The sequence below is a fragment of the Streptomyces sp. NPDC023838 genome (assembly GCF_040639555.1).
GTDB lineage: Bacteria > Actinomycetota > Actinomycetes > Streptomycetales > Streptomycetaceae > Streptomyces.
Map to the genome: position 1 here is coordinate 1 of NZ_JBFAAD010000050.1, position 40981 is coordinate 40981.

38 protein-coding genes are annotated in these 40981 nt (G+C 72.1%); 16 read left to right on the top strand and 22 right to left on the bottom strand.

All coding sequences use genetic code 11. The annotated features are described in order from the left end of the window. Window positions 1-236: 236 nt before the first annotated feature. Window positions 237-1223, top strand: a complete 987-nt coding sequence (gene hemB, locus AB0G17_RS34610) for a porphobilinogen synthase (protein ID WP_361391285.1) — start codon at window positions 237-239, stop codon at window positions 1221-1223. Between the two features lie 21 nt (window positions 1224-1244). Beyond that, complete coding sequence (locus AB0G17_RS34615) at window positions 1245-2222, top strand: molybdopterin-dependent oxidoreductase (protein ID WP_361391288.1); 978 nt, start codon at window positions 1245-1247, stop codon at window positions 2220-2222. Here AB0G17_RS34615 and AB0G17_RS34620 read toward each other — a convergent pair. Then, window positions 2197-3114, bottom strand: coding sequence for a hypothetical protein (locus AB0G17_RS34620; protein WP_361391291.1), 918 nt, complete (start codon window positions 3112-3114; stop codon window positions 2197-2199). The two genes, AB0G17_RS34615 and AB0G17_RS34620, sit on opposite strands and share 26 nt — an antisense overlap. Window positions 3115-3340: 226 nt before the next feature. Between AB0G17_RS34620 and AB0G17_RS34625 the strand changes: the two genes are divergently transcribed. Further along, the gene (locus tag AB0G17_RS34625; RefSeq protein ID WP_361391294.1) at window positions 3341-4543 is read left to right on the top strand and encodes a PLP-dependent aminotransferase family protein; all 1203 of its coding nucleotides are present in this window, start codon (window positions 3341-3343) and stop codon (window positions 4541-4543) included. A gap of 5 nt (window positions 4544-4548) precedes the next feature. Here the strand turns inward: AB0G17_RS34625 and AB0G17_RS34630 are convergent, their stop codons facing one another. After that, on the bottom strand, window positions 4549-5313 hold the full coding sequence (locus tag AB0G17_RS34630) for a DUF4232 domain-containing protein (RefSeq protein ID WP_361391297.1): 765 nt from the start codon (window positions 5311-5313) through the stop codon (window positions 4549-4551). A gap of 346 nt (window positions 5314-5659) precedes the next feature. Between AB0G17_RS34630 and AB0G17_RS34635 the strand changes: the two genes are divergently transcribed. Further along, on the top strand, window positions 5660-7036 hold the full coding sequence (locus tag AB0G17_RS34635; RefSeq protein ID WP_361391300.1) for a helix-turn-helix transcriptional regulator: 1377 nt from the start codon (window positions 5660-5662) through the stop codon (window positions 7034-7036). Window positions 7037-7070: 34 nt separating this feature from the next. Here the strand turns inward: AB0G17_RS34635 and argS are convergent, their stop codons facing one another. Beyond that, window positions 7071-8834 (bottom strand): arginine--tRNA ligase, encoded by a 1764-nt coding sequence (argS, locus tag AB0G17_RS34640; RefSeq protein ID WP_361391303.1) that lies wholly within the window; start codon window positions 8832-8834, stop codon window positions 7071-7073. 180 nt (window positions 8835-9014) lie between these two features. On the opposite strand from argS, the gene lysS reads away from it, so the two are divergent. Next, on the top strand, window positions 9015-10751 hold the full coding sequence (lysS, locus tag AB0G17_RS34645; protein ID WP_361391307.1) for a lysine--tRNA ligase: 1737 nt from the start codon (window positions 9015-9017) through the stop codon (window positions 10749-10751). 67 nt (window positions 10752-10818) lie between these two features. Here the strand turns inward: lysS and AB0G17_RS34650 are convergent, their stop codons facing one another. The 3 genes from AB0G17_RS34650 to AB0G17_RS34660 all read right to left on the bottom strand — a co-directional run bounded on the left by AB0G17_RS34650 (window position 10819) and on the right by AB0G17_RS34660 (window position 13950). Continuing rightward, window positions 10819-12078, bottom strand: coding sequence for a DUF2637 domain-containing protein (locus AB0G17_RS34650; protein ID WP_361391310.1), 1260 nt, complete (start codon window positions 12076-12078; stop codon window positions 10819-10821). A gap of 133 nt (window positions 12079-12211) precedes the next feature. Then, window positions 12212-12967: a DUF3558 domain-containing protein gene (locus AB0G17_RS34655; RefSeq protein ID WP_361391313.1), complete on the bottom strand. Its 756-nt coding sequence runs from the start codon at window positions 12965-12967 to the stop codon at window positions 12212-12214. A 71-nt stretch (window positions 12968-13038) separates the two neighbouring features. Then, complete coding sequence (locus tag AB0G17_RS34660) at window positions 13039-13950, bottom strand: DUF3558 domain-containing protein (protein ID WP_361391316.1); 912 nt, start codon at window positions 13948-13950, stop codon at window positions 13039-13041. 254 nt (window positions 13951-14204) lie between these two features. On the opposite strand from AB0G17_RS34660, the gene AB0G17_RS34665 reads away from it, so the two are divergent. Continuing rightward, entirely contained in the window at window positions 14205-15398 is a 1194-nt protein-coding gene (locus AB0G17_RS34665; RefSeq protein WP_361391319.1) for an RtcB family protein, read from the top strand. A gap of 62 nt (window positions 15399-15460) precedes the next feature. Here the strand turns inward: AB0G17_RS34665 and AB0G17_RS34670 are convergent, their stop codons facing one another. The 3 genes from AB0G17_RS34670 to AB0G17_RS34680 form a co-directional block, all read right to left on the bottom strand. Further along, window positions 15461-16273 carry a hypothetical protein gene (locus tag AB0G17_RS34670; RefSeq protein WP_361391322.1) on the bottom strand — a complete coding sequence of 271 codons (813 nt, stop codon included), beginning with the start codon at window positions 16271-16273 and terminating at the stop codon, window positions 15461-15463. A 131-nt stretch (window positions 16274-16404) separates the two neighbouring features. Further along, the gene (locus AB0G17_RS34675) at window positions 16405-17169 is read right to left on the bottom strand and encodes an SDR family NAD(P)-dependent oxidoreductase (protein ID WP_361391325.1); all 765 of its coding nucleotides are present in this window, start codon (window positions 17167-17169) and stop codon (window positions 16405-16407) included. A gap of 87 nt (window positions 17170-17256) precedes the next feature. Continuing rightward, a complete protein-coding gene (locus AB0G17_RS34680) occupies window positions 17257-17592 on the bottom strand; it encodes a YnfA family protein (protein WP_361391328.1) in 336 nt (111 codons plus the stop codon). A 76-nt stretch (window positions 17593-17668) separates the two neighbouring features. Here AB0G17_RS34680 and AB0G17_RS34685 point away from each other — a divergent pair, with 76 nt between their 5' ends. Next, entirely contained in the window at window positions 17669-18358 is a 690-nt protein-coding gene (locus tag AB0G17_RS34685) for a hypothetical protein (RefSeq protein ID WP_361391331.1), read from the top strand. Window positions 18359-18647: 289 nt separating this feature from the next. Here AB0G17_RS34685 and AB0G17_RS34690 read toward each other — a convergent pair whose 3' ends face one another. Next, complete coding sequence (locus tag AB0G17_RS34690; RefSeq protein WP_361391334.1) at window positions 18648-20408, bottom strand: FAD-dependent oxidoreductase; 1761 nt, start codon at window positions 20406-20408, stop codon at window positions 18648-18650. 101 nt (window positions 20409-20509) lie between these two features. On the opposite strand from AB0G17_RS34690, the gene AB0G17_RS34695 reads away from it, so the two are divergent. Beyond that, window positions 20510-21097: a TetR family transcriptional regulator gene (locus tag AB0G17_RS34695; protein ID WP_361391337.1), complete on the top strand. Its 588-nt coding sequence runs from the start codon at window positions 20510-20512 to the stop codon at window positions 21095-21097. Between the two features lie 86 nt (window positions 21098-21183). Then, complete coding sequence (locus AB0G17_RS34700) at window positions 21184-21663, top strand: MarR family transcriptional regulator (protein WP_361391340.1); 480 nt, start codon at window positions 21184-21186, stop codon at window positions 21661-21663. A gap of 154 nt (window positions 21664-21817) precedes the next feature. Here AB0G17_RS34700 and AB0G17_RS34705 read toward each other — a convergent pair whose 3' ends face one another. The 11 genes from AB0G17_RS34705 to AB0G17_RS34755 form a co-directional block, all read right to left on the bottom strand. After that, the gene (locus AB0G17_RS34705) at window positions 21818-22651 is read right to left on the bottom strand and encodes a Mut7-C RNAse domain-containing protein (RefSeq protein WP_361391343.1); all 834 of its coding nucleotides are present in this window, start codon (window positions 22649-22651) and stop codon (window positions 21818-21820) included. A 160-nt stretch (window positions 22652-22811) separates the two neighbouring features. Then, complete coding sequence (locus AB0G17_RS34710) at window positions 22812-23651, bottom strand: NAD(P)H-binding protein (protein WP_361391346.1); 840 nt, start codon at window positions 23649-23651, stop codon at window positions 22812-22814. 249 nt (window positions 23652-23900) lie between these two features. Next, the gene (locus tag AB0G17_RS34715; RefSeq protein WP_361391349.1) at window positions 23901-24737 is read right to left on the bottom strand and encodes a metallophosphoesterase; all 837 of its coding nucleotides are present in this window, start codon (window positions 24735-24737) and stop codon (window positions 23901-23903) included. Between the two features lie 238 nt (window positions 24738-24975). Next, entirely contained in the window at window positions 24976-25512 is a 537-nt protein-coding gene (locus AB0G17_RS34720) for a GNAT family N-acetyltransferase (protein ID WP_361391352.1), read from the bottom strand. 218 nt (window positions 25513-25730) lie between these two features. Further along, window positions 25731-28373 (bottom strand): magnesium-translocating P-type ATPase, encoded by a 2643-nt coding sequence (gene mgtA / locus AB0G17_RS34725; RefSeq protein ID WP_361391355.1) that lies wholly within the window; start codon window positions 28371-28373, stop codon window positions 25731-25733. Beyond that, window positions 28357-28674 carry a metalloregulator ArsR/SmtB family transcription factor gene (locus AB0G17_RS34730; RefSeq protein WP_361391394.1) on the bottom strand — a complete coding sequence of 106 codons (318 nt, stop codon included), beginning with the start codon at window positions 28672-28674 and terminating at the stop codon, window positions 28357-28359. The genes mgtA and AB0G17_RS34730 overlap by 17 nt, the downstream gene beginning before the upstream one ends. A gap of 348 nt (window positions 28675-29022) precedes the next feature. Then, window positions 29023-31059 (bottom strand): ABC transporter permease, encoded by a 2037-nt coding sequence (locus tag AB0G17_RS34735; protein WP_361391358.1) that lies wholly within the window; start codon window positions 31057-31059, stop codon window positions 29023-29025. 115 nt (window positions 31060-31174) lie between these two features. Further along, window positions 31175-31969 (bottom strand): molybdate ABC transporter substrate-binding protein, encoded by a 795-nt coding sequence (gene modA / locus AB0G17_RS34740; protein ID WP_361391361.1) that lies wholly within the window; start codon window positions 31967-31969, stop codon window positions 31175-31177. A gap of 128 nt (window positions 31970-32097) precedes the next feature. Then, window positions 32098-32493, bottom strand: a complete 396-nt coding sequence (locus tag AB0G17_RS34745; protein ID WP_361391364.1) for a helix-turn-helix transcriptional regulator — start codon at window positions 32491-32493, stop codon at window positions 32098-32100. A gap of 230 nt (window positions 32494-32723) precedes the next feature. Next, window positions 32724-33227, bottom strand: a complete 504-nt coding sequence (locus AB0G17_RS34750; protein WP_361391367.1) for an NUDIX hydrolase — start codon at window positions 33225-33227, stop codon at window positions 32724-32726. Beyond that, window positions 33224-34486 (bottom strand): helix-turn-helix transcriptional regulator, encoded by a 1263-nt coding sequence (locus AB0G17_RS34755; protein ID WP_361391370.1) that lies wholly within the window; start codon window positions 34484-34486, stop codon window positions 33224-33226. The genes AB0G17_RS34750 and AB0G17_RS34755 overlap by 4 nt, the downstream gene beginning before the upstream one ends. Before the next feature lie 234 nt (window positions 34487-34720). On the opposite strand from AB0G17_RS34755, the gene AB0G17_RS34760 reads away from it, so the two are divergent. From AB0G17_RS34760 to AB0G17_RS34780, 5 genes are all read left to right on the top strand, one after another. After that, window positions 34721-35227, top strand: a complete 507-nt coding sequence (locus AB0G17_RS34760) for an ATP-binding protein (RefSeq protein ID WP_361391372.1) — start codon at window positions 34721-34723, stop codon at window positions 35225-35227. A gap of 83 nt (window positions 35228-35310) precedes the next feature. Further along, window positions 35311-36378 (top strand): cyclophane-forming radical SAM peptide maturase AmcB, encoded by a 1068-nt coding sequence (gene amcB / locus AB0G17_RS34765; protein WP_361391376.1) that lies wholly within the window; start codon window positions 35311-35313, stop codon window positions 36376-36378. Next, window positions 36356-36538 carry a multiple cyclophane-containing RiPP AmcA gene (gene amcA / locus AB0G17_RS34770; RefSeq protein WP_361391379.1) on the top strand — a complete coding sequence of 61 codons (183 nt, stop codon included), beginning with the start codon at window positions 36356-36358 and terminating at the stop codon, window positions 36536-36538. The genes amcB and amcA overlap by 23 nt, the downstream gene beginning before the upstream one ends. Window positions 36539-36588: 50 nt before the next feature. Then, window positions 36589-37275: a pentapeptide repeat-containing protein gene (locus AB0G17_RS34775; RefSeq protein ID WP_361391382.1), complete on the top strand. Its 687-nt coding sequence runs from the start codon at window positions 36589-36591 to the stop codon at window positions 37273-37275. 20 nt (window positions 37276-37295) lie between these two features. Further along, window positions 37296-38012 (top strand): hypothetical protein, encoded by a 717-nt coding sequence (locus AB0G17_RS34780; RefSeq protein WP_361391385.1) that lies wholly within the window; start codon window positions 37296-37298, stop codon window positions 38010-38012. An 88-nt stretch (window positions 38013-38100) separates the two neighbouring features. Here AB0G17_RS34780 and AB0G17_RS34785 read toward each other — a convergent pair whose 3' ends face one another. Further along, window positions 38101-38682, bottom strand: coding sequence for a hypothetical protein (locus tag AB0G17_RS34785; protein WP_079125728.1), 582 nt, complete (start codon window positions 38680-38682; stop codon window positions 38101-38103). Window positions 38683-38824: 142 nt separating this feature from the next. Here AB0G17_RS34785 and hemL point away from each other — a divergent pair, with 142 nt between their 5' ends. Further along, complete coding sequence (hemL, locus tag AB0G17_RS34790; RefSeq protein WP_361391388.1) at window positions 38825-40147, top strand: glutamate-1-semialdehyde 2,1-aminomutase; 1323 nt, start codon at window positions 38825-38827, stop codon at window positions 40145-40147. Then, entirely contained in the window at window positions 40144-40833 is a 690-nt protein-coding gene (locus tag AB0G17_RS34795; RefSeq protein WP_361391391.1) for a histidine phosphatase family protein, read from the top strand. The genes hemL and AB0G17_RS34795 overlap by 4 nt, the downstream gene beginning before the upstream one ends. The last annotated feature ends 148 nt before the right edge of the window (window positions 40834-40981 follow it).

Below are 40981 nucleotides of genomic sequence, written 5' to 3' on the forward strand. Positions count from 1 at the left end.
GTCTGCGGGCCGTCTGTGGCTGGTCGCGCAGTTCCCCGCGCCCCTAGGCAGTTAGGGGCGCGGGGAACTGCGCGAGCAACCCAGCACGGTCCGCAGACGAAGACCGGGCCGATAAGGGGCGCGGGGAACTGCGCGAGCAGCCCCCACCGGGCCGCAGGCGGACGAATCCTGCCGCCCGCTCCAGGGCACCGCGGGGTGGGGCAAACCCCCCGGGGCTACCGGCGTAGCGTAGGCCTATGACCTACGGTTCCTTCCCCGGCGCCCGCCCCCGGCGGCTCCGGACCACGCCCGCCATGCGCCGCATGGTCGCCGAGACCAGGCTGCACCCCGCCGACCTCATCCTCCCCGCCTTCGTCCGGGAGGGGATCGCCAACCCCGTCCCCATCCAGGCCATGCCCGGCGTCCTCCAGCACACCATGGACACGCTCCGGAAGGCCGCCGTGGAGGCCGTGGAGGCCGGGGTCGCAGGGATCATGCTCTTCGGCGTGCCGGAGGACGCGAAGAAGGACGCCGCCGGGACCGCCGGCACCGACCCGGACGGCGTCCTCCAGGTCGCCATCCGCGCCGTGAAGGCGGAGGTCGGCGACGACCTCGTCGTCATGTCCGACCTGTGCCTGGACGAGTACACCGACCACGGCCACTGCGGCGTCCTCGACGCCGACGGGCGCGTCGACAACGACGCCACCCTGGAGCGGTACGCCGAGATGGCCCAGGTCCAGGCCGACGCCGGCGTCCACGTCGTCGGCCCCAGCGGCATGATGGACGGTCAGGTCGGTGTCGTCCGTGACGCCCTCGACCAGACCGGGCACGAGGACGTCTCCATCCTCGCCTACACCGCCAAGTACTCCTCCGCCTTCTACGGGCCCTTCCGCGAGGCCGTCGGCTCCTCCCTGCGCGGGGACCGCAAGACCTACCAGCAGGACCCCGCCAACGTCCGCGAGTCCCTGCGCGAGCTCGCGCTCGACCTCGAAGAGGGCGCCGACATGGTCATGGTGAAGCCGGCCGGGCCGTACCTCGACGTCCTCGCCAAGGTCGCCGAGTCCGTGGACGTCCCCGTCGCCGCGTACCAGATCAGCGGTGAGTACGCGATGGTCGAGGCCGCCGCCGAGAAGGGCTGGATCGACCGCGACAGGGCGATCCTCGAAACCCTGACGGGAATCAAGCGGGCCGGTGCGAACATGATCCTGACGTACTGGGCGACGGAGGTCGCCCGCGGACTGTAGGCGCACGCGACGGGGTGGGCAATGGCGGAACAGGCATTGGACGTACGGGACTTCGACGACGTCGTCGACTTCATCACGCCCGTCGACCACGTCTTCGTACGGGCCCACCTCGGGGTCCCGGAGGTGGACGTCGACTCCTGGACCCTCTCCGTCGAGGGGCTCGTCGAGCTGCCCTTCCAGCTGCGGCTCGACGAACTCCTCGCCCTGCCCGCCCGCCGCTTCACCGCCTTCCACGAGTGCTTCGGCAGCCCGTTCCGGCCGGACGTGCCGACCCGGGCCGTGGCCAACCTGGTGTGGACCGGCTTCGACCTCTCCGTCCTCCTCGACCGGGCCGTGCCGCTCGCCTCCGCGCGGCACGTCTGGTTCGAGGGCGCGGACACCGGCTCGTTCGACGGCGAGGACGGGCTCTCGTACGTGAAGGACCTGCCCCTGGAGACCGCCCGGCGCGACGTCTTCCTCGCGTACGAGATGAACGGCGAGCCGCTCACCGTCCGGCACGGGCACCCGCTGCGGACCGTCGTGCCCCGGATGTTCGGCACGAACTCGGTGAAGTGGCTGACCCGGATCATCCTGGCCGACGAACGGCCGGACCACATGTTCACCACGCGCTTCTACACCCGCGTCCACCCCGGCGAGCAGACCGCCCGCCCGGTCCGCTCCGTGGACGTCGGCAGCAAGATCCTCGGGCCGCGGGACGGCGATCGACTCGCCGACGGGCGCGTGCGGTTGGCCGGGCGGGCCTGGAGTACGTGTGAAGTCGTCGGCGTCGAGGTCAGCGTGGACGAGGGGCCCTGGCTGCCCGCCTCGCTCGAACCCCTCGGGGCCGATCCCGCCTGGCAGCCCTTCACCCTCGACCTGCGGCTTCCGCCCGGCCGCCACCGCGTCCGCGCCCGCGCCACCGACCGGGACGGACGCGTCCAGCCGCCGCCGGGCGCGCGCAACTCGGTCCACGAGGTCACGGTGACCGTCGGCGTCAGCGGCGGGGGAGCGGAAGCGTGACCGGGCGTCCGGACGGGTGGCCGGTGTGCGGGCTCAGCTCCGTCACCGCGAGCGTGGCCGTGGTGGACGCGTAGAGGTACGTGCCGCGCGGGTGCACCGCGATGCCCGTGCAGTGCGGGACCGTGAAGCCCGCCAGCGCCTCGGGGCCGGTGTCCTGGGCGGGGAGGCCGTCGGGCGCGAGGGCGGCGCGGTAGACCGTGCCCGTCTCGCGCTCCGCGAAGTAGACGCACCCGCCCGCCGGGTGGACCGTGAGCGGGCCCGGACTCTGCGGCATCTGAAGGGTCAGTGACGGCCCGTCGGAGTCCGCCCGGCCGTCCGCGCGCAGCGCGAAGACGTTCAGGGCGCGCCCTCGGGGATCGCTGACGTAGAGGTGGGTGCCCGCCGGGTGGACGGCGAGGCCCTTGTGGAGGGGGGCCGTGCCGCGTACCCAGAGCGTCGTCGTGCCGTCGTCGTCGGGCCCGCCGTCCGGGCCCAGCGGTACGCAGGAGACGGCCGCCTTCTCGTCCAGGTTGGCGAGGTACAGGAGCGGCCGGGCCGGGTGCGCCGCCACCGTCCCGCCGGGCCGCGCCCCCGTCGGCGTGAACACCTGCCAGCCCACCCCGCGCGAGGGCCTGCCGGCCGGGTCCAGGACGTGCCACAGCAGCCGCTCGCTCGCCGGGTCGGTGACGTACAGGCGTGCGCCCGTGCTGTCCGCCGCGACCCCGTACGGCCGCAGCCCCGGGGTCCACTCGGCCGGGGCCTCCGGGCGGCCGTCCTCGCCGAGGGGGACGCGCAGGATGCCGTGCGGCTCGCCCACGTACAGCCATGTCCCCGCGGGGTGGACGTGGAGCTCCGCCCGGACGGGGCCGTCCCCGTCCTCCCCCGCGCCCCACTGGTCCTGGTCCCGGCCCACTGGCACTCCCGCCGTCGTCGTCTCGCGCCTTCGTCCCCCCAGAGGTAGCCACTCCGGCGGCCGGCCGGGGTGCAGCCGCGCGGCCGGGTCACCCGGGCGGGCTCAGAGCGCGGCGGACGGACCCCGGGACGTGGACCGCAGAGCGGACAGACGTGTGTAGGCGGCACCGATGTGCGTACGCTGCGGGTCAGTTGGACGTCCTATGAAATGACTGGGGGCCGTAACCATGTCCGTCGCCGCTGCCGTTCCCGCCGCCGTGCCCGCCTTCGCCGCGCGCGCGGCTTCCGTGGGCTCCTCGCCCGTACGGGAGATCCTGGCGCTCACCGCACGGCCCGAGGTCATCTCGTTCGCGGGCGGGCTGCCCGCGCCGGAGCTGTTCGACGTGGCCGGCCTGCGCGAGGCGTTCGACGCCGTGCTCGCGGACCGGGGCCGCACGGCGCTCCAGTATTCGACGACCGAGGGGGACCCGGGGCTGCGGGCCGCCACCGCCGCCCGGCTCGCCGCGCGCGGACTGCCCACCGAGGCCGGGCAGTTGCTGATCACCACCGGGTCGCAGCAGGGCCTCACCCTGCTCGCGGCGGCGCTGGTGGAGCCCGGCGACACCGTGCTCGTCGAGGACCCGTGCTACCTCGCCGCCCTCCAGGCCTTCGGGTTCGCCGGCGCCCGGATCGTCGCCGTGCCCTCGGACGCCGACGGGCCCGACCCCGTGGCTCTCGACGAACTCGTCGCGCGGGAGCGGCCGAAGCTCTTCTACTCCGTGCCCACCTTCCAGAACCCGACCGGCCGCACCATGACCGCCGAGCGACGCCGCGCTGTCGCCGGGGTCGCCGCCCGGCGCGGCCTGTGGGTGGTCGAGGACGACCCGTACGGCGAGCTGCGCTACGAGGGCGAGAGCGTGCCGTGGATCTCGGCGTACGAGGACGCCGCCGACCGGACCGTGCTGCTCGGCAGCTACTCGAAGATCATGGCGCCGGGGCTGCGGCTCGGCTGGCTGCGGGCGCCCGAGGCGCTACTGCGGGCCTGCGCCGTCGCCAAGCAGGCCGCCGATCTGCACACCCCGACCGTCAACCAGCTGGCCGCCGCCCGCTATCTGGCCGACCGGGACCTGGACGCGCACGTCGCCACGGTCCGCGCGGCCTACGGCGAGCGCCGGGACGCCATGCTCGCCTCTCTCGCGGACGCGCTGCCCGAGGGCTCCTCGTGGAACCGGCCCGAGGGCGGCATGTTCCTGTGGGCCACGCTGCCGCAGGGAAGCGACGCGACCGCCTCCCTGAAGGAGGCGGTCGCTCACGACGTGGCGTACGTTCCCGGCGCGCCCTTCTTCGCGGGCACGCCCGACCCGGCCGCGCTGCGGCTCTGCTTCGTCACCTCCTCGCCCGAGGAGATCGCCGAGGGGCTGCGGCGGCTGGGGCGGGCGCTGCGGGGCTGACCGGGCTACCAGGCGCTGATCGCGCCCAGGTCCGACTGCCAGTAGGTGGCCATGGCCTGGGCGTCGACGACGCCGACCGGCTTGGACAGCGAGGCGTAGGCCGAGCGGCCGACCGACCCGTTGTCGACCGCGCCCACGAAGTACACGACGACCTGGCTGGTCATGTACGGGTCGGTCCCGTCCGGCTCGCCCTGGGTGCGCACCATCGCGTACGCCGACTGGCCCGGCGCGATGGAGACCACGGCCTGCGGGATGGTGTCCTTGTCGACCGCGATCGGCGACTGGGCATTGGAGAACTTCACGGCCGGGGCGTTGTAGGCGTCGCAGGTCGTCTTGCCGGTGTTGGTCGCGGTCAGCAGGACGTGGTTGATCGGGCGGGAGACCGGGGTCGCGGTCAGCTTGATGGTGGAGCCGGTGCAGGTGACGTGCCTGCCCGAGCCGGAACCGGAGCCCGAACCCGACTGGCCGCCCGAGGACTTGCCGGTCGACTTGGCGGGCTTGGCGGTGCTGTGCCCGCCGCTCGTCGAACCGGACCCGCCGGTGCTGCCGGAGGTGCCGCCCGTGCCGCCCGTGGTGCCGGCCGTGTCGCCGCCGGTCGAGGCGCCCTGGCGGCCGCCGTCCGTGGCGGAGGTGGCGGGCGCCGAGGCGGACGGCGATGCCGCCGCCTTGTCCGACCCCTTCGAACCGGAGTCGCTGCCGCAGGCGCTGAGGGACAGCGCGGCGATGAGGGCGGTGGTCGCGGCGGCGGTGATGCGGAGGTTGGTGCGCATGGTGGATCGAGCTCCCCGTTGGTCGGTGCGTGAGTGGTGCGGCGTAAGTGCGTGGTGGGTCAGGTGTGAAGGCTGATGATCAGCGCGATGACCGTGACCACCGAGGTGGCCAGCATCGCGGCGGCCATCGAGTCCGCCAGGTTGACCCGGATGCGGAATCGCATTGCCTGCTCCCCGGTGGTGCCGGTGTGGCTGGTTGCTGCACTCACCTTGCGGGCCGGTCGGCGCCGACCGCAATCAGCAAGGGACAATGGGGGAAGCTGGAACGCGGAAACACGCTCTGACCTGGGGGAACTGCCTTCCCCTGGAACGCGATTCCGGGACGGACAGGGGAGGGGAACGGCTCGTGGCTACGGCTGAGTCCGAGGATTTCGCGGCGTTGCTCAGGGAGTTGAAGGACCGTTCGGGACGGAGTTACGGAGTCCTGGCGGGCAAGCTCCATGTGAGTACGTCGACGCTCCACCGGTACTGCAACGGCGACGCCGTGCCCAACGAGTACGCCCCCGTCGACCGGGTGGCCCGGCTCTGCGGGGCCACCCGGGACGAGTCGGTCGAGCTCCACCGCCGCTGGATCCTGGCGGACGAGGCCCGGCGCCGGGCGCGGGGCGGAACGGCGGCAGCAGCGGCGACGGCAGCGGCCGCGCCCGAACCGGTGGCCGAAGCGGAGCCCGAGCCGAAGCCCGAGGCGAAGCCCGAGGCGCCGAGCGAAGCCCCAGCATCCGAACCCGCATCCGCGCCCGACCCCGGCCCCGGCGAGCCCCCGCTGGTAGGCATGGTCGGCGACGTCGCCCCACGCCGTACGCCTCGTATGACCAGGCGCACCCGGCTCGGTCTCATCGCCGCCGGTGTCGTCGTCGCGCTCGGCGTGCCCGCCGTGGCCGTCGCGAGCCTGGGCGGCGGGTCCGGGGACGACCAGAGCGCCGGGAGCGAGACCGTCGCCGACGCCAGGGCGAGCGGGGAGACCGGGCCGAAGACCGCGCCCGCCAAGTCGCCCTCGCCGAGCCCGGACGCCTCCTCGCCGAGCCCGGCAGGCAGCGGCAGTGGCAGCCCGTCCGCCCGCACCCCGTCGTCGCCCGCCCCCCGCAGGCACGCCCCGCCCGCCGCCGACCCGCTCGCCGTCGGCGTCAGCTCGTACCAGTGGGACGGGCCCTGCGGGAAGTTCTATCTGCTCGACCAGAAGCCGGGCTCGGTGCCACGCCCGCCCGCCCCGGAGGAGAGCCGCCCCTGGGCGCAGTTGCTCGGCGGGGTCGACGGCGGCCACCTCACGCTCCAGCTCACCGCGACCGGGAAGACGGCCGAGTCGGTCGTCATCAACGCCGTGCACGTACGGGTCGTGGACCGCGGGGCGCCGCTCGACTGGACCGCGTACTCGATGGGTTCGGGGTGCGGGGGCTCGGTCACCCCGGGCTTCTTCGACATCGACCTGGACGCGGCCCAGCCGCGCACCAAGCCGGTCGGCGGCGCACAGGGCGAAGTGAAGGTGCCCGCCAAGGACTTCCCGTACAAGGTGTCCACGACCGATCCGCAGGTGCTCAACCTCGATGTGCACACCGACGCGCACGACGTGACCTGGTATCTGGAGATCGACTGGAGCAGCGGCGACCGCTCCGGCAAGATCCCGGTCTACGACAACGGCAAGCCGTTCCACAGCAGCGCCGTCAAGGGCCGCCCGGCGTACGAGTACCGGCTGGACACCAACGTGTGGGAGCGGCTCACCACGTGAGCCACGGCGTGAGCCGCTCCCCGCACGGGGTCGGTCAGAGGCGCTCGGGCGTCCGGATGCCCAGCAGGGCCATGCCCTGGTGGAGCGTCCGGGCGGTCAGGTCGCACAGGAGCAGCCGGTTCTCGACGACCTCCTGCGCCGGGCGCGGCTTGATCACCGGGCACTGGTCGTAGAACGTCGTGAACAGGGACGCCAGCTGGTACAGGTACGCGGCCACCTTGTGCGGCGCGTACTCGGCGGTCGCCTCCGTGAGCAGCTCGCCGAACGCGTCCAGGTGCAGGCCGAGCGCCCGCTCCGCCGGGGCGAGTTCGAGCTCCGGGTGGGCCGTGGGGGCCGCGCCCTCGGACTTGCGCAGGATCGACTTGATCCGGGCGTACGCGTACTGGAGGTAAACCGACGTGTCACCGTTGAGCGACACCATCTGGTCCAGGTCGAACTTGTAGTCACGGTTCGCCGACGTGGACAGGTCCGCGTACTTCACGGCGCCGATCCCGACGTACCGCCCGTTCTCGACGATCTCCTCCTCGGTCAGGCCGACCTTCTCGGCCTTCTCGCGCACGACCGCCGTGGCCCGCTCGACGGCCTCGTCGAGGAGGTCCTCCAGCTTGACCGTCTCGCCCTCACGGGTCTTGAACGGCTTGCCGTCCGCGCCGAGCACCGTGCCGTAGCCCATGTTGTGCGCGGTGACCTCGTCGCCGAGCCAGCCCGCCCGGCGGGCCGTCTCGAAGACCATCTTGAAGTGCAGCGACTGGCGTACGTCCACGACGTAGATCAGCGACGTGGCGTCCAGCTCGGTGACGCGGTCGCGGATCGCGGAGAGGTCGCTCGCCGCGTAGCCGAAGCCGCCGTCCGCCTTCTGCACGATCAGCGGCACCGGCTGGTCGTCCTTGCCGCGGATCTCGTCGAAGAAGACCACCAGCGCGCCCTCGGAGCGCACCGCGACACCGGACTCCTCCAGGAGCCGGGCCGTCTCCGGCATCAGGTCGTTGTACGCGGACTCGCCGACGATCTCGTCGTCCCGGATCTCCATGTCCAGCTTCTCGAAGACCGAGTAGAAGTAGACCTTCGACTCGTCCACGAACTGCTGCCACAGCTCCAGGGTCTCCTTGTCGCCGGACTGGAGGGCGACCACCCGCTTGCGCGCCCGCTCCTTGAACTCCTCGTCGGAGTCGAAGACCGCGCGCGACGCCTTGTACACCCGGTTCAGGTTCGACATGGCCTGCTCGCCGTCGACGTCCTCGGGCGGGGCCAGCTCGCCGGGGTTCTCGATCAGGTACTGGATGAGCATGCCGAACTGGGTGCCCCAGTCGCCGATGTGGTGCCGGCCGATCGTCTTCTCGCCGGTGAAGTCGAGCATGGCGCGCAACGCGTCGCCGATGACCGCCGAGCGCAGATGGCCGACGTGCATCTCCTTCGCCACGTTCGGCTGGGCGTAGTCGATGACCGTGACGCCCGGGTCGGCCTTGAGCGGCACGCCGAGCCGGTCGTCGGCGGCGCGCCCGGCCAGCGTTCGGATGATCGCCGCGTCGGTGAGCGTGATGTTGAGGAAGCCGGGGCCGGAGACCTCGATCTCCTTCAGCTCCTCGTTGGGCCCGATCGCCCCCACGACCTTCGTCGCCAGCTCACGCGGGTTGCCCTTGAGCTTCTTGGCGAGCGCCAGGATGCCGTTGGCCTGGAAGTCGGCCCGGTCGCTTCGGCGCAGCAGCGGGTCGGTGGAGCCGGCCTCCGGCAGGGCTGCCGAGAGGGCGTCCGCCAGGCGCTGCTGGACAGTGGAAGCGAGGGAAGGGACCGAAGCCATGGGTTCCGTTTCCTGTCGGTCGGCCGCCCGTAAACCGGTTTGCGAGCGGGATGCGTACAAGGGGATTCTCCCACGAGGCCCTTCCCCGTTTCTCCGGGAATACGGGCAACCCCGGAGGGGGTGGTTCCGTCTGGGACAATGGGCGGGCCAGCCTCTTCAAGGCGTACGAGAAAGAAGGACGTGCCGACCGTGGCTCAGAGCAGCACCGAGACCGACTGGGTCTCCCGTTTCGCGGACGAGGTCATTGCCGACTCGGAGCGTCGTGCGCCTGGCAAACCGGTCGTCGTCGCCTCCGGCCTGTCCCCCTCCGGCCCCATCCACCTGGGCAATCTCCGTGAGGTCATGACCCCGCACCTGGTCGCGGACGAGATCCGCCGGCGCGGGTACGAGGTCCGCCACCTGATCTCCTGGGACGACTACGACCGGTACCGCAAGGTGCCGAACGGCGTCGCGGGCATCGACGAGTCATGGGCCGAGCACATCGGCCGCCCGCTCACCTCGGTCCCGGCCCCGGCGGGCTCGGCGTACCCGAACTGGGCCGAGCACTTCAAGGCCGCGATGACCGAGGCCCTGGCCGAGCTCGGCGTCGAGTACGACGGGATCAGCCAGACCGAGCAGTACACCTCCGGCGCCTACCGCGAGCAGGTCCTGCACGCGATGAAGCACCGCGGCGACATCGACGCGATCCTGGAGCAGTACCGCACCAAGAAGGCCCCCGCCAAGAAGGGCCAGAAGCCGGTCGACGAGGCCGAGCTGGAGGCCGCCGAGGGCTCCGGCGCGGCCGCCGAGGACGACGGCACGGGCTCGGCGGGCTACTTCCCGTACAAGCCGTACTGCGGCGGCTGCAACAAGGACCTCACCACCGTCAGCGCCTACGACGACGAGACCACCGAGCTCGCCTACACCTGCTCGGCGTGCGGCTTCTCCGAGACCGTCCGGCTCAGCGAGTTCAACCGCGGCAAGCTGGTCTGGAAGGTCGACTGGCCGATGCGCTGGGCGTACGAGGGCGTGATCTTCGAGCCGTCCGGCGTCGACCACTCGTCCCCGGGCTCCTCGTTCCAGGTCGGCGGCCAGATCGTCTCGATCTTCGGCGGCGAGCAGCCGATCGGCCCGATGTACGCGTTCGTCGGCATCAGCGGCATGGCCAAGATGTCGTCGTCGAAGGGCGGCGTGCCGACCCCGGCCGACGCGCTGAAGATCATGGAGCCGCAGCTGCTGCGCTGGCTGTACGCGCGCCGCAAGCCCAACCAGTCCTTCAAGATCGCCTTCGACCAGGAGATCCAGCGGCTCTACGACGAGTGGGACAAGCTGGAGGCCAAGGTCGCCGACGGCACCGTGCTGCCCGCCGACGCCGCCGCCTACGCGCGCGCCGCCCGCACCGCCGCCGGTGAGCTGCCGCGCACCCCGCGCCCCATGGCGTACCGCACGCTCGCCTCGGTCGTCGACATCACCGCCGGCCACGACGAGCAGACCATCCGCATCCTCAGCGACCTGGACCCGGCCAACCCGCTGGCCTCGCTCGACGAGGTGCGGCCCCGGCTCGACAAGGCCGAGGCGTGGATCAACACCCAGGTCCCCGCCGACCAGCGGACCGTGGTGCGCCAGGAGCCGGACACCGAGCTGCTCGGCTCGCTCGACGAGGCGGCCCGCGAGTCGCTGCGGCTGCTCGTGGACGGCCTCGACGACCACTGGTCGCTAGACGGTCTGACCCACCTGGTCTACGGCGTGCCGAAGGTCCAGGCCGGGTTCTCCCCGGACGCCACGCCCAAGGAGCTGCCGCCGGAGATCAAGACCGCCCAGCGGACGTTCTTCGCGCTCCTGTACCACCTGCTGGTCGGCCGCGACACCGGCCCGCGCCTGCCCACGCTGCTGCTCGCCGTGGGCGCGGACCGGGTGAGGAAGCTGCTGGCGGCGTAGTCGCCCGTACGGGAAAGGGGGCCCGGGCATCGCGCCCGGGCCCCCTTTTTGCGTGTGCGGCCGCGCCCTACGCGATGTGGTCCGCCTCCAGCTCCGCGTGGTAGCGCTGCTTGAACTCCGGCATCAGCCGGCGCAGCAGGGCCGCGCCGCGCGGATGCGACGCGCCGTGCCCGTCCGCGAGGTGTATCTCCAGCGCCTCGACGGTCGGATAGTCGCTGAGCTCGTTCACGTACTCGACGAAGACCTTGTACGCCATGTCCGCGAACACGGTGTCCTCCGGCTGCCACGACTCGTCGGCGGGCGCCGGGGCCATGTGCGGCAGCTGCTGCTCGGGCGCGTTGCCGAGCGGGCGGGTGCGGCCCGGACCCGCCGGGACCATCACCGGAGTCGGCTCCAGCCCCTCGATGTACTGGGGGTCGTACGTGCCCTCGTACGCGTCCTGGGAGAGCTGCTGCGCGGCGAACCAGGGGCTCTCGGCCGGGATGGCCTCTCCGGGCTGGGGCTGGGGCTCGGGCTGCTGGGACGGGGCCTGCTGCGCCTGGGGCGCGGGCACCGGCTCGGGGCCCGCCGGGAGCTCCACCGGCTGCGGGGTGGCGGTGACCACCGGGGTGACCGGCGGGGCGGTCGGCAGCAGCGTCGGCTCGATGCCGGCGGCGGCGAGCCCGGCCGGGCCGGTGTCGGCGAGCGGGACGCCGAACTTGGCCAGCCGCAGCGGCATCAGCGACTCGACCGGGGCCTTGCGGCGCCAGGCGCGGCCGTAGCGGGCCTGGAGACGGGCGCGGTAGACGAGGCGGTCCTGCTCCAGCTTGATGACCTGCTCGTAGGAGCGCAGCTCCCACAGCTTCATACGGCGCCACAGGCGGAAGGTGGGAATGGGGGAGAGGAGCCAGCGGGTGAGGCGGACGCCTTCCATGTGCTTGTCGGCGGTGATGTCCGCGATCCGCCCGACCGCGTGGCGGGCGGCCTCGACGGCGACGACGAACAGGACCGGGATCACCGCGTGCATGCCCACGCCGAGCGGGTCGGGCCAGGCCGCCGCGCCGTTGAAGGCGATCGTGGCGGCGGTCAGCAGCCAGGCGGTCTGGCGCAGCAGCGGGAAGGGGATGCGGATCCAGGTCAGCAGCAGGTCGAGCGCCAAGAGCACACAGATGCCCGCGTCGATGCCGATCGGGAAGACGAGGGAGAAGTTACCGAAACCTTTCTTCTCCGCGAGCGCGCGCACCGCCGCGTAAGAACCCGCGAACCCGATCCCGGCAATGATCACCGCACCCGCGACCACCACCCCGATGAGTATGCGATGCGTGCGCGTGAGCTGCGTCGCGGCCACCCGCGATCCCCCTCCGTCGTCGACAACCGGCGCGCAAAGCCTGGCACATGGATACGGAGTCCCGCCCACAGGGGAGGGCAGGACTCCGTATCGAGCCCGGCTCGTTACCGGCCGATGCTGAAACCGGCTGCGGCTACTGCTTGCCGCCGTTGGCCGTGACCACCGAAGCCACCGCCTCCTTGGCCGCGCTCTGCGCGTCCTTCATCAGATCACCGGCGTCCGGCGCGTCCGCGCCCTGGTAGCCCGCGCCGTTGTAGTCGAGCACCACCACCGCGTTCGCGGTACGGGCCACGACCACCGCGTACTTGAAGTCCTCGTCCGTCTTGTGCAGGTCGTAGCTGACCGCCGTCGCCTCGTCGCCGATGCCGCTGACCTGCGCCGCCTTCACGTTCTTCGCGCCGTCCGTCGCCTTCGTCGAGGCGAGCAGCCGCGCGTACTCCTTCGCCGCGCGCTGGTCGCCGCTGCCGATCGCCGCGTCCGAGCCGTACCGCTTGAAGGAGACGTCCAGCCAGCGGTACTGCGAGCCCTTCACACCCTTGTCGTCCAGACCGTTCCACGAGCAGGTGCCCTGCGAGGCCACGTCCGTCGACTTGCCCGCCGTGCCCGACTTCGACTTCGCCTTCGGCACCAGGCTGTCGATCGTCTTCTCCGCCAGCGCCTTGCACGGATCGGGCAGCTTGGCGTACTTGGCCGGGGCCACCGTCGGTGACGAGGACTGCTTGCCGCTCGGCGTGACGGCCGAGGACGACGCCCCCGAGTCCTTCTTCTTCTCGTCGCCGCCGGAGTCCGACGAGCAGCCGACGGCGACGAGCATCACGGGGACGGCGGCGCAGGCGAGCACACGGGCGAGCCGCGTGCGCGGGGCGGTGGCGGGGGCGGGTCGGTGCATGGTTCTACGCGTTCCTTCGCTGGTCGCTGCTGTCTGGTCGCTCATGAGGTCGCTCAGCCGGCCCGGCGGGCTCACTCGCCGAAGAGCTCGGCGAGCTTGGCGGCCAGGGCCCGGGTCTTCTCCTGGAGCTCCTGGCTGTCGGGGGCGGCGGCGTTCGGGGCGGTGGGCTGCTCCGTGTACTCGACGGTCACGATCACATTGGACGCACGGAAGACGACGGTGACGGTACGGCGCTGGGCGGCCGACCCGCTCGCCGCGAGCGCGTCGTCCAGATACGCGGCGTCGCCGAGCCCGCTGAGGATACGCGGCTGGAGCCCGTCGGGGGTGGTGGCGGGCGAGCCGGAGGAGGCGGCGGAGGCGGGCGGGGAGGCGGGCTGGGTGCCGGGGGCGGCGGCCCGGTTCTGCACGTGCAGCCCGGCTCCGGCGGAGGGCGTGCCGGAGGCCTTGCCGGAGGGGGTGGTGTTGGGGGTCCCGGGCTTGGCACCGGTGCCGCCGGTCCCGCCGGTCCCGCCCGGACGGGGAGCGTCCTTGCCGCCGTCCTTCGGGGCGGGCAGCTGGGCGGCCGACTCCTTCTTCCCGTAGACGGTCTTCGCCCGGTCGTCGTCGCTGACGGCGGGGTCGTACGACACGACCCGCTCGAAGTCGACGAACAGCCGGTGCGTCCCGTCCGGCGCCTCGTCCTTCCAGCGGCAGCCCACGCGCCGGTCCGTGTCGTACGTGAGCTCCGCGGCCCCCGCGTACGTCTTGGCCTTCTGGTCCTCCGGCAGCTCGGCCGCGCCCGGCAGCATGTCCTTGAGGACGCCCTTGTTCACGGCCCGGCACGGCTCCGGCAGCGTGCGGTACCGCCCCGGCGGCGCGGCGGCCGCCTTGGGCACACCCGCCTTGGAGTCCGTGGTGGTGCCGTCGTTGCCGGAGCCCGAGGAGCAGCCCGCGACGAGCGCCACGAGGAGCGCCACACCGGGTACGTACGCCTTTCGCTGCACGGTTCCCAGGCTCCTTTCGGGAGGAAAAGCGGTTGCCGCCGGAAGGCGGCGGCTGGACACAATGTCTATCGCACGCGCTGCCGTGAACGCCGGTCCACTGTCCTGTTTGTGGTCTTTGGTGACGGTTTTTGCGCACCAGGCGCATGATGGCGCAAAGGGATGTTTCGGGAAAACCGGTCAGATCACCCAGTAGGGGTGACTGTGGAGACGCGGGAGTCTCGGGAGACGCGGGAAACGCGGGGGAAAGAGGAATTATGTCGTACGTAGAGGTACCGGGGGCGCAGGTCCCGATCCGGATGTGGGCGGACCCGGCGACGGTCGAGGACGTCGCGATGCAGCAGCTGCGCAACGTCGCCACGCTGCCGTGGATCAAGGGCCTGGCCGTGATGCCGGACGTCCACTACGGCAAGGGCGCGACGGTGGGCTCGGTCATCGCGATGCAGGGCGCGGTCTGCCCGGCGGCGGTCGGGGTGGACATCGGCTGCGGCATGTCCGCGGTCAAGACGTCCCTGACCGCGAACGACCTCCCGGGCGACCTCTCCCGCCTCCGCTCCAAGATCGAACAGGCCATTCCGGTGGGGCGGGGGATGCACGACACGGCAGTCGACCCGACCCGCTTCTTCGGCTTCGCCACGGCGGGCTGGGAGGGGTTCTGGGGGCGGTTCGAGGGGGTGGCGGACGCGGTCAAGTTCCGGGAGGAGCGGGCTGTTAAGCAAATGGGGACACTTGGCTCGGGCAACCACATGGTTGAACTCTGCACTGATGGGAGGGGCGCGGTGTGGCTGATGCTGCACTCCGGCTCCCGGAACATCGGCAAGGAACTGGCCGAGCACCACATCGGAGTGGCGCAGAAGCTCCCCCACAACCAGGGTCTCGTCGACCGTGACCTGGCGGTGTTCGTCTCGGACACCCCTCAGATGGCGGACTACCGAAATGATCTGTACTGGGCGCAGGAGTACGCCAAGTACAACCGCGCGATCATGATGGCGCTCCTGAAGGACGTGGTCCGCAAGGAGTTCAAGAAGGCCAAGCCGACGTTCGAGCCGGAGATCTCCTGCCACCACAACTACGTGGCGGAGGAGCGGTACGAGGGCATGGACCTGCTGGTCACCCGCAAGGGCGCGATTCGCGCCGGTTCCGGCGACTACGGGATCATTCCGGGCTCGATGGGCACCAGCTCGTACATCGTGAAGGGCCTCGGCAACGAGAAGGCGTTCAACTCGGCTTCGCACGGGGCGGGACGGCGCATGAGCCGCAATGCGGCGAAGCGGCGGTTCACGACGGAGGACTTGGAGCGGCAGACCCGGGGCGTGGAGTGCCGCAAGGATTCCGGCGTCCTGGATGAGATCCCGGCGGCGTACAAGGACATCGAGCAGGTGATGGAGCACCAGCGCGACCTCGTCGAGGTCGTGGCGAAGCTCAAGCAGTTCATCTGTGTGAAGGGCTGAGCCCTGAAAGGCCGGAGCCGTGGGTCGGCTCCGGCCTCCTGATTACCTGGGGTCTGTCGGCATTACCTGGAGTCTGTCTGCATGGGGACTTTTCCGGTGCGCAGACGCCAGAGGCGAAGGTGGCAGCTTCGCTTGGTCCGGCCGAGTTCTTCCGCGGCTGCGGTGCTGTCGTTGAGCTCCAGCAGCCTTCGGTCCTCCCATTCCTTCCAGCGGCGCTGCGTGTGGGCTGCTCGCATTCCGGCCGGGCGGACCCATGCGCCGAGCGAGTCGGCTGCGGCTCGCTTGCGCTCCAAGGAGAGGCAGCCCGGGTAGTACAGGTGCGCGCCGAGGGCCTGCGCCGCTTCCTTCGCGTAGAGGATGTTGTAGATGCCGTCGCGGGCGTTGCGCGCGATGAGGCGTTCGGCGCCAGTGACCTTCTTCGCGTAGTGGCAGAGGTATGCGCCGATGGCGGTGCTGGCGGTGGTGAGTGAGACGAACGGGAAGCCCTGTCCGGTGTAGCCGACGGAGCCGTCCGCGTCGATGACGCCGCGGAGGTAGTCGGGGCGCGAGAAGGGTACGCGCGGCGGTTTGATGCGGGTGGATTTACGTCCGTACGGGAGTCCGGCCTCGGCGAGTGTCGTGCGGGCTTCGAGTGAGCAGAGCGTCCAGATCGCGGAGCGGTGGGACTCGGAGAAGTTCGTGGTCCGGGTGCGCTCGCTGATCGTGCTGTTGTACGGCGTCAGCCGCCGGAACTCTTCCAGGATGCCGATGTCGCGGTAGCTGATCTCGACCGTGAGGCGGCCCTTCTGGCCGGCGCCCTGGGCGAGGTGGCCGTCGGCCTGGAGGAAGCCGAACATGTAGGCGTAACGCGGGTCTTCGAGGTCCATGAAGGTCATGAGGCGATGCTCGAACGCCCTGTCGGGTGCGCGTGTGGAATCCGCGCGCCGTCACTCGAACTGGCGAGCGTGCGCGCTCCCGGCGTGCGCCGTCGGCCCGCCCCGCCGGGCCGACGGCAATGCCGTCCGGGTTACAGCTCGCGGTGGACCTTCGTGTTCGAGGCCTGGGCGCGGGGGCGGACGACCAGGAGGTCGATGTTGACGTGCGGGGGGCGGGTGACGGCCCAGGTGATGGTTTCCGCCACGTCCTCGGCGGTCAGGGGGTCGGCCACGCCCGCGTAGACCTTCGCCGCCTTCTCGTTGTCGCCGCGGAAGCGGGTCGTGGCGAACTCGTCCGTCTTCACCATGCCGGGCGCGATCTCGATCACGCGGACCGGGCGGCCCACGATCTCGAGGCGCAGGGTCTCGGCGATGACCCGGGCGCCGTTCTTCGCGGCGACGTAGCCCGCGCCGCCCTCGTACGTGGCGTGGCCCGCCGTCGAGGAGAGGATGACCACCGTGCCGTCGCCGGACGCGTCGAGCGCGGGGAGCAGGGCCTGGGTGACGTTGAGCGTGCCGATGACGTTCGTCTCGTACATCTGGCGCCAGTCGGCCGGGTCGCCGGTGGCGACTGGGTCGGCGCCGAGCGCGCCGCCCGCGTTGTTGACGAGGACGCCGATGGTGCGGAAGGCGCCGGCGAAGGCGTCCACAGCGGCGCGGTCGGTGACGTCGAGGGCGTACGCCGTGGCCTGGTGGCCCGCCTCGTTGATCTCGGCGGCCAGGGCCTCGATGCGGTCCTTGCGGCGTGCGGTGAGCACCACGCGGTAGCCGGCGGCGGCCAGTTGCCGCGCGGTGGCGGCGCCGATACCGCTGCTCGCGCCCGTGACGACGGCGATGGGGGTCCCGGTGGCGGTCATGGCGTACTCCTCGCGCGAATGATCGGAATGCGGTCAGGATAGGCCGGGTGCTCAGGTCTCCCGTGGCCGGGCAGGGGCGTGCTGTCCTCAGCGGCCGCGCGGGGCGTACACGATGACCGCCATCCCGGCGAGGCAGATCAGCGCGCCGGTGATGTCCCAGCGGTCCGGGCGGTAGCCGTCGGCGACCATGCCCCAAGCCAGCGAGCCCGCGACGAACACCCCGCCGTACGCGGCCAGGATCCGGCCGAACTCGGCGTCCGGCTGGAGGGTCGCCACGAACCCGTACACGCCGAGCGCGATCACCCCCGCGCCGATCCAGATCCATCCCCGCTGTTCCCTGACGCCCTGCCAGACGAGCCAGGCCCCGCCGATCTCGAAGGCGGCGGCGAGGAGGAACAGGAGCACGGACCGGGCGACGAGCATGCGGACAGCGTCGCACGCGTCGGGGTGGCAACCGGGGAATATAAGCCGCTAAAGGTATCTTTCGAGCATGGTTGGGATGCGTAGGGGGTTCAGGCGGTTCACGGGGGTCTCGGTGGGGGCTGGTGCCGTGCTGGTGGCGGTGTGCGGGCTGTCCGCCGGGGTGGCTCATGGCGGCGCCGCGCACGGGGGCGTGGGTGATCCCGTGGGCCGCATGGGCGCCGTGCCCGTGCCCGTGCCCGGTGGGGCGCGAGTTGGTACGGATACGGGCGACAGCCAGGCGGCCGGTGCGGCCCCGTCCGCTCCTGCCGCTCCGGCTGTTCCTGCCGTTCCGGCCGCCCCGGCCGTGCTGGACCCGGGCGCCGTCGCCCCGTCCGCGCCCGCCGCCGACGCCGATCTCGCCTACCACGGGCACGTCTCCCTCTGGGACGGGCGCGTCGGCGTGTGGGTCGAGCCGTCGAACCACGGGCCCGACGCCGTCCCGGACGCCACCGTCCGGCTGCGGTTCTCCGCGCCGCTCGCGGGCACCGAGCAACTGCCGCCGGAGTGCCTGCGCGGCAGTCCGGAGACCGTGCTGTGCTCCACGGGGGCGATGCGGGCCGCCGGGACGGGGCGGCCGATCGCGCTGGATCTGCGTGTCGCGGGCAGCCCGGCCGAGGTCGTCGTCAACATCAACACCTCCTGGAGCGGTGGGGCGGGCGACCGCAACCCGGACAACAACACGCATCGGGTGCTGGCGCCCGCGACGGGGGACAAGTACGCGTACTGAGCGGGCCGACCCGGGCCGGGCCCCTCGGGGGTGAGCCCGGCGGGCGGCCCTCCCGCGAGCCGCGCCATGGACTGAGCCGCTGACGCCGCCGCCCCTGGGCGGAGCCGCTGGCGCCGCCCCCGGGCTGAGCCCCTGAAGCCGCCCCCTGGGCGGGCCCGGGGGCGGCATGATGGGCGGCTTGCGGAGCGGTGCCGGAGCGGCTGCCGGGGAGGCTGCCGGAGGAGGCGGGCGGGGCGGCTGCCGGGGAGGCTGCCGGAGGAGGCGGGCGGGGCGGCTGCCCGGGCTGGTCTTACGCCTGCCCCGCCGCCACGGACTTCCGCTCGCCCGTCCAGCGGCGCAGGGCCTCTTCGAGGGCGGCGGCGTCCGGGTTCTCGCTCGCCCATGCCACATATCCGTCGGGGCGGACCAGGAGCGTGGTGCGGCGGTCGCCGGCCCAGTGCGCCCGTATGAGCCGCCGGGCGGGCGCCGAGGCCGTGAGCGCTGCTGTCGCTTGGCCGTCGTCGGGCGTCACCAGGACGAACTCGCCCTCGCGCAGCAGCTCGTACAGGCGGCCCTCCGCCAGCGCCAGGTCCGGGACGCGGGTCCCCGTGAGGCGGTGGGTGCCGCGCGGCGCCGGGTAGGCGATCCCGATGCCGCTGATCCGGCCCATCGCCTTGTCGCGGGCGGGCCGCACCCCGTTCAGGAGGCGGGTCACGAGGGAACGGGCCGTGTGCTGAAGGGGGTTGTGCGCCATGGCGAGGCGGACGATCGTGCCGCTGGTGCGCAGCACCGCCGTGCCGACGGGGTGCCGCTCGTCGTGGTAGCTGTCGAGCAGCGCCTCGGGCTCGCTGGTGTCGCCGCGCAGTACGGCGGCGAGCTTCCAGGACAGGTTGGCGGCGTCCTGGATACCGGTGTTGAGGCCCTGTCCCCCTGCGGGGGAGTGGACGTGCGCGGCGTCGCCCGCGAGGAAGATGCGGCCCGTCCGGTACCGGGGGACCTGGCGCTCGTCGCTGTGGAAGCGCGAGAGCCAGCGGGCGTCGTGCATTCCGTAGTCCGTGCCCAGGGCCTGGCGGGTGATCTCGCGGACGTCGTCGAGGTCGATCGGGGCGCTGTCGGGGACCTGGTGCTTCCTGTTCCACCCCATCACGCGGTAGTAGCCGTCGCCGAAGGGGACGACGAAGGCGAACGCCTCGTCCGAGCCCGCCACGCTGAGCGAGCCGCCGGGCTTCTCGGCGAGCTTCACGTCGGCCAGGACGATGGAGCGGATCACCGAGGTGCCGGGGAAGGGCAGGCCCAGGGCGTGGCGCACGGCGCTGCGCACGCCGTCGGCGCCGACGAGGTAGTGGGCGCGGAGGCTGAATTCCGCGTCCGTGCCGTGCGCTCCGGCCACTTCGGCCTTGCCGGTTTCCATGGCCCCGGCTTCGTCGGCCTTGCCGGTTTCTATGGGCCCGGCTTCTTCGGTCTTGCCGGTTTCAACGGCCCCGGCTTCGTCGCCCTCGCCGGTTTCCATGGCCCCGGCTTCGTCGGCCTTGCCGGTTTCAGCGGTCCCGGCCTCTTCGGTCTTGCCGGTTTCAGCGGCGGTCCTGGCCGGTCCGTCGGCCCTGAGGGTCCTGACGTCGGCGGTCACGCCGTCCTCGTCCTGCCGCAGGCCCAGCAGCTCCGTCTCGTAGCGGAACTCCACGCCCGCCTCCCGCGCCCGGCGCTCAAGGAGGTGCTCCACCTGGTACTGCGGGGTCACCAGCAGATACGGGAAGCGTGAGCGCAGGCGGTTCAGGTCGAGGGAGAGGCGGCGGAACAGGCTCATCCGGTCGACCTTCATGCCGGTGGCGATCAGCTCGTCCGCCAGGCCCCGGGCGTCGAGCTGCTCCAGGGTGCGGGCGTGGACACCGAAGGCGCGCGTCATCGTGCTCGTCCCGTGCGAGCGGCGCTCTATGAGCGTGACGCTCAGGCCCGCCGCCGCCAGGTCTCCGGCGAGCAGCAGCCCGGTGGGGCCGGCGCCCACGACGAGAACGTCGGCGATTTCGGTGGTGCCCGTGGTGGTGCCAGTGCCAGTGCCGGTGGTGCCGTTCATGACGACCTCCTGAGTGCCAACGCTTGTTGGTCAACGCTTGTTGGCAAATATAGAGCCGCCGAGACTGGCGTGTCAACACCTGTTGGCCTACAGTTGTTGACATGAAGCCCGCCGCCCCCGACGTCCCCGCTGCCGGCCCCCGCCGCTCCGACGCCACCAAAGCCGCGATCCTCGAAGCCGCCCGCGAGCGCTTCGCGGCCGACGGCTATGAGCGCGCCACCATCCGCGCCATAGCGCGGGACGCGGGCATCGACCCGTCGATGGTGATGCGCTACTACGGGAACAAGGAAGGCCTGTTCGCCGCCGCGTCCGAACTCGACCTGCGTTTCCCGGATGTGGGTGCGCTGCCGGACAAGCACATCGGGGCCGTTCTCGTCACTCACTTCCTCGACCGGTGGGAGGGGGACGACGTGCTGACCGCGATGCTGCGCGTGGGTGTCACCAACGCCGCCGGGGCCGAGCGGATGCGGGCCGTCCTGGGCGGCCAGCTGGGGCCGGTCGCGGCCGGGGTCTGCCCCGACCCCGCCGACGCGCCGCGCCGCGCGGCCCTCGCCGCCTCGCAGATCCTCGGGATGGCGCTCGCGCGGTACGTGCTGGAGTTCCCGCCCGTCGTGGAGATGACCCGGGAAGAGGTGATCGCCTGGCTCGCGCCGACCGTGCAGCGCTACCTCACGGCGGAGGCGCCCTGACCCGCCCGTACGGCCTCGGCCTCGGCTGTGTCCGGAACGTACGGGCATGAGCACCCAGGGCGCCCCCTGCGCCGTACAATTTCTGCATGCCGCAGAAGAAGGACGCCCGCGCCCGTCTCATGACCGAGCTCGGTGTGGAGTCGCGCCGCTACATGGCCTCGTACGCGCTGTTCAACCAGGCACTCGCGGACCATCTGCGGCTGCACCCCACCGACCTCCAGTGCCTCAACCTGCTGGGCCTGGAGCCCGGGCCCGTCACCACCGGGCGGATCGCGGAGCTGACCGGACTCACCACCGGCTCGGCCACCCGCCTGGTCGACCGGCTGGAGAAGGCCGGATACGTCACGCGCAGGCGGGACACCGAGGACCGGCGCAAGGTGCTGGTCGAGGCCGTGCCCGAGCGGATGGCCGAGCTGGGGGCGGTGTGGGGGAAGCTGAACGGGGCGTGGTCCGCCATGTTCGACGCGTACGACGACGGCGAGATCGAGCTGCTCATCGCCCATATGCGGCGGACGGTCGAGCTCTCCGGCGCGCAGATCGAGCGGCTCAGGGGCGGTGAATTCTGAACCGGCGTACGGCCTGAACCGGCGTACGGCCTGAACCGGCGTACGGCCTGAACCGCCGTGCGGCCTGAACCGCCGTGCGGCCCGAACCGCCGTGCGGCCCGAACCGGCGTACGGCCTGAACCGGCGTACGGCGATTCCAGGGCTCTGACGACCGTCAGTGCCCGCCGGTCGCCGCCCCGCCGAACTCGGCCCCGCCGGTCGCCACTCCACCGGGCCCCGCTCCACCGGACCCCGGCCCGCCGACCTCCGCCCCACCGGATCCCGCCCCGCCGAACTCCGCCATCGCCTCCTCGACGATCGCCTCCAGGCGGGCGTGGTGGGCGCCGCGCCAGTACACGCGCTCGCACGCCGTGCACTGCGCGAAGACGTCGTACGCGCTGCGCGTCCCGTGTTCCAGGAGCTCGCGGACGGAGTCCTTGTCGGCCTCCCGCAGCGGCGCGTTGCAGGCGGTGCAGCGGGTCCACGGGGCGAGTACGGGCGCGAACCGCTCCAGTACGTCCCGGAGTTGGTCCTCGGGGCGGTGGCTGTAGACGTACGCGCCCGCCCAGAGCTCGCGGCGGCGCAGCAGCCCCCGGTCCCGGGAGAGCAGCACGCGCCGCTCGGCCGCCGAGAGCGTGGCGAGCGCGGGGTCGCCGATGTCCTCGCTCTCGTACGCCGCGTCGACACCGAGGAGCCGCAAGCGGCGGGCCAGCGTGCCGAGATGGACGTCGAGGAGGAAGCGGAGCGGGGCGCCGGGGACCTGCTGGGGGCGCTCGACGGCGCACACCTCGACGCTTTCGCCCGCGCGCGGGATGTGCGAGACGGGCACCTCGTGGCCGTCGACGAGAAGCCGGCCGACCTCGGTCAGCGGGACGCCGAGCGACTCGACGACGTGGCCGAGCGTGGACGACCCGTCCGTGACCACCGCCGTACGCCCCGCGCGGCGCTCGGCCGGGACGAAGAGGTGCAGCTCGGGGGCGAATCGACAGTGGATCTCCGGTCCGTTCACGACGTCAGGATGCCATCGGGCGGGGGGCGGGAGCCACGTATTTGGGGCCGGTGCTCGGGCCTGCGGGCGGGCCTTCGGTCGGCCCTGTGAGCGGGCTACGGTCGGCCTGCCCTTGGGCCCGGCCCGCGGTCGGGTCTGCGCTCGGGCTTGTGCTGCCGCGCTAGGGGCGGAACGACTCCGCGTTCTCCGCCGCCCAGGCCGCGAACGTACGGGCCGGGCGGGCCGTCAGCTCTTCGACGCCGCGCGTGACCGTGTCGGGGCGCCCGTCGTACGAGGCGAAATAGCCTAGCAGCGCGTCCGCGACCTCGGCGTCCATGTACGCGGCCATCGACTCCTTCCACGCCTCGGGGCTCACCGTCTCGACGGCGATCTCGCGGCCCGTCGCGGCGGCGAGCGCGGCGATCTGCTCGCCGGCGGTGAGGGATTCGGGACCGGTCAGGTGGTACGCGGCGCCGCGCAGCCGGGGCTCGGCGAGCACCGCGTGGGCGGCGTCGGCGACGTCCGCCTCGTGGATGGGGCTGGCGTGGGTGCCGGGGTAGGGGAGGGCGACCGTGCCGGTGGACTTGATCGACCAGGCCCAGCCGCCCGCGTTGCCCGCGAAGGCGCCGGGGCGCAGGAGCGTGGCGTCGATGTCCGAGGCCTTCAGGGCCTGTTCGACGGCGAGGTGGCGGCGGGCGATCGGGTTGTCCTCGGCGCCCGCGTACAGGACGGAGCTGGAGGAGAGCAGCACGATGTGCTCCACTCCGGCGGCTTTCGCCTCGGTGAGGAAGGCGTCGATGTGCGCGGGGTTGGCGTACAGGAAGACCTGCCGGACTCCGGCGAGCGCGGCCGGGAAGGTCGCCGGATCGTCGAGGTCGAGCCGTACGGTCGCGATGTCCGGGGGCAGATCGAGCTTCTCGGGGGCGGCGGAGGCGGCGCGCACGGGGGTGCCGGCGGCGCGGAGGAGGGAGATGAGGGTGGAGCCGATGGTGCCGCGGCTGCCGGTGACGAGGATGGTCATGGGGTTCACCTTGAGGAGAGGGTGGGTGGACGTGAGGTGCGTACGGGCTGCGTACGAGACGTATGCGGGCTGCGTACGAGACGTATGCGGGCTGCGTACGAGACGTCTGCGAGCTGCGTACGAGACGCATACGAGATGCGCACCGCAGGAACTGTGCTCCGCAAAATCTGCGTTACGCAGATAAATATCCGTGAAGAAGGCTCACCGGTCAAGGGGATTTCGGTGAGCCTTCGGGATGCGTTCGTGTGGTTACCCGGCCGGGCGCTCGTCGCGGCTTTCGACCACGCGGAAGTGGCTCATGATCCGCTGCTCCTCGTCGAGGACATGGAAGGCGACCCCGGGCGGCGAAACGATGTTGACCAGGCCTTCTCCGGCCTCCCACGGCATCCGCAGCGTCGATGTCACGCCTGGCGCGATCAGCAGCGGCAGCCCGGCGAAGGTGGTCGCGGCGGAGGTGTGGGCGTGGCCGACGAGTACGGCGGGCACATGGGTGCGCCCCGCCAGGAGTCCGGCCAGCCGGTCGGCGTTGGCGAGGTTGATCGAGTCCAGGTACTCGTGGTGGATCACCGTCGGCGGGTGGTGGAAGGCGATCAGCGTCGGGGTGCCGTCCAGCGCGTCGAGCATGCGGGCCAGCCACTCCAGGGTGGCCTCCTCCAGGATGCCGCCGTCCTCGCCGGGGATGGTCGAGTCGCACATCAGGATCGCGTAATCGCCCAGCCGGTGCAGGCGGTTGACCGGTGCGTACGGGTCCGGGGCCGTGCCGCCCGGCTCGCCCGGCAGGTCGAGCAGGCCCTTGCGGTACGCGGCGCGGTCGTCGTGGTTGCCGGGGCAGGTCAGGACGGGGGCGTGGATGCGGGCGAGCAGTTCGGCGGCCTCGGCGTACTCGGCCGGGGCGCCGTGGTCGGCGATGTCGCCGGTGACGAGGACGGCGTCCGGGCGGCGGGACATCGCGTTGATGTACGTGACGACCCGAGCGGCGCGTTCGGCGGCTCGCGCGCCCCCGTCGAGATGCAGATCGCTGATGTGGGCAAGCAGCACGGGATCCCCCTGGGTCACGTGGATGATGAGCCACCTGGGCAAGCTCATGGGTGAGCCGCTCAGCTAATGGTTGAGTCGCTTGTTTCCATTAGGACCCTAGGACTCTAGGGGGTGGCCGGCGGTACGTACAAGGGCCGATCGCGGGGTGGTGGCCCGGTCCGGGGCGGTGGCCCCGGGGTGTCCGGGGGCGGCGCCCTGAACCTGGATTCCCGTACGCGCCGCACCGAAGCCGACCGGACCCAAACCGCCACCCGCACCGAGGGCGGCCAGATCCATCGGACAGGCCCTAGCCGAGCGGCTGCTCCCCGAGGTCGAGGCACCAGTCGTTGGACGTGAGCGGATGGCCCGGCGGGTACTCGAACTCGACCTCGCCCAGGAGGCGGAACCCGGCCTTGCGGAGGACGACGTTCGACGCTGCGTTGTCGACGGACGGGTACGCGTGCAACTCCCGCCGCCCGCCCGCCTCCCGTGCGGCCCGCGCGACCGCCACGAGCGCGGCGACGGCGAGCCCGCGCCCCTGGAACTCGGGCAGGATCCCGTACCCCGTCTCGTACACCTCCTTGCCCTGCCACTCGCGCGGCCAGTACCCGACCGACCCGACGGCCTCGCCCGTCCCCGCGAGCGAGATCCGGAACATCCGGCCCTCGGCGGGCTCGCGCTGACTCAGCGCGACGTACCGCTGCTGCCGGGCCAGCAGCTTCTCCTCGTCCTCGGGGCCGCCGGTGTGGGCGGTCATGGCGGGGGAGTTGGAGTGGTGGAGGAGGGGGAGGTCGTCGGGGGTCCAGGGGGTGAGGTCGATGAGGGTGTCCATGGGGGTGTCCATGAGGGGACTGTAGGCGGGGGGTCTGACAGGGGGGATCCCCCACCCCGCCCGTTCCCTTGAGCCCTCAGCCGGGCGACTGGGTTCGCCGACTACGGGCTCGGTGGGCGCGACCAGCCACACTCGGCCCGCAGACAAACAGGGGCCGGGGCGCAGCCCACTGGAGACCAGCCAGCCACCCACCCCCGGAGGGTCAAGGGAACGGGCGGGGTGGGAGAAAATCACCGGTTCCCCCGGCCGCACCACACCAACCCCCCGGCGTACAACCCCAACACCACCCCCACCAACGGGTAATACACCCCCGGCAGCGCCGCCATCCCCAGCGCCGCCCCCGCAGGCGTCAGCGGCAGGAGCAGGCCCACCGCCGCGAGGCCGGACGCCGCCACGGGGACCGGCCCGAGGCGGCGGCCCGCCGCGCCCCGGCCCGCCGCGCCCCGGCCCGCGCGGAGCAGGAGCATCACCAGTGCCTGGGTGAGCAGGTTCTCCGTGAACCAGCCGGTGTGGAACGACGCCTGGCCCCCCGCGTCGCCCCCCGCCCGTACCACCCACGCCAGCACCGCGAACGTCGCGAGGTCGGCGGCGGCGTTGAGCAGCCCGAAGCCCGTCACGAAGCGCAGCACCTCGCGCGGCCGCAGCCGCAGCGGGCGGCGCAGGGCCGCCGGGTCCTGGCGGTCGTACGCGAACGCCAGCTGCGCCGCGTCGAAGCACAGGTTCTGCACCAGGACCTGCGCCGGCAGCATGGGCAGGAACGGCAGGATCAGCCCCGCCGTCAGCATCGCCATGACGTTGCCGAAGTTGGACGACAGGGTGATGCGCAGGTAGCCCGCTATCGTGCCGCCGGCCCGGCGGCCCGCCGCGATCGCGTGGTCCAGGGACGTGAGGTCCTTCGCCGCGAGCACCACGTCCGCCGCCTCGCGCGCCACGTCCACCGCGTCGCGCGGACAGATCCCGACGTCCGAGGCGCGCAGCGCGGGCAGGTCGTTGACGCCGTCGCCCAGGAAGCCGGTGACATGGCCGCGCTCGCGCAGTACGCGTACGATCCGGGCTTTCTGGGCGGGCGTACAGCGGGCGAACACCGTGGTGCGGGCGGCCAGTTCGGCCAGTTCCGCGTCGGGCAGCCCATCGGTCCGGTCGGCCGTGACCACTTGCCCCGGCGGCAGGCCCAGCTCGCGGCAGGCGCGCGCAGCCGTGCCGGGATGGTCGCCGGTGAGGACCTTGACCTCGACGCCGCTGCGGGCCAGCGCGGTCAGCGCGGCGGCGGCCGTCTCGGCGGTCGCGTCGCGCAGCCCCACCAGGCCGACGAAGGTGAGGCCGCGCTCGTCGGCGGTCGTGTACGCGCGCGTCCGCGCGGGCCGTTCGCCGAGCGCCACGGCGAGCACCCGCAGCCCGTCCTCGGCGCGCGCGGCGGCGAGCGCGGTGATGCGGGAGCGCTCCCCGGCGCCGAGCGCGCACCGCTCCAGAACCTCCTCGACCGCGCCCTTGACGATCAGGGTGTGGCTGCCGAGGCGGTCCGGGGTGCGGACGACGGCGGTGGACAGCCGGCGCACCGGGTCGAAGGGGAGGGCCGCGACCGGGTCGTACTCCAACGCGTCCAGACCGTCCGGCAGCCGCTGTTCGGCGGCGTCGAGGAGCGCCTCGTCGAGGGCGTCGGCGGCCGGCACCTCGGCGAGCTGGAGCGTCCACAGGCTGTTGGCGGCCGCCCAGCGCAGCACGTCCGCGTCCTCGGCGCCGTGCGCGTCCAGGGCGCAGTCCAGGACCGGGCGGTCCTGGGTGAGCGTGCCGGTCTTGTCGACGCAGACGACGTCGACGGCGCCCAGGTCGTGCAGCGCGGGCAGCCGTTTGACGATCACCTCGTGCGTACGGGCCAGGGCGGCCGCGCCCTGGGCCAGCGCCGTGGTGACGATCACCGGCAGCATCTCGGGGGTCAGCCCGACGGCCACCGCCACGGCGAACGGCAGGGTCTCCAGACCGCGCCCGCGCAGCGCCGCGTTCGCCATCAGGACGAGCGGCGGCGTGAGCAGCATGAATCTGATCAGGATCCAGGAGATCCCATAGACGGAACGGTCGAAAGCGGTCGTACGGCGGTCACTTCCGCGCGCGTCGCCGCGAGCCGGGGACCACTCGTCATCGGCCGCGCCCTGGTCCGCCGCGAACCGTGTGTCCGCGCCGGTCGCGACGACGACTCCCGTACCGCTGCCGGAGGCCACACTGCTGCCCTGGAAGCACAGTTCCGGGCGGTCGAAGCCGCTCCCGTCCCCACCAGTGCCCGGGGCCGGGGCTGGGACAGGGACAGGGACAGGTACAGGGGCATCGGCCGGATGTTTGCCCACCGGGGCCGACTCGCCGGTCAGTGCCGCCTGATGCATCGTCAGGCCCGTCGCGCGCAGCAGCCGCAGATCCGCCGGGACCAGGTCGCCCGGACCGAGTCGGACCACATCGCCCACCACCACCTGGTCCACCGGGATCTCGCGCGGCGCGGGCTCCGCATCCGGGCCCGCCCGGCGCACCACCGTCGCCGTGGTCGCCACCAGCTCGCGCAGCCCGGCCGCCGAACGGTCCGCGCGGTACTCGCCCGCCGCCCGCAGGGCGCAGCTCACCGCCACCAGGACCGCGATGACGGCCGCCGTGCCCCACGCCGCGACCAGCGCCGACACCACGGCCAGCGACGCCAGCACCGCCGTGAACGGGTCCCGCAGACTCCGTACGAGCCGGACCGGCCAGGACGGGGGGCGCCGGGTGGGCAGCACGTTCTCGCCGTCGCGCGCGAGGCGGGCGTCCGCCTCGGACTCCAGCAGCCCGCGCGGCCCGGAATCGAGCGCGCGCAACACCTTCAGCGGGGTCCGCCGCTCAGGCGCCCAGGTCACGGACGAGTCCCGGAGTCACGCCGGCCCCGCGCCGGTCGCCCAGGCGCGCCACGAGCCAGCGCACCAGCTCGGCCACCTCGGGGTCGTCCACCAGGTAGACCACCCGGCGGCCCTCGCGGCGGGAGCGGACGAGCCCGGCGAGCTTCAGCTTCGCCAGGTGCTGGCTGACGGCGGGCAGCGCCCCGCCGACGCGCTCGGCGAGGCCCGTCACGTCCGACTCGCCGTGGCTGAGCGCCCAGACGATGTGCAGCCGCGCGGGCGAGGCGAGCAGCCCGAAGACCCCGGCCGCCTCGCCGAGCACGTCGGCGGACGGATCGCCGGACGGATCGCCGGACGGGGCGCCGGATGGGTCGCGGGACCCGTCGCGGGACGGGTCGCGGGACACGTCGGCGGCGGCGTCGCCCGACGAGCTGGTCAGCTTCTTCACCGGCGCCTCCTGCCCGTGTCTGTCCGTCCCACGTCCGTCCGTCCCGCGTCCGTCCCACGTCCGCACGTACGTCCGCACGTACGTCCGCGACGTACGCGATGAAGTCAGGCCGCCAGTCTAGGTGCGACCACTGACACCGACCTCGGGCCGCCGTGGCACCGGCCGCCGGACGCGGGCTACCGGGACGCGGGCTATATCGGGGCGCGGGCTACCGGGCGCGGGCTACAGCAGGACGAGCGTGACCTCCGTCGCCTTCACGCTCGACCAGACCGCCACGCCCTCCGCCAGCCGCAGCTCGGCCGCCGCCTCCGGGGTGATCTCCGCGACCAGGTCCGGGGCCTGCGGCGAGCCGATCAGGACGCGCAGCCGGCTGCCGGACGCGGTGATCTCGCGGACCGTCCCGGGCCAGGAGTTGCGGGGGCTGCCGCCGGGCCGGTCGCGGTGGACCGAGACCGACTCCGGCGCGATGATCGCCAACGCGCGGCTGCCGACGGGCAGTTGCTCGGCCGCGACGATCCGTCCGCCGCCGGGCAGCGCCAGCCCGTCCGCCCCGGCCACGCCCGGCCAGGCGTTGCGGCCGAGCATCCGGGCCACCCAGGGGGAGCGCGGATGGCGGGTCACCTCGGCGGGCGGGGCGTCCTGGAGGGCGCGGCCGCCGTCGAGTACGAGGACGCGGTCCGCCAGCGACAGCGCCTCGACCGGGTCGTGGGTGACGATCAGGCAGACCCCGCCGAAGCCGTCGAGATGGGTGCGCAGGGTGTGCCGTACGTGGGCGCGGGTCGTCTGGTCGAGGGCCGCGAGCGGCTCGTCGAGCAGGAGCAGCCGGGGCCGGGCCGCGAGCGCCCGCGCCAGCGCGACCCGCTGGGCCTGGCCACCGGAGAGCTGGCCGGGCCTGCGGTGGGCGAGGCGGCCCACGCCGAGCCGGTCCAGCCACGTCTGCGCCTCCTGCCGGGCCTCGGCCCGCCCGACGCCCTGGGCGCGCAGCCCGTACGCCGTGTTGGCGAGGGCCGTCATGTGCGGGAACAGCGCGCCGTCCTGCGGCACCCACGCGACCCCGCGCCGGTGCGGTGGGAGGCCGGTGACGTCCTGATCGCCCAGGCGCAGTCCGGCACGCGCGCGTGGGGTGAGGCCGAGCAGGGCGCGCAGGAGCGTGGTCTTGCCCGCGCCGTTCTCGCCGACGACGGCGATGGTGGTGCCGGCCGGGGCGTCCAGGGTCAGCTCGGTGAACCCGCTGACCTCGGCGTGCAGCGCCCAGCTTCCGGAGGGGGAGGGGGAGCCCGGACCGTCGGCGGGGGCGGGCTCGCCGGGCTCGCCGACGGCCCCGGGCTCGTCGGACTCGTCCGCGCGCCTCTCCTCCGTACGCCTCTCCTCCGCGGGTCTCTCCTCCGTACGCCTCTCCTCCGTACGTAGTACGGATACGGAACGGCTCCCGCCCCCCGTCCAGCGGCCGCGCAGCGCGATCAGGACCGCCATCGCGATGGCGAGCAGCAGCAGGGAGACGGAGGTGGCGGCCTCGGGGGAGTTCTGGAGCAGCAGATAGACCTGGAGGGCAAGGGTCTGGGTGGTGCCGGGGAGGTTGCCCGCGAAGGTGATCGTGGCACCGAACTCGCCCAGCGCGCGCGCCCACGTGAGCGCGGCCCCGGCTGCCAGGCCGGGCGCGACCATCGGCAGCGTGACGGTCAGGAACACCCGGAACGGGGAGGCGCCGAGCGAGGACGCGGTTTCCTCGTAGCGGGGGCGCAGCCCGCCGAGCGCGCCCTCCAGGCTGATCACCAGGAACGGCATGGCCACGAAGGTGGCGGCGACGACCGCGCCGGAGGTGTGGAAGGGCAGCGTGATGCCGAAGGTGTCCTCCAGCCACGGCCCGAGCAGCCCGCGCCGCCCGAAGCCGAGGAGCAGCGCCACACCGCCGACGGTCGGCGGCAGCACCATCGGCAGCAGCACCAGCGAGCGCACCAGCGCCTTGCCGGGGAACTCCACGCGCGCGAGGAGCCACGCCAGCGGCACGCCGAGCACGAGGGACAGGCCGAGCGCCCAGAACGAGACGAGGAGGGAGAGCCGCAGCGCCTCGGTGACGCCCGGGCTGGTCAGATGCGTACCGAGGTCGCCCCAGGAGGTACGGGCCAGGATGCCGACGAGCGGCATCAGGAGGAACGCCACGGCGAGCAGGGCGGGCACCAGGAGGGTGACGGGGGCGCGCAGGCCGCCGGAGCGGGCGCCCGGGCTCCAGCGGTGCGGCCGGCTGCTGCTGTTCTTCATCGCGGCTTCCTGGGGCTTTCTGGGGCTTTCCTGGGTTTCCTGGGCTTCCTGGGGTGGTGCGGGGTCGGGGCCGCCCGTTTCGCCCCCGTACGGAACGGGCGCCCCGGCAGGGGAGTTACGGCTTCTGGAAGCCCGCGTCCTGGAGGATCTTCTGGGCCTCCGGGCTGCTGAGCCACTGCACGAACGCGGCCGCCGCGTCGGCGTTCTTGGAGGACTTCAGGGTCGCGGCCGGGTACTGGGCCACCGCGTTCTGCGCGTCCGGGATCTCCACGGCGTCGACCTTGCCGGTGGCGGAGGCGGCGTCCGTCTTGTAGACGATGCCCGCGTCCGCCTCGCCGAGCTCGACCTTGGTGAGCACGGCCCGTACGTTCGGCTCCTGCGAGACCGGCTTGACCGTGATCTTCTGCGCGTCCAGGACCTTCTGGCTGTAGCGCCCGACCGGCACCTCGGGCGCGGCGAGCACGACCTTCAGCTTGCTGTCGGCCAGGTCCTTGAGCGCGCCGACCTTCTTCGGGTTGCCCTTGCCGGTCGCGATGACGAGCCGGTTCTTCGCGATGACGGTGGCCGCGCCGGTGTCCGGCCTGAGCCCGTCCATGGTCCTGGTGTCGGCGGTGACCAGGGCGTCGGCGGGGGCGCCCTGCTTGACCTGGGCGGCGAGCTCCTGGGACCCGGCGAAGGAGAACGTCACCTTGGTGCCCGGGTGCCCCTTCTCGTACGCGGCGCCCGCCGCCTTGAAGACGTCGGTGAGCGAGGCGGCGGCGAGGACGGTGAGCTTGGCGGCCGGAGCGGCGCTCGCGCCCACGGTGGCGTTCGGCCTGTCGTCGTCCTTGGAGCAGGCGGCGAGGGGAACGAGGAGGGCGGCGGTGACAACGGCTGCGGCGGCGCGGCGCCGGGTGGGGAAGGGGGCCATGGGGACGTACTCCTTGAGGGCTGAGCCGCGCCGGTGACGGCGACGCCGCGAGGAACATGGACGTACAGGGACGTACATCTACGTAGATGTACGTAGATGTACGTACGGGAATGTCCTGCGGGTGCGTCCTAAGCGCGGTCGATGTGCACGCTGGTCGACTTCACGCGGGCGGTGGCCTGCATGCCGACTTCGAGCCCCAGCTCCTCGACGGCCTCCCGGGTGAGCAGCGAGACCAGCCGGTGGGGACCGGCCTGGATCTCGACCTGGGCGGCGACATCGCCGAGCTTCACCGCGGTGACGATGCCGGGGAAGGCGTTGCGGGCGGAGGTGTACGACACGTCGTCCTCGCCGGGGCCGTTCTGGGCGACCTCGATGGAGAACGCGGCCAGATCGCGGCCGTCGATGACACGGCGACCGCTGTCGTCGCGGTGGGTGGCGACGCGCCCGGCGTCCGCCCAGCGCCGGGCGGTGTCGGGACTGACCCCGAGCAGACGGGCGGCCTGGCCGATCGTGTAGGACTGCATGTGCCACAAGATAGGCCAGATCTGGCCGCGTTTACAGGTGCTTTGGGGCTACCTACATCGCAGGTGCGAGGCATGTGGAGGAAGGTCCAGGGGGTGCGCCCTGGGCGGGCCCGCCCCCGACAGGGCTTCAGGGACGGCCGCCCTTGCGGTGGCCGACGAGGGGAGCCGTGCCGCGTCACTGCTGAAGGGGGGACACCGAAAGCAGGTGGCGCCCCTCGCGGCCACACCAGTCAGCCGCCGTCGTGCAGATACCGGGGCCTGCGGTCCACAAGTGCCTCCATCGCGGCCTCGAACCTGCGGCTGAGCCGGTCGCGCAACCACGCACCGGCTTGTTGCGAGGGAACGAAGGCCAGCTCGGAGAGTTCCTCATCATGCGGGCGGAGTGCTGTGGCCTGGTCACGGCCAAGTGCACCGGCGTCGAAGATGAACGCGATCTGGTCGTCCCACGGGCCGTGGGGTGGCACCCAGTCGACGACGAGCAGCCCCTGGAGGGGAAGGTCGAGGCCGAGCTCTTCCTTGAGTTCGCGGCGGGCCGCGTCGTCGGGGGCTTCGTTGGGTTCGGCCATGCCGCCGGGGAGGTCCCAGCCGGGCTTGTAGGTGGGGTTGACCAGGAGGACATCTCCGTCGGGGTTACGGAGGACGACGTCGGCGGCGACGCGTTTGCGGGCCTGGGTGGCGTTGCCTTCGGCGAGGTAGGCGTTCCAGGCGTCGGGGTCGGCGGGCGTGGGCCTCATGGTGCGGTGCCTCCCCTGGGCGGCGGGATGATGTCGGCGAGCAACAGCATTCTGGCCCGTCGTACGTCGGCGAAGCGCGCCAGGAAGTCCCGCACGGGCAGGTATCCGCGATGCGGGGCCAAAAGGTCTTGGAGCGTGTCGAGTTGGTGGACAACTCGCACAGAGCCGAGGGTCGGGTCGGCGGTGAGCAGGTCATGACCCACATGCAAGGCGACATCCAGCTCGCGCCGGTGTACGTGGATGCTGACCAAAGTGATCCGGCTGAAGGCGAGGGAGCGGGCACGGCCGGTCTCCCGCAGAGCGACGGACCGTTCGGCGTGCTCCAGAGCGGCGCCGTACTCGTGCAGGTCTCGATGGACGAGGGCCGACTCGCTGGCGAGCGCGGCGGCGTCGAACGGGCTGAGCCAGGGGTGCTCGCCCTCGGCGGCCGTCTCCATGATCTGGTGGGCTTGGTTGAGTGCCCGTACCGCTGGAGCGGCTTGGAAGGCGGCAGCCAGAGCCCTGGCCTTCATGGTGTGCAGGCGGGCGGTGAGCGTGGGGATTCTGGGCCCTTGACCGAGGATGTCGAGGCCCGTGGCGGCCCAGTGGGCGGCGGCTGCGGGGTCACCGGTCTGCAGGGCGAGGTGGCTGCTGCTGGCGGCGACGTTGGCGGCCAGGGCATGATCGCCGGAGGTGCTGGCCAGGGGCAGGGCGCGGGTGAAGTGGCGTTCCGCGAGGTCGTCGCGGCCGGAGTCGTGGGCCATCCAGCCCGCCATCTCGGTCAGTGCGGCGGCAGCCGCGAAGACCTGTGGATGGCTGTCGGCGTCGACCAGACGAGGGGCGACGCTGCTGGTCAGATGCCGTACGACCGCGCCGTACAAGCGGGTACCGCCGGTCTGGCGATCGGCGTTGCGGAAAGCGTCCATCGCCGCCACATCGTCGCCATCCACAGAGACCGGAGTCGAGTGGCCGGAGGCGGGCATGGCGATGGGTTCCCAGGAGCGGGGGGCCAGGCCGAGGAGGCGGCCCGGGATGTGGAAGGCGTCGGCGATCTGTTCGAAGATGACGAGTTTTTCGACCCGGCTCTTGCCGTTCATGTAGTCGTAGAGCCGCCCTTGGGTGATGTCGACGGCACTCGCGATGCGGCGGGTGCTGATGCCTCGATGGTTGAGCAGCCGGAACAGGGCTCCCATGTCGCGCTGCGCGCAAGCATCAAGGAGCCGCTCGTCGCCGAGCAGCCCGGTGACGACTTCGCGAGGGTCTCGCTGTGCGCGGTCCATCGCTGACTCCCCCCGTACGGCGTGCATCGAGGTTATGTCCAACGAGCTTGGAGTGACTCCGACTTGGGGTCACCCGGCGGAGTCTCGCGGGTCCCGGGAGCGGCCGTTTACTGAGTTCCGCCGTCGGGAGCCGCGTAGTCCGCGAGCAGCCCTCTCGTACGGCGTACTAGGCGGCTCCGTCGCCGCCCCGTCGGGGGCGGGGCCGCTCCGTCCCCAGCCCGAGGAGCAGTCCTCATGACCACGCGCCACGCCCGGATCCCCGTACCAGGAGACACCTCTGCCGTCGCCCTTGCCCGGGACCGCATCCTCATGCAGGTCAGCGGCTGGAACACGCCGCTGGACGACGACCAGCGGGAGGCGGTGAAGCTCGTCGCCTCGGAGCTGATCACCAACGCGGTCGTCCACGGCGACGACGATGTCATGGTGGGCCTCTACTACGAAGCGGACGAGGGCCGGCTGCTGTTGGTCGTCCACGACGGCAACCCCGAGCCGCCCGAGCGCAAGAACGCGGCGGCCGACGACGAGGGCGGTCGCGGCCTGGCCCTGGTGGACTGTTTCGCGGCCCGACACGGCTGGGAACCGACCGAACGGGGCAAGAAGGTATGGGCCGAGTTCGAGGTACCAGCGCCCGCCCCGGAGACCGGCCGCAGTGCGCCGTTACGGCTGCGGCTGCGCGCTCTCTGCCTGCGGCCGTACGTCCGTGACGCTCAGCTGCCCCTCGCGATGGCGGCTGAACTGTGACCGCCGGGGACACCCTCCTGTCGAACGACGGGGGAGCCGCTGTGACGCCTGCCCGTCTCGCCGCTGCCCCTGGCGCTGTGATCATGCAGCCGACCACGTTGTGCCAGCCGCTCGACTGCCGGTACTGCTACCTGCCCTTCCGCAAGGAGAAGCACCTCATGGCGATCGAGGTCGCCGAGGCGGTGGCGGCCTCGACCAACGCATGGGCCCGTCACAACCCGCGGTTCGAGATCGTCTGGCACGGTGGCGAGCCGTTGTCGGCAGGCCGAGACCATCTGGCCCGTCTGATGGAGCCCTTCACCGCGGGCAGACACACCCTGCAGACGAACGCGGCGCTGATCGACGATGCGTGGTGCGAGTTCCTCCTGGAGTGGGAGGTAGGGGTGGGCGTCAGCTTCGACGGCCCGGAAGACCTGAACACCCACCGCGTCACGCGCGCCGGCCACCCGGCCTTCCGCGTCATCAAACGCGGCATCGAGCGCCTCAAGGCCCACGGGATCCGGTTCTCGGCCATTGCCGTGGTCACCGACCCCGCCCCCGCCCGCGCGGCCGACTTCTACGAGTTCTTCACCCAACTCGGCTGCCACTCCCTCGGCGTCAACATCGAGGAGCAGGAAGGCGTCAACACCACTGTGCGCGCTGCCGACCGCGAGCGGGCGGTCGAGTTCTGGTCGGCACTCACGGCAGCCTGGCGGGCCAACCCGGCCATCCAGCTCCGCGAGGTCTCTCGGGTGCGCGAGTTCGCCGCGACGGTGTATGGGGAATCGGCCACGGGGCCTGCCACGCAGCCGTGGGACCCGCTGCCCACCATCGCGTACGACGGTGGCGTGGTGCTCCTCTCTCCGGAGCTGGCAGGCTTCACCGACCCGCGCTTCGGCGACTTCACCACCGGCAACGTCCTGCACGACAGCCTGGAGTCGCTGATGGCTGAGGCAGAGCAGCGCACCTCGTGGCTGCCCGAGTTCTGGCGCGGCGTCGACGCCTGCCGCGCCACCTGCCCGTACTTCGCCTTCTGCGGCGGTGGCCACCCCGCCAACCGCTACTTCGAGCATGGCGGCCGCATGGACGGCACCCGCACCCGCTACTGCACCACCGCCAAGATCGCCCTCCTGGAAGGAGTCATCCAACATGTCCGAACCCACAGCGATTGACCTCGTCCTCACCTCCGCTGAGCGCCTGCGCGCCCTTCTACGGACCACGGGCCCGTCTTCGCCGTCGCCCGTCGCGAAGTTCGACAACCGCCCGACCTGGTCCAACAACACCCCGGCGTTCGACAACAGGCCGACCTGGGACAACTGGAACAAGAAGTAGCCTCGGCGGCCTCGGCCCCGGAGAGACCTCCCGATGGATGGAGTACGACCATGGACAGCCGCACCTTCGGCCGCGTCACCCTGAGCCTGCCCGGCCTGGACGAACCGGGTCTGTACCTGTCCAGCGTCCAGTCCCTCGAAGGCGGCCGGGGCATCCTCCAGGACTTCCACTACGCCGACGCCGACCTCCGCGCGCTCGACCTCGTCGGCGCCCAGCTCGTCAGCGGCAAGATCACCGCTCTTCGCGCCACGCGCGTACGCCTGGAACAGCTTCGCCTCAGTACGGTCGAGTTCAACAACTGCGATCTCGGCAGCGCTACTTGGCGCGACAGCAAGCTTTCCCGCGTGATCTTCCGCAACTGCAAGATCATGGGCGCCACTCTGTCGGACCTGACGCTGGACGACGTCCTGTTCGAGAACTGCAAGCTCGACTACACGACCCTCGAAAGCCTCCGCGCCACCGGCCCGGTCGTCTTCTCTCAGTGCGTACTCACCGAGGCGTCCTTCACCGGATGTGACCTCACCGGCGCTGTCCTGGACGCCTGCGGCCTGCGGCTGACCGAGTTCGGCACGGGCCGCTACAAGGACCTGGACCTGCGAGGCAACGACCTCTCCGCCATCACCGGTGCTGCCAACCTCTCCAAGGTCATCATCGACCGCGCCCAACAGGTCGAGCTGGCCCAAGCCCTTCTCGCCGAACTCGACGTCACGTACGGCGAAGACCTCGACGACTGCTGACCCCAAGAAGGGGCACCCATATGACCCTGAGTATCGCGGCCGCCGACCTCAGCGCCTTACAGGGGCGCTGCGAGACGACGACCCTGCGCACCATGCGAGGCGGCCCCACTTATGAGACCGGGGCAGTCGTACCCGCCGGCCCGTGGGCCGGCATCACCGACGACACCGCCCGCGACCTCACCGACTGCGCGCACGTCAAGGACAGCGCCCTGGTCGAGCTGGTGAAGCCGCCGGACCTCACCGACGTACTCGGCACCCTGGCCGACTGCCTCGGCGATCCGGACGCCGTCCACCTCGGCCAGGCCGGTGCCCCCGCAGACACCTTCACCACCACCGCGAACCACGAGAACGGCGGCCGCCGTATCGGCCTGCACGTCGACAACTGGGACAAGCTGCCGTACCCCACGAAGCACACCGGCCGCCGACGGCTCTGCCTCAACCTCGGCCCCGGCACCCGCTACCTGCTCCTCGGTGATCTGGACATCCGCACCATCTGCGAAGCGGTCCACCCCAATGACTTCGGCCTGCGCTACCCGCACACCGACGACCTGCGTCACTACGTCGAGGACGGCCACCTCGTCCACTGCTTCCGGCTTCGCCTGGACCCGGGTGAGGGCTACATCGCCCCCACCGAACTCTTTCCGCACGACGGCTCCACGCAAGATCAACAGAGCCCGTCGACCGCCGCATTCTGGCTCGGCGACTGGCCCAGGGGCGTCCTGCCCTCCCTGGTCTAGGGCCTGTCCAAGGGGGCGCGATACGGGCGTACCGCTCGGCCGCGCGGAGGACGCTGCCCGGATGCTGCGCTTACCCGGAACCCCCAGCTCACGGCCAAACCAAGCAATAAGGCTGATGCCCAGCCTCATGCAGCCGTACCGAGAAGTCCTGCCACTCGTGCAGCAGCTGGTACACGTTGAACGCATCCCGCGGCCCGCCCCGGTCCGGGACCGTGGACCAGATGAAGGCCGCCGCGCCCACCGTCTCCTCGCCCACGCCCCGCAGCGGGTCGACCACCGTCATCGGGAGCTTGACCACCGCGTAGTCGGGGTGGAGGACGACCAGCTCCAGCGGGGGGACCTTGTGCAGCGGTATGCCCTGGATGCCGGTGAGGACCATCGCGGCCACCGTCTCCGGCTTGATCTTGGTGAACATGCCGCCCATGCCGAGCTCGTCGCCGCCGAGCTCCTCGGGGCGCATCGAGATCGGCACCCGGGCCGCGGTGGCTCCGTCGGGCGCGCCGAAGTACTTGTAGGTCACCCCCACTCGGCCACTTCCGTTTCCCGGACCCGTGACGCGGTCGATCCGTTCGATGCGTTCTTCCGCGTCGCGCCGGTGCCGTCCCCGCCGACGGGCGCGCTCGGGACCCCGGTCATCGGTCCCCTCGCCCAGTCCGCCACCGCGATGCATATCTTTCACCCGATTGCTTGTAGCCCGACTGCTTTGTAGACGGCGCGACCCCCGCCGCGCAACCCGATCATCGTGTCAGTGACCTCCCCCACCGGGGTGCGGTGAAACACCTGTCCGCAAGAACGTCCGGGCCTCTGCCACCATGGCCTGTGTGAGCTATCCGTACGAATACGACGCCCCAGTTTCGCAGACGCTATTCGACCGCGCGTCCCTCGTGACGCCCGGCGGCGTGAACTCCCCCGTCCGTGCCTTCCGCGCCGTGGGCGGTACGCCCCGGTTCATGGTGTCCGGTACGGGGCCCTATCTGACCGATGCCGACGGGCGTGACTACGTCGACCTGGTGTGTTCCTGGGGTCCGATGATCCTCGGGCACTCCCACCCGGACGTGATCGCCGCCGTGCAGGAAGCCGTCGCCCGTGGTACGTCCTTCGGTACGCCCGGCGAGGGCGAGGTGGCGCTCGCCGAGGAGATCGTCGCCCGGATCGAGCCCGTCGAGCAGGTCCGCCTGGTGTCGTCCGGCACCGAGGCGACCATGTCGGCGATCCGGCTCGCCCGCGGCTTCACCGGCCGCGCCAAGGTGATCAAGTTCGCGGGTTGCTACCACGGTCATGTCGACGCGCTGCTCGCCGCCGCCGGTTCCGGCGTGGCCACCTTCGGGCTGCCGGACACCCCGGGCGTCACCGGCGCCCAGGCCGGCGACACCATCGTGCTTCCGTACAACGATCTGGACGCGGTCCACGCGGCCTTCCACGCCCACCCGGGCGAGATCGCCTGCGTGATCACCGAGGCCTCGCCCGGCAACATGGGCGTCGTGCCCCCGGCGGACGGCTTCAACGCCGGTCTCAAGGCCGCCTGCGCCAAGAACGGCGCGTTGTTCATCTCCGACGAGGTCATGACCGGGTTCCGGACCAGCAAGGCCGGTTGGTACGGAGTGGATGGCGTCAAGCCGGATCTCATGACCTTCGGCAAGGTCATGGGCGGCGGCTTCCCGGCCGCGGCCTTCGGCGGCCGCGCCGACGTGATGGCCCACCTCGCCCCGGCCGGACCCGTCTACCAGGCGGGCACCCTCTCCGGGAACCCGGTCGCCACCGCCGCGGGCCTGGCCCAGCTGCGGCTGCTCGACGACGCCGCGTACGCCAAGGTCGACGCGGTGTCGCAGGAGATCCAGGGGCTCGTCAGCGCCGCGCTGGCCAAGGAGGGCGTCGCCCACCGGCTTCAGACGGCGAGCAACATGTTCTCCGTCTTCTTCACCCCCGACGAGGTACGCGACTACGAGGACGCCAAGAAGCAGGAAGCATTCCGCTTCACCGCCTTCTTCCACGCGATGCTGGCGAACGGCGTCTACCTGCCGCCGTCCGCCTTCGAGTCCTGGTTCGTCTCGACCGCCCACGACGAGCGCGCGATCGAGCGCGTCGCGGCCGCGCTGCCCGCCGCCGCCCGCGCCGCAGCGGAGGCCACCGCATGAGCCAGAACCCCGCCGAAGACATCACCGTCGTGCACCTCATGCGCCACGGCGAGGTCCACAACCCCGACGGCGTGCTCTACGGGCGCCGCGCCGGCTACCACCTCTCCGAGCTCGGCCGGCAGATGGCCGACCGGGTCGCCGAGCACCTGGCGGGCCGCGACATCACGCACGTCGTGGCCTCCCCGCTGGAGCGCGCCCAGGAGACGGCGACCCCGATCGCCAAGGCGCACGGCCTCGACCTCGGCACCGACGCCCGGCTGATCGAGGCGGGCAACGTCTTCGAGGGCAAGACGTTCGGCGTCGGCGACGGCGCTCTGCGCAAGCCCGCCAACTGGAAGCACCTCACCAACCCGTTCCGCCCGTCCTGGGGTGAGCCGTACGTCGAGCAGGTCGTCCGGATGATGGGCGCCCTGGACGCGGCGCGCGACGCGGCCCGCGGCCACGAGGCGGTCCTGGTCAGCCACCAGCTGCCGATCTGGACCGTGCGCTCGTTCGTGGAGCGGCGGCGGCTGTGGCACGACCCGCGCAAGCGCCAGTGCACGCTCGCCTCGCTGACGACGTTCACGTACCGGGGCGACAAGATCATCTCGGTGGGCTACAGCGAGCCCGCCCGCGATCTGGTCCCGGCGCACCTGCTGGCCGGGGCGAAGCCGGTGAAGGGGAAGGCCAAGGCCTTCGGCGCCTGAGCCGGTACGGGGTGGTGCGCGCCGGACCGGTGAAGGGGAAGGCCAAGGCCTTCGGCGCCTGAGCCGGTACGGGGTGGTGGGGGGGGGGGGGGGGCCGGGGCCCCCCCCCCCCCCCCCCCCCGCGGGCCACCGACAACCCGAAAGAACA

Coding starts and splice junctions, on each gene's coding strand:
- hemB (WP_361391285.1), top strand. CDS start 237: ATGACCTACGGTTCCTTCCCCGGCGCCCGCCCCCGGCGGCTCCGGACC.
- AB0G17_RS34615 (WP_361391288.1), top strand. CDS start 1,245: ATGGCGGAACAGGCATTGGACGTACGGGACTTCGACGACGTCGTCGAC.
- AB0G17_RS34625 (WP_361391294.1), top strand. CDS start 3,341: ATGTCCGTCGCCGCTGCCGTTCCCGCCGCCGTGCCCGCCTTCGCCGCG.
- AB0G17_RS34630 (WP_361391297.1), bottom strand. CDS start 5,313: ATGCGCACCAACCTCCGCATCACCGCCGCCGCGACCACCGCCCTCATC.
- argS (WP_361391303.1), bottom strand. CDS start 8,834: ATGGCTTCGGTCCCTTCCCTCGCTTCCACTGTCCAGCAGCGCCTGGCG.
- AB0G17_RS34655 (WP_361391313.1), bottom strand. CDS start 12,967: ATGCACCGACCCGCCCCCGCCACCGCCCCGCGCACGCGGCTCGCCCGT.
- AB0G17_RS34665 (WP_361391319.1), top strand. CDS start 14,205: ATGTCGTACGTAGAGGTACCGGGGGCGCAGGTCCCGATCCGGATGTGG.
- AB0G17_RS34670 (WP_361391322.1), bottom strand. CDS start 16,273: ATGACCTTCATGGACCTCGAAGACCCGCGTTACGCCTACATGTTCGGC.
- AB0G17_RS34675 (WP_361391325.1), bottom strand. CDS start 17,169: ATGACCGCCACCGGGACCCCCATCGCCGTCGTCACGGGCGCGAGCAGC.
- AB0G17_RS34680 (WP_361391328.1), bottom strand. CDS start 17,592: ATGCTCGTCGCCCGGTCCGTGCTCCTGTTCCTCCTCGCCGCCGCCTTC.
- AB0G17_RS34685 (WP_361391331.1), top strand. CDS start 17,669: ATGCGTAGGGGGTTCAGGCGGTTCACGGGGGTCTCGGTGGGGGCTGGT.
- AB0G17_RS34690 (WP_361391334.1), bottom strand. CDS start 20,408: ATGAACGGCACCACCGGCACTGGCACTGGCACCACCACGGGCACCACC.
- AB0G17_RS34695 (WP_361391337.1), top strand. CDS start 20,510: ATGAAGCCCGCCGCCCCCGACGTCCCCGCTGCCGGCCCCCGCCGCTCC.
- AB0G17_RS34700 (WP_361391340.1), top strand. CDS start 21,184: ATGCCGCAGAAGAAGGACGCCCGCGCCCGTCTCATGACCGAGCTCGGT.
- AB0G17_RS34710 (WP_361391346.1), bottom strand. CDS start 23,651: ATGACCATCCTCGTCACCGGCAGCCGCGGCACCATCGGCTCCACCCTC.
- AB0G17_RS34715 (WP_361391349.1), bottom strand. CDS start 24,737: ATGAGCTTGCCCAGGTGGCTCATCATCCACGTGACCCAGGGGGATCCC.
- AB0G17_RS34720 (WP_361391352.1), bottom strand. CDS start 25,512: ATGGACACCCCCATGGACACCCTCATCGACCTCACCCCCTGGACCCCC.
- AB0G17_RS34735 (WP_361391358.1), bottom strand. CDS start 31,059: ATGAAGAACAGCAGCAGCCGGCCGCACCGCTGGAGCCCGGGCGCCCGC.
- modA (WP_361391361.1), bottom strand. CDS start 31,969: ATGGCCCCCTTCCCCACCCGGCGCCGCGCCGCCGCAGCCGTTGTCACC.
- AB0G17_RS34745 (WP_361391364.1), bottom strand. CDS start 32,493: ATGCAGTCCTACACGATCGGCCAGGCCGCCCGTCTGCTCGGGGTCAGT.
- AB0G17_RS34750 (WP_361391367.1), bottom strand. CDS start 33,227: ATGAGGCCCACGCCCGCCGACCCCGACGCCTGGAACGCCTACCTCGCC.
- AB0G17_RS34755 (WP_361391370.1), bottom strand. CDS start 34,486: ATGGACCGCGCACAGCGAGACCCTCGCGAAGTCGTCACCGGGCTGCTC.
- AB0G17_RS34760 (WP_361391372.1), top strand. CDS start 34,721: ATGACCACGCGCCACGCCCGGATCCCCGTACCAGGAGACACCTCTGCC.
- amcB (WP_361391376.1), top strand. CDS start 35,311: ATGCAGCCGACCACGTTGTGCCAGCCGCTCGACTGCCGGTACTGCTAC.
- amcA (WP_361391379.1), top strand. CDS start 36,356: ATGTCCGAACCCACAGCGATTGACCTCGTCCTCACCTCCGCTGAGCGC.
- AB0G17_RS34775 (WP_361391382.1), top strand. CDS start 36,589: ATGGACAGCCGCACCTTCGGCCGCGTCACCCTGAGCCTGCCCGGCCTG.
- AB0G17_RS34780 (WP_361391385.1), top strand. CDS start 37,296: ATGACCCTGAGTATCGCGGCCGCCGACCTCAGCGCCTTACAGGGGCGC.
- AB0G17_RS34785 (WP_079125728.1), bottom strand. CDS start 38,682: ATGCATCGCGGTGGCGGACTGGGCGAGGGGACCGATGACCGGGGTCCC.
- hemL (WP_361391388.1), top strand. CDS start 38,825: ATGGCCTGTGTGAGCTATCCGTACGAATACGACGCCCCAGTTTCGCAG.
- AB0G17_RS34795 (WP_361391391.1), top strand. CDS start 40,144: ATGAGCCAGAACCCCGCCGAAGACATCACCGTCGTGCACCTCATGCGC.